Origin of the sequence: Streptomyces sp. GESEQ-35 (assembly GCF_017948485.1) — a bacterium.
In the GTDB taxonomy this organism is placed as follows: Bacteria; Actinomycetota; Actinomycetes; order Streptomycetales; family Streptomycetaceae; genus Streptomyces.
The window spans coordinates 1-55,761 of record NZ_JAFFSX010000042.1 but is presented as its reverse complement, the minus strand read 5'-3'; the positions used below and the strand labels follow the sequence as shown (position 1 = coordinate 55,761).

At 68.8% G+C, this 55,761-nt stretch carries 47 protein-coding genes; 12 read left to right on the top strand and 35 right to left on the bottom strand.

From position 1 onward, the window contains the following. Positions 1-14: 14 nt before the first annotated feature. Positions 15-176, top strand: a complete 162-nt coding sequence (locus KCH87_RS46235; RefSeq protein ID WP_247197847.1) for a VOC family protein — start codon at positions 15-17, stop codon at positions 174-176. Here KCH87_RS46235 and KCH87_RS46230 read toward each other — a convergent pair. After that, positions 173-978, bottom strand: a protein-coding gene (locus tag KCH87_RS46230) for an IS5 family transposase (protein ID WP_308299081.1) whose coding sequence is annotated in 2 segments (ribosomal slippage) — positions 173-658 and positions 661-978 — 804 coding nt in all. Because the reading frame shifts where the segments join, the coding sequence is not laid out codon by codon here. The two genes, KCH87_RS46235 and KCH87_RS46230, sit on opposite strands and share 4 nt — an antisense overlap. 1,072 nt (positions 979-2,050) lie before the next feature. On the opposite strand from KCH87_RS46230, the gene KCH87_RS46225 reads away from it, so the two are divergent. Then, positions 2,051-2,407 (top strand): hypothetical protein, encoded by a 357-nt coding sequence (locus KCH87_RS46225; RefSeq protein ID WP_210593990.1) that lies wholly within the window; start codon positions 2,051-2,053, stop codon positions 2,405-2,407. 324 nt (positions 2,408-2,731) lie between these two features. Here KCH87_RS46225 and KCH87_RS46220 read toward each other — a convergent pair whose 3' ends face one another. From KCH87_RS46220 to KCH87_RS46185, 8 genes are all read right to left on the bottom strand, one after another. Then, on the bottom strand, positions 2,732-3,973 hold the full coding sequence (locus KCH87_RS46220; RefSeq protein ID WP_210593989.1) for an amidohydrolase family protein: 1,242 nt from the start codon (positions 3,971-3,973) through the stop codon (positions 2,732-2,734). 182 nt (positions 3,974-4,155) lie between these two features. Further along, on the bottom strand, positions 4,156-4,599 hold the full coding sequence (locus KCH87_RS46215) for an Rrf2 family transcriptional regulator (RefSeq protein ID WP_210593988.1): 444 nt from the start codon (positions 4,597-4,599) through the stop codon (positions 4,156-4,158). Positions 4,600-4,682: 83 nt separating this feature from the next. Next, complete coding sequence (locus tag KCH87_RS46210; protein ID WP_210593987.1) at positions 4,683-5,438, bottom strand: transposase family protein; 756 nt, start codon at positions 5,436-5,438, stop codon at positions 4,683-4,685. 624 nt (positions 5,439-6,062) lie between these two features. Then, entirely contained in the window at positions 6,063-6,920 is an 858-nt protein-coding gene (locus tag KCH87_RS46205; protein ID WP_210593986.1) for a sugar phosphate isomerase/epimerase, read from the bottom strand. A gap of 79 nt (positions 6,921-6,999) precedes the next feature. Further along, complete coding sequence (locus KCH87_RS46200) at positions 7,000-7,221, bottom strand: hypothetical protein (RefSeq protein WP_210593985.1); 222 nt, start codon at positions 7,219-7,221, stop codon at positions 7,000-7,002. Next, positions 7,218-8,231, bottom strand: a complete 1,014-nt coding sequence (locus KCH87_RS46195) for a sugar phosphate isomerase/epimerase (protein WP_210593984.1) — start codon at positions 8,229-8,231, stop codon at positions 7,218-7,220. Before KCH87_RS46195 ends, KCH87_RS46200 begins: the two co-directional genes overlap by 4 nt. A gap of 11 nt (positions 8,232-8,242) precedes the next feature. Then, complete coding sequence (locus KCH87_RS46190) at positions 8,243-8,644, bottom strand: hypothetical protein (protein WP_210593983.1); 402 nt, start codon at positions 8,642-8,644, stop codon at positions 8,243-8,245. A 78-nt stretch (positions 8,645-8,722) separates the two neighbouring features. Further along, positions 8,723-9,904 carry a Gfo/Idh/MocA family protein gene (locus KCH87_RS46185; RefSeq protein ID WP_210593982.1) on the bottom strand — a complete coding sequence of 394 codons (1,182 nt, stop codon included), beginning with the start codon at positions 9,902-9,904 and terminating at the stop codon, positions 8,723-8,725. A 210-nt stretch (positions 9,905-10,114) separates the two neighbouring features. Here KCH87_RS46185 and KCH87_RS46180 point away from each other — a divergent pair, with 210 nt between their 5' ends. From KCH87_RS46180 to KCH87_RS46165, 4 genes are all read left to right on the top strand, one after another. After that, positions 10,115-11,152, top strand: coding sequence for a LacI family DNA-binding transcriptional regulator (locus KCH87_RS46180; RefSeq protein WP_210593981.1), 1,038 nt, complete (start codon positions 10,115-10,117; stop codon positions 11,150-11,152). A 453-nt stretch (positions 11,153-11,605) separates the two neighbouring features. Beyond that, positions 11,606-12,700: a sugar ABC transporter substrate-binding protein gene (locus KCH87_RS46175; RefSeq protein ID WP_210593980.1), complete on the top strand. Its 1,095-nt coding sequence runs from the start codon at positions 11,606-11,608 to the stop codon at positions 12,698-12,700. Between the two features lie 98 nt (positions 12,701-12,798). Beyond that, positions 12,799-13,863, top strand: coding sequence for an ABC transporter permease (locus tag KCH87_RS46170; protein WP_210593979.1), 1,065 nt, complete (start codon positions 12,799-12,801; stop codon positions 13,861-13,863). Positions 13,864-13,865: 2 nt separating this feature from the next. Further along, the gene (locus KCH87_RS46165) at positions 13,866-14,657 is read left to right on the top strand and encodes an ATP-binding cassette domain-containing protein (protein ID WP_210593978.1); all 792 of its coding nucleotides are present in this window, start codon (positions 13,866-13,868) and stop codon (positions 14,655-14,657) included. 299 nt (positions 14,658-14,956) lie between these two features. Here KCH87_RS46165 and KCH87_RS46160 read toward each other — a convergent pair whose 3' ends face one another. The 8 genes from KCH87_RS46160 to KCH87_RS46125 form a co-directional block, all read right to left on the bottom strand. Then, complete coding sequence (locus KCH87_RS46160; protein WP_210593977.1) at positions 14,957-15,973, bottom strand: Gfo/Idh/MocA family protein; 1,017 nt, start codon at positions 15,971-15,973, stop codon at positions 14,957-14,959. 53 nt (positions 15,974-16,026) lie between these two features. Continuing rightward, positions 16,027-17,457, bottom strand: coding sequence for a sugar porter family MFS transporter (locus KCH87_RS46155; RefSeq protein ID WP_210593976.1), 1,431 nt, complete (start codon positions 17,455-17,457; stop codon positions 16,027-16,029). A gap of 54 nt (positions 17,458-17,511) precedes the next feature. Further along, positions 17,512-19,008, bottom strand: a complete 1,497-nt coding sequence (locus KCH87_RS46150) for a CoA-acylating methylmalonate-semialdehyde dehydrogenase (RefSeq protein WP_210593975.1) — start codon at positions 19,006-19,008, stop codon at positions 17,512-17,514. 29 nt (positions 19,009-19,037) lie between these two features. Next, positions 19,038-20,921, bottom strand: coding sequence for a 3D-(3,5/4)-trihydroxycyclohexane-1,2-dione acylhydrolase (decyclizing) (iolD, locus tag KCH87_RS46145; protein ID WP_210593974.1), 1,884 nt, complete (start codon positions 20,919-20,921; stop codon positions 19,038-19,040). Beyond that, entirely contained in the window at positions 20,918-21,805 is an 888-nt protein-coding gene (gene iolB / locus KCH87_RS46140) for a 5-deoxy-glucuronate isomerase (protein ID WP_210593973.1), read from the bottom strand. The genes iolD and iolB overlap by 4 nt, the downstream gene beginning before the upstream one ends. A gap of 5 nt (positions 21,806-21,810) precedes the next feature. Then, a complete protein-coding gene (locus KCH87_RS46135) occupies positions 21,811-22,683 on the bottom strand; it encodes an aldolase (protein ID WP_210593972.1) in 873 nt (290 codons plus the stop codon). Positions 22,684-22,687: 4 nt separating this feature from the next. Next, positions 22,688-23,668, bottom strand: a complete 981-nt coding sequence (iolC, locus tag KCH87_RS46130; RefSeq protein WP_210593994.1) for a 5-dehydro-2-deoxygluconokinase — start codon at positions 23,666-23,668, stop codon at positions 22,688-22,690. Between the two features lie 1,017 nt (positions 23,669-24,685). After that, a complete protein-coding gene (locus KCH87_RS46125; protein ID WP_210593971.1) occupies positions 24,686-25,906 on the bottom strand; it encodes a metallophosphoesterase in 1,221 nt (406 codons plus the stop codon). 653 nt (positions 25,907-26,559) lie between these two features. On the opposite strand from KCH87_RS46125, the gene KCH87_RS46120 reads away from it, so the two are divergent. After that, positions 26,560-27,357, top strand: a complete 798-nt coding sequence (locus KCH87_RS46120) for an SDR family oxidoreductase (protein WP_210593970.1) — start codon at positions 26,560-26,562, stop codon at positions 27,355-27,357. 493 nt (positions 27,358-27,850) lie between these two features. On the opposite strand, the gene KCH87_RS46115 is transcribed toward KCH87_RS46120, so the two are convergent. From KCH87_RS46115 to KCH87_RS46075, 9 genes are all read right to left on the bottom strand, one after another. Continuing rightward, positions 27,851-28,255, bottom strand: coding sequence for a hypothetical protein (locus KCH87_RS46115; RefSeq protein WP_210593969.1), 405 nt, complete (start codon positions 28,253-28,255; stop codon positions 27,851-27,853). A gap of 577 nt (positions 28,256-28,832) precedes the next feature. Beyond that, positions 28,833-30,473 carry an amidase family protein gene (locus KCH87_RS46110; RefSeq protein ID WP_210593968.1) on the bottom strand — a complete coding sequence of 547 codons (1,641 nt, stop codon included), beginning with the start codon at positions 30,471-30,473 and terminating at the stop codon, positions 28,833-28,835. A 186-nt stretch (positions 30,474-30,659) separates the two neighbouring features. After that, on the bottom strand, positions 30,660-32,006 hold the full coding sequence (locus tag KCH87_RS46105) for an acetamidase/formamidase family protein (protein WP_247197837.1): 1,347 nt from the start codon (positions 32,004-32,006) through the stop codon (positions 30,660-30,662). Positions 32,007-32,184: 178 nt separating this feature from the next. Beyond that, the gene (locus KCH87_RS46100) at positions 32,185-32,922 is read right to left on the bottom strand and encodes a FadR/GntR family transcriptional regulator (protein ID WP_210593967.1); all 738 of its coding nucleotides are present in this window, start codon (positions 32,920-32,922) and stop codon (positions 32,185-32,187) included. Positions 32,923-33,026: 104 nt separating this feature from the next. Then, positions 33,027-34,142 carry an acetamidase/formamidase family protein gene (locus KCH87_RS46095; RefSeq protein WP_210593966.1) on the bottom strand — a complete coding sequence of 372 codons (1,116 nt, stop codon included), beginning with the start codon at positions 34,140-34,142 and terminating at the stop codon, positions 33,027-33,029. Continuing rightward, positions 34,139-34,570 carry a RidA family protein gene (locus KCH87_RS46090; RefSeq protein ID WP_210593965.1) on the bottom strand — a complete coding sequence of 144 codons (432 nt, stop codon included), beginning with the start codon at positions 34,568-34,570 and terminating at the stop codon, positions 34,139-34,141. Before KCH87_RS46090 ends, KCH87_RS46095 begins: the two co-directional genes overlap by 4 nt. Continuing rightward, the gene (locus KCH87_RS50620; RefSeq protein WP_210593964.1) at positions 34,567-36,162 is read right to left on the bottom strand and encodes an amino acid ABC transporter permease/ATP-binding protein; all 1,596 of its coding nucleotides are present in this window, start codon (positions 36,160-36,162) and stop codon (positions 34,567-34,569) included. Before KCH87_RS50620 ends, KCH87_RS46090 begins: the two co-directional genes overlap by 4 nt. Next, positions 36,162-37,058: an ABC transporter substrate-binding protein gene (locus KCH87_RS46080; RefSeq protein WP_210593963.1), complete on the bottom strand. Its 897-nt coding sequence runs from the start codon at positions 37,056-37,058 to the stop codon at positions 36,162-36,164. Before KCH87_RS46080 ends, KCH87_RS50620 begins: the two co-directional genes overlap by 1 nt. A 336-nt stretch (positions 37,059-37,394) precedes the next feature. After that, positions 37,395-38,294, bottom strand: coding sequence for a LysR family transcriptional regulator (locus KCH87_RS46075; protein WP_210593962.1), 900 nt, complete (start codon positions 38,292-38,294; stop codon positions 37,395-37,397). A gap of 131 nt (positions 38,295-38,425) precedes the next feature. Here KCH87_RS46075 and KCH87_RS46070 point away from each other — a divergent pair, with 131 nt between their 5' ends. Together KCH87_RS46070 and KCH87_RS46065 are read left to right on the top strand one after the other, a co-directional pair. Then, positions 38,426-39,721, top strand: coding sequence for an MFS transporter (locus KCH87_RS46070; RefSeq protein WP_210593961.1), 1,296 nt, complete (start codon positions 38,426-38,428; stop codon positions 39,719-39,721). A 137-nt stretch (positions 39,722-39,858) separates the two neighbouring features. Continuing rightward, on the top strand, positions 39,859-40,827 hold the full coding sequence (locus tag KCH87_RS46065) for an aldo/keto reductase (protein ID WP_210593960.1): 969 nt from the start codon (positions 39,859-39,861) through the stop codon (positions 40,825-40,827). Positions 40,828-40,851: 24 nt separating this feature from the next. Here the strand turns inward: KCH87_RS46065 and KCH87_RS46060 are convergent, their stop codons facing one another. Further along, a complete protein-coding gene (locus KCH87_RS46060; RefSeq protein ID WP_210593959.1) occupies positions 40,852-41,787 on the bottom strand; it encodes a LysR family transcriptional regulator in 936 nt (311 codons plus the stop codon). A 72-nt stretch (positions 41,788-41,859) separates the two neighbouring features. Here KCH87_RS46060 and KCH87_RS46055 point away from each other — a divergent pair, with 72 nt between their 5' ends. Then, positions 41,860-42,732 (top strand): aldo/keto reductase, encoded by an 873-nt coding sequence (locus KCH87_RS46055; RefSeq protein ID WP_308299080.1) that lies wholly within the window; start codon positions 41,860-41,862, stop codon positions 42,730-42,732. A 270-nt stretch (positions 42,733-43,002) separates the two neighbouring features. Here KCH87_RS46055 and KCH87_RS46050 read toward each other — a convergent pair whose 3' ends face one another. Together KCH87_RS46050 and KCH87_RS46045 are read right to left on the bottom strand one after the other, a co-directional pair. Then, positions 43,003-43,452, bottom strand: a complete 450-nt coding sequence (locus KCH87_RS46050) for a Fur family transcriptional regulator (RefSeq protein ID WP_210593958.1) — start codon at positions 43,450-43,452, stop codon at positions 43,003-43,005. A gap of 98 nt (positions 43,453-43,550) precedes the next feature. Then, the gene (locus tag KCH87_RS46045; RefSeq protein ID WP_210593957.1) at positions 43,551-43,760 is read right to left on the bottom strand and encodes a DUF2180 family protein; all 210 of its coding nucleotides are present in this window, start codon (positions 43,758-43,760) and stop codon (positions 43,551-43,553) included. A gap of 161 nt (positions 43,761-43,921) precedes the next feature. Here KCH87_RS46045 and KCH87_RS46040 point away from each other — a divergent pair, with 161 nt between their 5' ends. Beyond that, a complete protein-coding gene (locus KCH87_RS46040; RefSeq protein ID WP_210593956.1) occupies positions 43,922-46,135 on the top strand; it encodes a SpoIIE family protein phosphatase in 2,214 nt (737 codons plus the stop codon). 42 nt (positions 46,136-46,177) lie between these two features. Here KCH87_RS46040 and KCH87_RS46035 read toward each other — a convergent pair whose 3' ends face one another. The 5 genes from KCH87_RS46035 to KCH87_RS46015 all read right to left on the bottom strand — a co-directional run bounded on the left by KCH87_RS46035 (position 46,178) and on the right by KCH87_RS46015 (position 53,166). Next, positions 46,178-47,509 carry an amidohydrolase family protein gene (locus KCH87_RS46035; protein WP_210593955.1) on the bottom strand — a complete coding sequence of 444 codons (1,332 nt, stop codon included), beginning with the start codon at positions 47,507-47,509 and terminating at the stop codon, positions 46,178-46,180. 14 nt (positions 47,510-47,523) lie between these two features. Next, positions 47,524-49,170, bottom strand: a complete 1,647-nt coding sequence (locus KCH87_RS46030) for an amidohydrolase (RefSeq protein ID WP_210593954.1) — start codon at positions 49,168-49,170, stop codon at positions 47,524-47,526. A 102-nt stretch (positions 49,171-49,272) separates the two neighbouring features. Beyond that, positions 49,273-50,748 (bottom strand): NAD-dependent succinate-semialdehyde dehydrogenase, encoded by a 1,476-nt coding sequence (locus tag KCH87_RS46025; RefSeq protein WP_308299079.1) that lies wholly within the window; start codon positions 50,746-50,748, stop codon positions 49,273-49,275. A gap of 103 nt (positions 50,749-50,851) precedes the next feature. Further along, the gene (locus KCH87_RS46020; RefSeq protein ID WP_210593953.1) at positions 50,852-52,114 is read right to left on the bottom strand and encodes a Xaa-Pro peptidase family protein; all 1,263 of its coding nucleotides are present in this window, start codon (positions 52,112-52,114) and stop codon (positions 50,852-50,854) included. A gap of 107 nt (positions 52,115-52,221) precedes the next feature. After that, the gene (locus tag KCH87_RS46015) at positions 52,222-53,166 is read right to left on the bottom strand and encodes an NAD(P)-dependent oxidoreductase (RefSeq protein ID WP_210593952.1); all 945 of its coding nucleotides are present in this window, start codon (positions 53,164-53,166) and stop codon (positions 52,222-52,224) included. Between the two features lie 330 nt (positions 53,167-53,496). On the opposite strand from KCH87_RS46015, the gene KCH87_RS46010 reads away from it, so the two are divergent. Beyond that, positions 53,497-54,546 (top strand): LacI family DNA-binding transcriptional regulator, encoded by a 1,050-nt coding sequence (locus tag KCH87_RS46010; protein WP_210593951.1) that lies wholly within the window; start codon positions 53,497-53,499, stop codon positions 54,544-54,546. A gap of 36 nt (positions 54,547-54,582) precedes the next feature. Here KCH87_RS46010 and KCH87_RS46005 read toward each other — a convergent pair whose 3' ends face one another. Then, the gene (locus KCH87_RS46005; protein WP_210593950.1) at positions 54,583-55,479 is read right to left on the bottom strand and encodes a dihydrolipoamide acetyltransferase family protein; all 897 of its coding nucleotides are present in this window, start codon (positions 55,477-55,479) and stop codon (positions 54,583-54,585) included. Positions 55,480-55,761 lie beyond the last annotated feature (282 nt).

The following is a 55,761-nucleotide window of genomic DNA, read 5'->3' as shown; positions in this document are numbered from 1 at the left end:
CTCAGCGGATCACGATGCACCTCGACTTCGAGGTCGTCGATCTGCAGGCGGCCGTGGTGCACGCACTCGAACTCGGCGCGCGGGAATCCGGCCACCAGCCGCAGGAAAACGTCAGAGTGATGCTCGACCCGGCTGGTCATCCCTTCTGCCTCTACATGGACAGCAGCAACAGCTAGCAGAGCGAACCGAGTTGTCGGTGGGTGATGAGGCAGCAGGCGATTTTGAGGAACGCTTCGTGGATGTCGGCCCGGCGTTCCCAGCGGATGCGTAGGCGTCGGAAGCCGTGCAGCCAGGCAAAACTCCTCTCGACGACCCAGCGGTAGGTGCCCAGGCCGGTGCCGTGCAGGGTGCCGCGGCGGGCGATCGCGGGCACGATGCCGCGGGCGCGGACCTGATCGCGGTAGATGTCGTGGTCGTAGCCGCGGTCGGCGAACAGCGAGTCCGGCTTATGGCGGGGACGGCCGACCCGGCCGCGGACCGGTGGGATCGCGTCGAGCAGCGGTCGCAGCTGAGTGACGTCGTTGCGGTTGCCCCCGGTCAGCAGGACCGCGAGCGGGGTGCCGTGCCCGTCGGTGATCAGGTGATGCTTCGAGCCGGCCCGGCCGCGGTCGACCGGCGAGGGGCCCGTGTGGATCCCCGTCTTAGCGCCCTGACGTGGGAGGAGTCGACCACGCAGCGCGACCAGTCCAGCCGTGAGGCCGCGTTCAGTTCGGCGAGCAGGACCTCGTGCAGCCGCTGCCACACCCCGGCCTCGTTCCAGTCCCGCCGCCAGCACGTCATGCCCGAGCCGAAACCGAGGCCCTGCGGCAGGTACTCCCACTGGATCCCGGTGTGCAGTACGTACAGGATCCCGCACAGCACTTCCCGGTCCGGGAATGCCTTGCGGCCGGGATACCGGAACCTGCGCTCACGCTGCGGCAGCAGCGGTTCAACGCGGTCCCACAGTTCATCCGACACGATCCACGGTGACGTCCCCACACCGAACCGAACGCTCAACTACCGCCCCAGACACGGCAACCAGGAGCGATCCACCTCATTGTGTTAGCCCCTAAAGAGCGCGCGAGCTCACAGAGGATGCCCTTAGGTCATGGGGACGCATTCACCTCCTCAACGACGCGCAACTCGTCGTCGCAGAGCTGATCCACGGCGCACTCCTGGGTCTCACGCTTCGCGAAGAGTCACCGGCGGAGATACGTGTCCAGCTCCGAACGGTTGGCCACGGCCTGATGATTGAGGCTGAGGACCCACTCGCCGAGTGGGTACCCGAGGTGTACTTGAACGACGGCGAGATCCTCCGGTGATCCTTGGCCGGCATAGGGCGAGCCATGGCGCCACCGGCAACCAGGATCGGGATAACTCCCTGGGACGGGATCTACGAGGTCCAGGTGCTCGCCCGGCGACCCTCTTCGACGATCCGCAATAGATCTCCATCCACGGGAAGCTCGAAGACGTGCGAGATATCCTCCACCGCAGAGCCCACTCCTACTCGCAGCCGACCCACTACCCGCCAGGGACCTTCGTTTCGACGACGTGCCCGTCTGCTGTCCAAGTTGGTCAACAACGCCCGTACAGCTGCCTGGATCTTCCGAAGATGATCACGTAGCTCGACAGTTTCACACTGCGGAATTTGCTCGCCCAGGTAGGAACGCAAGCGCTCGGCAGACTCCACGACTTGCTCCACGTACTCTGCCTCATACGGATCGTAGAGCATCCGGTGATCTTCCAAACGATGCAGAACCTCTCGTGCCCGCGCTCGGTCGGTCCGCACAACCTCCCAGTTCATGGACACACCGGTCAGCGACCCGCCGATAGATGTAAGTCGTTTCTTCCTGTCCCGCTTGCGCCAGAACATCATCACTCGCGTCCCCCTGAGGCCGCTGGACAGCAGCAACCTTGTGATATCCGCTACCGGCAGGTATACCCTCCTGGCCCATGCGACAAGTCGTCTTTGATTCAGACGCCGTCGACCCGTTGGTCGACATACCCGGCGCCTACGAGGCGCTTGAGGCAGCAGTGAGCCGCAGACGTGCTCAGGATCCTCTATACGCACGTGAACATCGACGAGCTAGCCGAGGTACCGGACCTTGATCGGCGATTTGGTCTCCTGCTACTTCTCGTGTCCCTGGGCGAGTTCGTGCCCACGGGAGCCACTGCGGTCGATTACTCACGAGTCAACTTCTGCCGCGTGAGCGACGAGAGCGATGACTTCGAGCTGATGCGCTCGAAGAGCATCAGGCACACGCGGGACGCATTGATTGCAGCGACAGCTCGGTTTGAGCAGTGCGCGCTAGTCACCAACGAGCATCGGCTGGCCAAGCGATCACGAGAGCGTGGGATCGAATTGTTGACCAGTGCTGAGCTACTGAGCCTTTTCCAACCTGCCGTGTCGGTATTGCAGTCGGCGTGACAGTTGAGTGCGACATCCACCTCTTCTTCGTCTTGCGGCCGAACGCGAACGCCTCCTGCGTTGCTGCCACCGCCTTCTCGTCGATCAGAGTCTTGCTCATGCACCGAGACGCAGGGCCTGAGCATTCTCAGCCCTGTCTGCGAGTCAGCTTTCGTCTGGCTGGAAGAAGCGCGGGCAGTTTCCCCGGTCGGCGCAGTCGGTCGAGCAGGCCAGGTCGCGTTGTGCCTGGAGCTGGGCCAAGCGGGTGGTCAGCGTGTGGGTGATGTGCTTATGGGTGGTTTCCTCCCTGCTGTGGTGAAGCGGTGGGAAGACGTCCCGCGACTCCTAGCGTTTGTCGACGGCGAGGCGGCCGTTGAGGATCACCACGCTGAGGTCGCGAAGGTTGCCGATGTCCGCGGTGGGGTCAGCGTTCAGCACGAGCAGGTCGGCGCGCTTGCCTGGGGCCACCGTGCCGAGGTCGGGGCGGACACACTGCCGCGACGCGCTGCTGGTGGCCGCGGCCAGCACCTGGGTGGGCGTCATCCCGGCCGCGACCATGAGTTCGGCCTCTTCGAGGGTGTTGGCTCCGAAGAGGCCCCGGCCGCTGAAGGTGTCGCTGCCCAGCGCGATGTGTACGCCGGCCTCAGCGACCTTCTTGAGATTGCCACGGGCGTCCGGGTGGGCATCGTCGATCCAGAGCGTGGGCGTGTAGGTGGTGCCGTGTTCGAGCATCAGGTCGATGAGCGAGTGGTCGGTGAGGGGCTCGACGGTGACACCGTGCTCCAGGCCGTCCGCCCCCGCCTCGATCGCCTCGCGTGCCGCGGCTTGCTGGGTGGTGTGGACGGTGACCCGAAGGCCCCGCTCGTGCCCGGTCTCGATTCCCGCCCGAAGAAGATCGAGGGGAAGCCGCGCCAACTCGACACCATCCGGAAAAGCGGGATTCCGCCAGAGGTATGCCGGCCCGCCGGAGTGTGCGCAGGCGCCTTCCGACAGGAGTTTGATCGCGTCCACCTTGCGGTCGGCGAGGTGGTGCACCAGGTCGCGCATCTGCTGCACGCTCTCGACCTCTCCCGTGAAGCGCTCGCGCGCCCAGGGGTTGCCGCTGAAGACAGTGGCGGCGGGATGCCCGTCGCGTCCGGTGATACCGCAACCGGTCGCCAACAGCCGCGGGCCCCACAGCGTGCCCGCCGCGATTTCGGCCCGTGTGTCCAGGATTCCGTCCGTCGGATCGCCCACCGACTTGATGGTGGTGATCCCGTGGTCGAGGAACAGCCCGAGCCTTCCGGGAAGCTCGTTCTCCTCGAAGGCACGCATCGAATGCGGATCGGAGACCGCGCGCACGTCGTAGAAGTGGATATGCGTGTCGATCAGGCCCGGCACGACCCATCCTCCGGCGGCGTCCACCTCCTGTCTACCCCTGAGCGGCTCGGCCGAGACGGAAGCGATCTCCCCGCCGTCGATGGCGACGTCGTACAGACCGGCGAGCGCCTGGCGGCCGTCGAAGACATGTGCGCGACTGATCACGAGGTCGAAGGTCGCAGGGGCGCGGGCCTCGGTGCTTGCGATTGCTTCGGATTCCTGGGGCATCGCTCTCACTCCTGGTGCGTCCTGAGCAGGTGTTCGGGCCGTGGTGCTCGCGGATGGACCGTGCGGCCGCTGGTACCGGGAGCCGGAGGGCCCGGAGCGCCACTCCGGGAATGAACTGCAACTCGGGCAGTTACAGTTCGGTCGTGCGTCATGACGCTCGGTGCGCGTGCGTCACTGCTTGGTCAGTGATCCCTCGGTTCGTTGGCGGAGGCCAGAATCTGCTGCAGCAGGCCGGCGATCGTCGTCCTGCCGAGCCGTTCCTCCAGGGCTCGTTCCGCGCTCTGGAACTCGACGTCGAGGAGGTCGCCGATGGTGCGTCCGACCTCGCACGACGTGCTGGGCGGATGCGTGTGCCGCGAGAAGATCTGCCCCTCCTCGACGGCGGCGTACGCGTCATGGAGCGTGATGTCCCGGGGGGTGCGAGCAAGGGACCAGCCGCCCCCGCGGCCCTCGGTGGACCGCACCAGGTCGGCGTCTCGCAAGCGGCCGAGGATGCGGCGCACGAGGACTGGATTGCTTTCAAGGCTGTCCGCGATCTCCGCGGACGTCAGCGAGCCCTCACGCCGGTGCGCCAGCATCGCAAGCGCGTGAATCGCGACCGCGCTCCTACTGCTGAGCCCCGCCATCTCCCGCTCCTGCCGTCGCCACCGATTAACTGGAACCAGGTTAGTTGCAGTTGAATCGATAGGCAACCGAGGTGTCTTAAACCTCAGTTTGAGCAGGTCAGGTGCAGGGTGACGACGACCTGGACGAGGCTGGTGATGCGGGTGGTGGAGCATCGCAGCTTACGCAAGAGCCGCCAGGTCTTGAGGGCGGCCATGGCCTGCTCAACGAGCGCGCGGATCTTCGCGTGCGAGCGGTTGACGGCTTGTTGTCCTGCGGAGAGCGTCTCCCAGCGGCCCCAGTAGGGCGTCCGTATGGCGCCGCGGTAGCCCTTCTCGGCCCAGCACTCCACGTCGGCCTTCTCCAGGGCGTCGACGATGCCGTGGGTGCGCGCGGCCTTGATGTCGTGGACCGCGCCGGGTGGCGCAAGTGATGCCCACAGCAGCCGCCCCGCAGGATCAGTGATCACCTGCACGTTCATGCCGTGCTTCTTGTGCTTCCCGGAATAGAAGGGCCGGTCGGCGGCGATCCGGTCGATGGGCAGCAGCGTGCCGCCCAGGATCACGAATGCCTTGGTGGAGGCGGTCTTCATCGCTTCGGCGAGGGTCGGTGCGAGGGAGGCCAGCACTTCGATGGCCTCGGCGACGTACCGGTAGGCGGTCGTGGTGCCGACGCCGAACCCGGCGGCGAGCTGGGCGTAGGTATGACCGGAGCGCAGGTGCGCGAGGACGAGCAGGGCCTGGCGGCCCGCGCTCACGCGACGCCAGCGTGTTCCACGTTCCTGGCGGCACGCCCGCAGGCGAGCGGAAAGGTGGCGGAGGGTCGAGGTGGACACATCGACGCCGGACGGGTGGACAAGCACGCGGAAGCTCCCGGCGGGACGGTGAACTTGATCATGAATCCGTTTACCAGGAGCATGTTCATGTCCGGACACCGCCCCACCCAACTCCCCGCCCGTCCGGTCAGGTTGGAAAAGGCTCACTGGCTGAGTTCGACTTCACCCTGCCCGTACCCAACCCCTCCGCTCCCGCAACGACCACATCTGCGCCCATGTAGATCCACTAGGCCGGGCGCTACGCGCCTCATGGCTCAAGGAGATCAACGGCACGACTACCAGCCTTCTACGAGGCTCTGGTGACGCGACAGACCCCATATATAGGGAGAGGGCGTCTCACACATTTCTCACGGACCGACTCGCACCGTCTCACCTCCCAGGCCGCTGACCTGGATGTTTACCGGACTCCCTGGACTGTGTGGACGGCTCTGACCTTGTGCTCAGCCTGGGGGGCAAGGGGTCGCAGGTTCAAATCCTGTCGTCCCGACGGTGTTCATCAGCGGGTCTGCCGGAAACGGCGGGCCCGCTGGATGCGTTCGGGTGACACGTGACGGCTGCGTGATGGCGACCCACGGCTGCCGGCTCGATGATCGTTCTGACGGTTCCGTAGGGCTCGGCATGGTGTGTCGCTCGACTGGCGGCGCGGCAGAGTCACTTCCAGGTGGCCAGGTATTCGTTGATCTTCTCCCGCATGAACACGGAGGATTCCTTTGCCTTCTCCTCCCAGGCGAACACGCAGGCGGTGAGGGTGCCGTCGAAGCCGCGTGCGTTGAGTTGGCGGAAGAGCTCGTCGAAGTCGACCTCACCCTCGCCCATGTTCAGGTGTTGATGGATGCGTGCCGGGGTGCCGGGCGGGTTGAGGATGTAGCGGTTGCCCGAGGATGCGGTGTGGTCGAGGGCGTCCGCCAGGTGGACGTGCGTGAGCAGGTCCCCGGCGTACTCGATGATGCCGGCGGCATCGTTGCCGATGTGGAAGGTGTGCGGAGCGCAGTAGAGGAAGCTGACGTTGGAGTGGTTGATGCCGCGGATGAAGTTGATGGCGTCGTAACCGTTCTCGATGAAGTCGTCCGGATGCGGCTCCAGTGCGACGTGGATGCCCTCGCGCTCGAACAGCGGCAGCAGTTCCTCCAGCGACTTCCAGAACTGTGCCTCGCTGCGGTCGGCGTCCTCCGGGCGGCCGTTCAACTCGGAGATCATGCTGGTGACGCCGAGGTCCGCGGTGATCTGGATGGCGCGCTTCCAGTACCGTACGGCGGCCTGACGGGCGTCCTCGTCCGGTCCCGACCAGCGGAACAGAGGCAGGACGGAGGAGACGCCGACCCCGGCGGAGTCCAGGGCCTTGCGGAACTTCGCGACGGTGCCGTCGTCGACGCGCGGGTGGCGGAAGAACGGAATGAAGTCCTCGCGCGGCGACAGCTCGATCCACTCGTAGCCCAACTCGGCCACAACGGCGGGCAGTTCGAGCAGCGGGACGTTGCGGATCATGTACGGGTCCAGGGCGATCTTCATGGTGAGTGCTCCTTGGTCTCATCGGCTCGGGCGCGAGGGCCGGCGGAGCCGTTCCCGGGGGGTAACGGATGGCTGTGGGTCAGTGGGTGCGCTTCGCGGTGAAGTCGGCGATGGTGTCGATGCGGCCGAAGCGTTCGGTGATCGCGGCCACCGCGTGCTTGAGCGCGTCGGCCTCTGTCACGTCGGTAACGAGCACCTGCACGCGCTCGGCGTCAAAGCCGGCCACGGCCTCTTGCAGCGGCTCCGGGTGACGGCCGAGGATGACCCGGCCCTCGTAGGGGTAGCCGGCCCACGCGATCACGACCGCAGCGACTCCTTGAGTGCTGCGTCGGCTGCCTTGAGCACTTCGGCGGCCACGGCGACGCCCTCGACGGGACCGAGTTCGGTGTCCTCGTGCTCGATGTTGACCAGCATGTCCGGGTCGACCTCATGGAGGGCGCGCAGGAACTCGGTCCAGTAGGCGACGTCGTGCCCCTTGCCGAGGGCGACGAAGTCCCAGGAGGACGCCTTGGGCCACTCGTTGGCCCATTCGTCGCCGCCGAGGTTGGTGCGCGCCTCGTCGGGCGACAGGCGTCGGAAGCTGTTGTCGAGCACTCCGTTGAGGGCGGCGTGCCCGGGGTTGACGCGGACGTCCTTGGCGGCGGCATGGAAGATCAGCTCGCCCAGGTGGCGGACGACCTTGACGGGGTCCATCTGCTGCCAGAACAGGTGGGAGGCATCCAGCTCGACGCCCACGTTGGTCGCGCCGCTGAGGTCGATGAGCTTGTGCACGTCGGCGGAGTTGAACACGACGTTCTGCGGGTGCAGTTCCAGGGCGATCTTGACGTCGTGGTCACGGGCGAGGCGGTCGGTCTCGCGCCAGAAGTCCGCGACGATCTTCCATTGGTGGTCGAGCACGTCCAGGGCCGCGGAGTTCCACGCGTTGACGATCCAGTTCGGGCGGGATGCGCCTTGCTCCCCGCCGGGCAGGCCGGACATGGTCACGACACGGTGCTGTCCGAGCCGCTCGGCCAGGCGGATGGAGCGGCGGATGTCTTCGGCGTGCTTCTCGCCGATGGAGGGGTTCGGGTGCAGCGGGTTGCCGTTGGCGTTCAGGCCGGCGATGGAGACGCCAGTGCCCTCGAAGAGGCCGAGGAAGTCGTCCCGGGCGGCGTCGCTGACGAGGATGTCGTCGAAGGCCGGCACATGCACAGCCGGCAGGAAACCACCGGTGTTGATCTCGATGCCCGTCAGGCCCAGATCGGCGATGACTTTGATCGCGTCCGGCAGCGGCCGGTCGTGCAGGATCGCGTTGTAAAGTCCCAGCTTCATCTTGTGTTTCCTCAGGCCTTCTCGATGGTGGAGGCGGTGCTGTCGGTGGGCGCGGAGTGGGAGGCGCCCTCATGCCGGAGCACGTTGGGCAGGGCGTGCTTGAAGCCGGCGTTACGCGGGAGGGAACCGTCGCGCACGTCCTGGCCGTGCTTGACGGGAACCTCGGGGTCGGGGCGGAGCGGGTCGCCGTTGCAGTTCAGCGCGGTGAGCGTGACGCCGTACTCGGCGAACCGCCCGAGGCACTCCTCCCGCGCGGCCCGGCCGGCGCGGATGTCGGTGATGGGCAGGTGCGGGGCGGGCAGGAAGCCGCCGGAGTTGATCTCCGCGCCGGTCTGTCCGAGCTCGCGCAGCACCGCGAAGGCCTCGGTCACGGGCGTGTTGTGGAGGACGGCCGGGTAGGCACCCACCCTCATGGAAGTTCCTTCTGTCGGGGAGCTGTTGGGGAACTGTTGGGGGAGCTGTTCGGCGAGGGGGAGCCAGGTCGGGGCGGGTCACTGGACGGTGACGGCCTTGCCGTCGGCGTCGGCGGAGGCGACGATCGCGTCGATGACGCGTAGGTTGTGCAGCCCGTCGGCGAGGGTGGGGCAGGGCGGCAGCCGGTCCAGGCCCGCGATCTGCTCCAGGAAGGCCCGGGCCTGCCAGACGAAGAACTCGTGCTGGCCGTGGCCGACGCTGGGGAAGTCCATGGGCAGGCCACCGGCGATGTAGGGGTGGCCGGGGCCGGCCACCACCCGCCGGTAGCCGTCCAGGGGGGCGGAGGCCGCCGAGTCGGCGATGGCGAATTCCGCCGGACGTGACAGTTCGAAGGTCGCCGCGCCGCCCTTCGAGAACACCTCGAAGCCAAGGGAGTTGGCCAGACCTGGGGCGATGCGCGAGACGGAGAAGGTGCCGACGGCGCCGGAGGCGAAGGTCGCGGTGAAGGTGGCGATGTCCTCGTTCTCGACCGGCTCACGCTCCTGGCTCACCTGTACGTCGGCCGAGTGCCCCACGGCGGTGCCCAGCGGCACGGGCCGCCGGCCCACCTGGGTGGACAGGACGGCGCCCTGGACGCTCTGCACGGGACCGCAGAAGTATTCGCCGAGGTCGACGAGGTGGCTGCCGATGTCGGACAGTGCCCCGGAGCCGGGTCCGCCCCGGTAGCGCCAGCTCATCGGTGCGTCCGGGTTGTGCCCGTAGTCGCACCAGTAGTGCCCGTTGAAGTGTTGGACGGGCCCGAGTGAGCCTTCCCGCACCTGTTGCCGGATGGCGTTGATGGCGGGGGAGCGGCGGAAGGTGAAGCCGGTCGCGGCCACCAGGCCGGTGCTCTCGGCGGCCCTCACCATGGCTTCGGCGTCGGCCACGGTCGGCGCGAGCGGCTTCTCGCACAGTACGTGCTTGCCCGCCGCCAGCAGGGCCTCGACGATCTCGCGGTGCAGGGGGTTGGCGACCACGATGCTGACCGCGTCGATGTCGTCGGCCTCGACGATCGCCCGCCAGTCGATCTCGGCCCGCTGGTAGCCGTAGCGGCGGGCGGCGTCCTGGGCGAAGGGCTCGTGGGCGTCTGCGACGGCGACCAGGCGCACCTCGGGCAGCCCGGCGCCGTACAGAGTCGCGGCCTGCCGGTAGCCGTTGAGGTGGGCCCGGCCTGCCATTCCGGCTCCTATGACAGCTACCCCGATAGGCCTTGTGCTCATGGGATTCCTCTCCGGCGGGGGCGCCGTGGCTAGCGGCGTGGGACGGACTGGGCACCGCTCCCGGTCGGGAACGGGCGAACCGAGCGCTAGCGAACCGGGCCCTGTCGGGGTTTGGCCGGCCAGGTCGATTAAAGCGCTTTAAGTGCTGGTACTATCAGCGGCGTCACAGACAGATGTCAAGGGTGTTGCCACAAATCCACGGGAGGTCGTGTGGACGAGCGCGGCTCCGCTGCCCCCGCGGGTGGCAACGGCGCGACTCAGCGTCCCCGGCTGGAGGATGTCGCCGCGCGCGTTGGCCTCTCGACGGCCTCCGTGTCGCTGGTGCTGCGCAACGTGCCCGGCCCCAGCGAGCGCACCCGGCAGCGCGTCCTGAAGGCGGCCGCCGATCTCGGCTACCGCCCCGACCGCACCGCCAGCGCCCTGGCCAGCAGACGCAGCCGGCTGCTCGGTGTCATGATCGACGTCCACAGCGCCTTCCAGGCCGAGCTGGTCGAGCACCTGCACACGGCCGCCGAGGAGGTCGGCTACGACCTCGTCCTGAGCACCCAGACCCGGACCCGCGACGAGAACGCGGCCGTCGAGACGCTGCTGGCCTTCCGCTGCGAGGCGCTGATCCTCCTCGGCCCGGTGGCCCCTGCCTCCGTGCTCGCCGACCTTGACCGCAAGGCGCCGGTCATCTCGGTGGGTCGCCGGATTGCCGGGGCCGATCTCGACGTCGTACGCAGCGCCGACGACGACGGCGTCGGCCAGATCGTCGACCATCTGGTGGGCCTCGGTCACCGCGCGATCGCCCATGTCGACGGCGGCAAGGGTGTCATTGCCACCGACCGGCGCCGGGGCTACCGGGCCGCCATGCGCCGCCATGGTCTCGACGAACAGATCAGGATCCTCCACGGGGACCTCACCGAGGAGGCCGGCGAGAAGGCAGGTCGACACCTCCTCGACGACGGCGATCTGCCCACCGCCGTAGTCGCATTCAACGACCGGAGCGCCATCGGCCTGCTCACTGCCCTTCGGGGAGCCGGGGTCGATGTCCCTGGCACCGTCTCCGTCGTCGGCTACGACGACGACACCCTGTCCCGGCTGAGCTGCTTCAATCTGACGACCGTCAGCCAGAACGCCGAGGAACAGGCCCGTCAGGCCGTGGCGGCTGTCGTCGAACGCCTCGACCAGGGCCGCACCGCACCCCGCGAGATCGTCCTCGCCCCCTCCCTCGTCGTACGGGGAACCACAGCGCAGCCGAACTGATCGCGTCGGGCCGCTCGGTGCGAGGTGGCCGTGGCGTGCCTCGTCAAATGCGGGGCGCAGCAGCACAGGCGGCAAATATGTGGCCGTTGCAGCTTTTCATCGGGCAGACAACGGCACAGCGTGCATTTGTGAGCAGACCCTTGACACGTTTCCGAAACACAAGCATGCTCTGGCCACCGCTTAAAGCGATTTAAAAGATCGCGGAACCCCTATCCACCACTCAGTCCGGCGTTGCCGTGATCGGTGCCGGGACACCCCCGCGACGAGCCGCTCTGCTGGTCTCCGACGTCTCAACGCCCGCCCAAGCGCACAGCCGGTGCTGCGGACGTGCCGGTCTTCCCGCGTATTCCCGCGGCCCGTTCGTGCGCACCCACCGTCGCACCGCCACACCCCGAGAAATGCCTGGCCCGGTCACGCCCCTGACCGGCATCACACGAAGGAGCACCCCAGCACATGGAACGCACTCAGATCGGCCGGCCGCTGCTCGGCCGTCGCCTCTCCAGAAGGGCCCTGGTTGCGGTGAGCGTGCTCGCCGCGGCGGCGACCGCGCTGACCGGGTGCGCCAGCGGCAAGGCCACCGACGACAGCGCCGGGCAGTCGACGGAGCCCGCCGAGGGCGGATCGACGTCCGGCACGCAGAGCAACGGAAAGAACTCCATCTACGTCATCGGCGGCAAGTCCGACGACCCGTTCTTCTCCGCGGTCAAGCGCGGAGTCGAGGACGCGACGAAGTTGGTGAAGACGGGGGGCGGCAAGGTCACCTACCTGGGCCCGCAGAACTACGACAACCTCGGCCCGGATGTCGCCAAGCTGACCTTGACCGCCATATCGCAGAACCCGTCGGCGATCCTCGTGCCGGACTGGGTGCCCGAGAACCAGGACTCCGCGATCAAGCAGGCCATCGCCAAGGGCATTCCGGTGTTCATCTACAACTCGGGTGGCATCGACGCGGCCAAGCGGGTCGGCGCCGTGAAGTACATCGGGTCGGACGACTACGAGGCGGGCAAGGCCGGCGGCGCCAAGTTCGCCGAAGACGGCGCCAAGAACATCCTGTGCGTCAACACCGTGCCCGGCTCGGCCAACCAGGAGGCCCGCTGCAAGGGCATCAAGGACGGCGCCACGAGCAAGGGCTCCTCGTCCAAGCAACTCCCCCTGCCCTCCTCCAACTTCGGCAACCCGTCCGCCGTCACACAGGCGATCAAGGGCGCGCTGCTGCAGGACAGCAGCATCGACGCCGTGGTGACGATCGGCGTCGGGGACGCCGACAGCGCCGCCGCCGCGATCAAGCAGGCCAATGCCGGTGACAAGGTCAAGCTCGGCACCTTCGACCTCTCGCAGAGCCAGCTCGACCGGATCAAGGCCGGCAACCAGCTGTTCGCCATCGACCAGCAGCCCTATCTCCAGGGCTTCTACGTCGTGTCGATCGCCAACCAGTACCTGTCCTACGGCGTGCTCCCGCCGCAGAACCCGATCCTGACCGGCCCGCTCCTGGTCACCGAGGACAACGTCGACGCGGCGATCGCCGGTGCCAAGGCCGGCGTTCGCTGATTCACCCGCAGGTGCCGGGTCCGGCCCGGGTCCGGCACCTCTTCTCCTCGAGCTTCGCCTCGCACCACATCCAGTTCTCCGAAGGTGACACGACTCCGATGACAACCTCACTTCCCGACACGACGGCCGAGAAAGAGACCGCCGTCGCTCCCCTGAAGCAGTCCGAGAGCCCGCTGGGGCAACTGCGACATCGTCCCGAGGTCGGCGCGCTCATCGGAACAATCAGCGTCTTCGTCTTCTTCGCGATCTTCGGAGGCGAGAAATTCCTGGCCCCGGCAGGCGCGGCGAGCTGGCTGAACATCGCCGCCGAGCTCGGCATCATCGCCATCCCCGTCGGACTGCTGATGATCGCCGGTGAGCTCGACGTGTCCGTGGGCTCGGTGCTGGCCGGCAGCTCGATGACGCTGGCCATCGTCTCCGGCCACTGGGGCGCTCCCATGATCGTCGGCATCCTGTGCGCGCTCGGACTCGGGCTCCTGACCGGGCTGCTCAACGGGATCATCGTCACGCGCACCAACGTTCACTCACTGATCGTCACGCTGGCCACACTGTCCGGCATGGCCGGTCTCACCCTCGGTCTGTCGCGCGTCACGACCGGCACCACGAGCGTCCCCATCAGCCCCGACCCGCTGTCGAAGAGGATGTTCGGGCAGCTGATCGGCGGCCAGTTCGAGGTCGCGATCTTCTGGTGGCTCGGCATGGCGGCCCTCGTCACGGTGCTGCTGACGATGATGAAGTACGGCAACTGGATCTTCGCCATCGGCGGTGACAAGGAAAGCGCCCGCGCCACCGGCATCCCGGTCAACAGGGTGAAGATCGCCCTGTACATGGGCAGCGGATTCGGCGCCGCCCTGGTCGGCGTGATCCAGACCATCCTCTACAACGGCGCCCAGGTCGCCAACGGCCAGTCCTTCGTCTTCAACTCCATCATCGCGGTGGTCATCGGCGGCGTACTGCTCACCGGCGGCTACGGATCCGTCGTCGGCGTCGGGCTGGGGACGTTGACCTTCGCCATCGTCAACCAGGGCATCTACTACACCGGTTGGAACTCCGACTGGGCCAGCCTGATCCTCGGCATCCTCATCCTCACGGCCGTCCTGATGAACAACACGTTCCGTCGGCTCGCCCTGTCCTACAAGCCCCGCACCGCGAAGAAGGCCTGACCATGACCCCACCCGTGCTGCGCCTGGAAGGCATCAGCAAGTCGTTCCTCGGCACCAACGCGCTCCAAGACATCTCCCTCGAAGTGAACGCCGGGAAGGTGCTGTGCCTGCTCGGCGACAACGGCGCCGGCAAGTCCACCCTGATCAAGATCATATCCGGGTTCCACAAGCCCACCACCGGCACCATCGAGGTCAACGGCGAACCGATCGTCTTCGAAAGCCCCCGCGACGCCAGCACACGCGGCATCGCCACCGTGCACCAGTTCGGTGGCACGTTCCCGCTGATGGGCGTCGGGCGCTGCTTCTTCGTCGGCGCCGAACCCACCAAGGGCTGGGGCCCGTTCAAGCTGTTCGACAAGAAGCTGGCGGGCGAGATCGCCGTACGTGAGATGCAGTCCCTCGGCATCACCCGCGTCACCGACGGCGGCCGCCTCGTGGGCAGCCTCTCCGTCGGTGAGCGCCAGGCCCTGGCCATCGCGCGTGCCGTCTACTTCGGGGCCAACGTCCTCATCCTCGACGAGCCCACGGCGGCGCTCGGCGTCAAGGAGGCCGCCCACGTCCTGCGGATCATCATGCAGGCCCGTGCCAAGGGCGTCGCGGTCATCCTCGTCACCCACAACGTCCGGCACGCCATGATGGTCGGCGACCACTTCGCCGTCCTCATCCGCGGCCAGAAGGCCGACGACTTCCGCAAGGGCGAGCGCACCCGGGAGGAGATCACCGACCTCATGGCCGGCGGCGAAGCCATGGCCGACCTCGAAGCCGAGTTGGCACAGCTGCAGGCCGACGCCTGATCGTCGCGCGGCCTCCCGCGCAGAGAGCCGCCCAGGGCTGGTGCCCTGGGCGGCTTTGGCGTGCGGAAAGCCGTGCATGGAGCACATGCGACGGCCCGCAAGGGAGCCTGCTGGCGGGCGTCGAGCCTCGTTCGAGCCCGCAGCCGCGGAAGGTCCGCTGGTTGTCGTCGGTGACCACGACGTTTCGTGCGTCGCAGTGCTGGTCTGTCCGCCGTACCGATCGGCCCACCGGCGAAAAGACGCCGGCCGTCCGCTCCAAGAGCGGACGGCCGGCGGTGTTCGCCCTTGTCAGACGGCCTTCACGCGGTGCCGCCGTAGAACGCGGGCCGGGGCTTCATGTCCGTGGTGACGATGCGGCCCGACTGCCGTGCCTCGACCGTGGCGTTGGAGATGACGGTCGCGGCGTAGCCGTCCCAAGCGGACGGACCGGTGGGCTCGTTGCCGGCGGCGATCTCCGCGATCCACTCGCGGAACTCGGTGTCGAAGGCATCCGCGAAGCGGGCCACCCAGTCCGTGAGCACCTCCGAGCTGTGCTGCCCCGCGGTGCGCACGCCGACCGCGGCGGGGTCGGGCAGCCGGACGAGGCCCTCCTCGCCGACGGTCTCGCACTGGATGTCGTAGCCGTACTGGCAGTTGACGAAGACCTCGAGATCGATGCGGACGCCCTTGGCGGTCTCGAAGAGCATGATCTGCGGGTCCTTCAGGTGCGCGAACCGCTTGCTCGTGGCGCGCGGCAGGACCACCTGCGTGGAGACGATCTCGTCGTCGAGGAGCCAGCGCAGGACGTCGATCTCATGCACCGCCGAGTCGAGCGCGGCCATGTCGGTGTGGTACGACTCGGGTACGGTCGGGTTGCGGTGGGCGCAGTGCACCACGAGCGGTTCGCCGATGCGGCCGGAGTCGATGACCTGCTTCATCTGCCGATAGCCGGCGTCGAAGCGGCGCATGAAGCCGACCTGCACCAGGCGGCGGCCGTGGGCCCGCTCGGCCTCGACGATGCGCAGACAGTCCTCGGCGCTCGTGGCGAGGGGCTTCTCGCAGAACACCGGCTTCCCGGCGGCTATCGCGTTCAGCACGTGCTCGGCATGGGTGGGGCCCCAGGACGTGACAAGCACCGCGTCGACGTCGCCCGCCGCGATCAGCTCGGCGCCGTTCGCGAACACCTGGGCGCCGACCCTGGCCGCCGCCTCGTCGGCGCGAGCGGCGTCGATGTCGGTGACCGCGGTGACCTGGGCGCCGGTCACGGTCCCGGCGAGCCGGCGGATGTGTTCCTGGCCGATCCAGCCGGCTCCGATCACTCCTACGCGCACAGTCATGGGAGTTCCTTTCTGCGCCCCCGGACCCCGACGGGACCGGTGGCAGGGGGTGTTCAGGAGAAGCGGGCCTTGAGTTCGTGTTCGAGGTTCTCGAGTGTGCGTCCGCGCGTCTCGGGCACGTACTGCTTGACGAAGGCGACCGCGAGAATGCCGAGGGCGACGAAGACGAAGAACGTGTTGGACACGCCGACCGCGTCGACCAGGATCGGGAAGACCAGCCCGATGAGGAAGTTGGTGATCCACAGGGCGAAGGCCGCGATGCCCAGGCCGAAGCCCCGCATTTTCAGCGGGAAGATCTCGGACAACATCAGCCAGGTCACCGGGGAGATCGCGCCCTGCTGGAAGGCGAGGAAGGTGATGGTCATCGCCAGGACCGCGAACGCGCGGCCGTCACCGGCGGGCATGACGAGGGAGAAGACGCCTATCAGCAACTGGGCGGCAATGGTGCCGAGTTGGCCGATCATGAGCATCGGGCGGCGGTTGACGCGGCCCAGCAGCCAGATGCCGACGAAGGTGGCCAGCACGGAGATCACGCCGTTGGCGATGTTCGCGGTGAGGGCGCTGTCGGCGGCGAAGCCGGCGTCGGTGAGGATCTGGGTGCCGTAGTACATGATCGTGTTCACACCGGTGATCTGCATGACGATCGCGATGCCGATGCCCACCAGGACCAGCTTGCGTACCCACGGCACACGGAGGTCGTTCCAGCCGCCGAGCTTGGCCTTCTCGTCCTCGACGGCCATCGCGCTGACCTCGCTGAGCTCGGCCTCGGCACGCTGTTCGGAGCGGACCTGCTTCAGGACGGCCAGTGCGTCCGCGTACCGGCCCTGGGAGGCGAGCCAGCGGGGGCTCTCCGGCATGACCAGCATGCCGAACCACAGCGCGACCGCGGGCAGGGTCGCGACGACCAGCATCCAGCGCCAGATGCCGCCCGACTCGCCGCCGACGTTGGCGATGATCGCGTTGAAGGTGAACGCCGCCAGCTGACCGCTGACGATCATCAGCTCGTTACGGGTGACCAGACGCCCGCGGCGTTCGGCGGGCGAGATCTCCGCCAGGTACACCGGCACGGTCACCGAGGCACCACCGACCGCGAGGCCGAGCACGAAGCGTGCCACGATCATGAGTTCGGTGTTCGGGGCCAGGGTGCAGCCGAGTGCGCCGAAGAAGAAGATCACGGCGAGGAGCAGGATGTTGCGGCGTCGGCCCCGCGCGTCGGAGAGTCGGCCGCCGAGCAGCGAACCGAGCGCCGCGCCGAGCAGGAGCGAGCTGGTGACCATGCCCTCGGTGAAGGGGGTCAGGCCCAGGTCGTCGGTCATGTAGGGCAGGGCGCCGTTGATGACGCCGGTGTCGTAGCCGAAGAGGAGGCCGCCGAAGGTGGCGATGACGGTGATGATCCGCAGTCGCCTCCGGACGGGAGGCGGAGCGTCATCGATGAGGGTGGATGGCGTTAGGGCCTGGGTCACGTCGTCGTCTTTGACGTCCATGGCCGTCTCCTGTCGCTGTGGGGTCGGGGAGGGGGAGGGGGCGGCTGTCCGCCGTCAGTTGGAGGTGGGGAAGTTGAAGCCGGCGGTGACCTGCTGGGCGGTCTGGGGCCAGCGGGTGGTGACGACCTTGGGGCGGGTGTAGAAGCGGATGCCTTCGGGGCCGTGGATGGGGGAGTCGCCGATGAGGGAGTCCTTCCAGCCGCCGAAGGAGTAGTACGACATCGGGACGGGCACGGGGACGTTGATGCCGATCATGCCGACGTTGATCTTGCGCTGGAATCGGCGGGCGGCTTCGCCGGAGGCGGTGAACAGGGCGGTGCCGTTGCCGTAGGGGTTGGCGTTGATGAGGTCGATGGCCTGGTCGAGGCTGTCGGTGCGGACGATCGCCAGAACCGGACCGAACAGCTCTTCCTTGTAGGCGTCCATCTCGGTGGTGACGTGGTCGAGGAGGGACGGCCCGGTGAAGAAGCCGTCCTCGTGCCCGTCGATCTTCAGCCCGCGGCCGTCGACGACGACGGTGGCGCCCTGCGTGGCAGCGGTGCCGACGGCGCTTTCGACGCGCTCCTGGGCAGTCTTGGTGACCAGCGGGCCCATCTCGGTGCCGGGGGTGTCCCCGGGGCCGACCTTCACCTCGCGGGCCTTGCGTTCCAGCACCTCCACCAGTGCGTCGGCGGCGTCACCCACGGCGACGGCGACGGAGACGGCCATGCAGCGTTCGCCGGCGGAGCCGTAGGCGCCGGCAGTGATGTGGTTGGCGGCGAACTCCAGGTCGGCGTCGGGCAGGACGACGGCGTGGTTCTTCGCGCCGCCGAGGGCCTGGACGCGCTTGCCGTGCGAAGTGGCCTGCTCGTGTACGTACTTGGCGATCGGGGTCGACCCGACGAAGGAGACGGCCTCGATGCCGGGATGGGTGAGGATCGCGTCCACCGCGTCCTTGCCGCCGTGGACGACGTTGAACACGCCGTCCGGCAGACCGGCGCGCTGATACAGCTCGGCGACGAAGTTGGCGGCCGACGGGTCGCGCTCACTGGGCTTGAGGATGAAGGTGTTGCCGGTCGCGATCGCCATCGGGTGCATCCAAAGAGGCACCATGGCGGGGAAGTTGAAGGGCGTGATGCCCGCGACGACGCCGAGCGGCTGCCGGAAGTTGTGGACGTCGACGCCGCGGGAGACCTGGTCGGAGAAGGAGCCCTTCAACACGTCGCCGAGGCCGCAGGCGAACTCCACGACCTCGCGGCCGCGGGTGATCTCGCCGCGGGCGTCGTCGACGGTCTTGCCGTGCTCGGCGGAGATGATCCGGCCCAGCTCCTCCTCGTGATCGACGAGGAGCTGGCGGAAGGCGAACATGACCTGGGTGCGCTGGGACAGCGAGGACTCCGACCAGGTCTCGAAGGCCTGCGCGGCAGCCGCGACGGCCGCGTCCACGTCGGCGGCCGAGCCCAGGGCGACCCGGGCCTGCTCCTGGCCGGTGGCCGGGTTGAACACGGGCGCGGTCTGCGGGCCTCTGCCGGCGGTGGGGGAGCCGTTGATCCAGTGCTGGATGGTCTTCACGGTGAGGGTTTCCTTTGCGGGAAAGGGACTTACAGGTAGTGGCGCTGGGTGCGCTTGTGGGCGGCGTACGTCTCGTAGGCGGCGCGGGTGGAGTCCAGGGCAGACGTCTGGCTGACGGGGACGTCCCACCAGCCGTGGCCGGGTGGGTTGGGCCCGTACAGGTCGGTCTCGACGTGGACGACGGTGGTGCGGGTGGCGGCCTTGGCCTTCTCCATCGCCGTACGGAACTCGTCGACGCTCGTGGCGTGCAGGACGTCCGCGCCCAGGGAAGAGGCGTTGGCGGCCAGGTCTACCGGGAGTACGTCACCGTCGAGCAGGCCCGAGCCACCCTCGCGGTAGCGGTACTTGGTGCCGAACCGCTGGGACCCGAGCGACTCGGACAGGGCTCCGATGGAGGCGAAGCCGTGGTTCTGGACCAGGACGATGATGACCTTCAGGCCTTCGGAGACCATGGTCACGATCTCCTGAGCCATCATCAGATACGAGCCGTCCCCGACAAGCACGACCACCTCGCGCGACGGATCGGCCATCTTCGCGCCGACGCCCGCGGCCACCTCGTAGCCCATGCACGAATACGCGTACTCCACGTGGTAGGCCTTCGGATCCCTTGCCCGCCACAGCTGTTGCAGGTCGCCGGGCATGGAGCCGGCCGCGTTGATGACCACGGCCCGGTCGTCGAGGACATCATTGAGGGCACCCAGAATCTGTGTCTGGGCGGGAAGGTCCCCCGTGTTCCGCTCCGGTGCGAAGCACTCCTCCTCGATCTCCCGGGTACGGGCGATGAGTTGACGCGTCCGGTCCCGATACTCCTGGTCCACCTCCCAGTCGGCCAGAGCTCCGGCGAGGGCCTGGACGCCGAGCCGGGCGTCGGCCACCAGGGGTTCCGCGGAGTGCTTGACGGCGTCGAGGCGGGCGACGTTGAGGTTGACGAAGGTGACGTCGGGATTGGCGAAGACGGTGTGGCTGGCGGTGGTGAAGTCGGAGTAGCGGGTGCCGATGCCGAGGACGACGTCGGCTTCGCGTGCCAGTTCGTTGGCCGCGTGGGCGCCGGTGGAGCCGATGCCGCCGACCGCGTACGGGTGGTCCCAGGGCACGGCGCCCTTGCCCGCGTGCGTGTCCGCGACCGGAATGCCGGTGGCCTCGGCGAACGCCCGCAGCTCGGTCTCGGCACCGGAGTACACGGTTCCGCCACCCGCGACGATCAGCGGCTTCTTTGCGTTCCGTAGCAGCCGCGCGGCCCGCTCGACGGCGGCCGGCTCGGGCACCGGGCGGCCCACGTGCCAGACCCGGTGGCGGAAGAAGGAGACGGGCCAGTCGTACGCCTCGGCCTGCACGTCCTGCGGCAGGGAGAGGGTGACGGCGCCGGTCTCGACCGGGTCGGTGAGCACCCGCATCGCGGCGAGGGCGGCCGGGATCAGTTGCTCGGGGCGGGAGATGCGGTCGAAGTACTTGGATACGGCGCGGAAGGCGTCGTTGACGGTGACGTCGCCGCCGCGGGTGTCCTCCAGTTGCTGGAGTACGGGGTCGGCGGCGCGGGTGGCGAACATGTCGCTGGGCAGGAGGAGTACCGGGAGGCGGTTGGTGGTGGCGAGGGCGGCGCCCGTGATCATGTTCGTGGAGCCGGGGCCCGTCGACGCCGTGCAGGCGAAGGTGGCCAGCCGGTCGCGCATCTTCGCGTAGGCCACCGAAGCGTGCACCATGCCCTGCTCGTTGCGGGCCAAGTAGTAGGGAAGGTCGGCCTCTTGGGTGACGGCGGCCTGTAGCAGGGCCTGTCCGATGCCGGCCACGTTGCCGTGTCCGAAGATGCCCCAAGCGCCGGGGATCAGCCGCTGCTCCTGGCCGTCGCGCTCGCTGTACTGGTTGGCCAGGAAACGGACCAGGGCCTGGGCGGTGGTGAGGCGGACGGTGTTCATCGCTCGTTGAGTCCTTCGAAGGGCAGCCGGTTGTCGACGTCCTGGGTTTCCCAGGTGCCGCGGACCCAGCCGTGGGCGGGGTCGTCGCAGATCAGCCAGGCGCGGTCCTGGCCGGGGCCGGCCATGACGTTGAGGTAGTAGAGGTCGTAGCCGGGTGCGGCGATGGACGGGCCGTGCCAGCCGTGCGGGATCAACACCGTCTCGCCGGAACGGACTTCGGCGAGCACGTCGATCGGCCGGTCCTCGGTGCCGTAGACGCGCTGGTATCCGAAGCCGTTCTCGCCGCCGGAGACCTCGAAGTAGTAGATCTCCTCCAGCTCCGACTCGACCGGGTTGCCGGCCTCGTCCGTGCGGGCCTCGTCGTGCTTGTGCGGCGGATACGACGACCAGTTGCCACCGGGGGTCAGTACCTCGCACACCAGCAGCTGCTCGGCCTCGAACGTGCCCGGCAGGCAGTAGTTGTTGACCTGCCGCGAGCACGCGCCCGCGCCGCGCAGTTCGACGGGCACGTCCTCCTTGCGCCCGTACCGAGCCGAGTGACCTCCCTGCTCGGTACGGGCGGAGGGCAGCGCGTACGTCCCACCGTGCGCGCTGCTGATCAGGGCCTCCGATTCGCGCGGCAAGTAGGCGAAGTCGGTGGCTGAGGCGAACACGCTTGTCCGGCCGGTGAGTTCGATGGTCCTGCCGTCCGTGGTGACGGTGCAGGAGCCCGTCAGCGGCAGGACCAGGAACTCGGACTCTCCGGTGGACAGAGTGTGCGCCTCGCCCGGCCGCAGGGTCAGGATCCTGAGGCCGGAGTATCCCCAGCCCGCCGACTCAGGTGTGACCAGGAGGTCGTACGGGCCATCGGCCGAGGTCCCTTTGGGAAGGTGGTACTTGCTCATGGACGTCACAGCAGGCTCACCGCCCGGTCCACGGCACCGGCGACATCGCCGTCCGAGGGGTAGAGGAGGGAGCGGCCGACGACTAGGCCCTGCGCGGTGGGCTGCTTCAGCGCCTTGCCCCAGGAGGCGAAGGCGGCGTCGGGGTCCTTGACCTCGCCGCCGAGCAGCAGTGCCGGGAAGGTGGAGGAGGCCAGGACGCGTTCCATGTCGTCGACGACAGGCAGTTTCAGCCAGGTGTAGGCGGTGCGGCGGCCCAGTCCCGAGGCGATGGTGATCGACTTGACGACGGCGTCCGTCGAGAGGTCGTTGCGGATCCTGCCGTCCAGCCACACTGATATGAAAGGCTCGACCAGGGCCATGAGTTGACGGTCATTCAGCTCATTGACGGCTCGTGCCGCCTCGGACAGGGCGGCCGGGGTGGCCGGGTCGTCGAGGGCGATGCGGGTGAGCATCTTGCCGCCGTCGAAGCCCATCGCGGCGATGGTCTCGGCGTCGTAGCCGGTGAACCGGTCGTCGATCTCGAAGACGGAGCCCGCAAGCCCGGCCCGGTTCATGGAGCCGAAGACGCTCTTGCCGTCCAGGACGCCGAGCAGCAGCAGGTCCTCCAGGATGTCGGCGGTGGCCAGCACGCCCGTCACACCCGGCCGCTCCAGGGCGACGCACAGGCGGTCCAGCAGCCTGAAGCGGTCGGCCATGGCGGTGGAGTCGCCACCGACGCCGTTGGCGCCGCGCGCCGGGTGGTCGGCGGCGATGATCATCGCCTTGCCGTGCTCGCCGAGCGGCGACGTGGCCTTGACACGTCGGGTGGCGGCGGCCGCGACGGCGTCGGGGTCGTTCACCCGGGCGTCCACGATCCGGCTCAGGTTGTCGGACAGCACGTCGTCAGGCCTTTCGTTCGGTGGAGGCTTCGGCGGGGGCGGGAGATGCCTCGCGGAGCTTGGTGTCGACCTCGGCCTCGGTGGGCATCGCGTCGGAGCAGGCCAGCCGGCCCGCGACGATGGCGCCTGCGGCGTTGGCGAAGGCCACCGTGGTGCGGGTGCTCCAGCCGGACAGCAGGCCGTGGCAGAGCGCGCCGCCGAAGGCGTCACCGGCACCGAGCCCGTTGACGACATCCACCGGGACCGGCGGGATCTCGGCGGCCGAGCCGTCCCGGTCCATGGCCAGCACACCCTTCGGCCCCTGCTTCACCACCGCCAGCTCCACACCGGCCGCCAGCAGTGCCTTCGCGGCGGCGTACGGCTCGCGCTCACCAGTGGCGACCTCGCACTCGTCGAGGTTGCCCACCGCAACCGTCGTATGACGCAGGGCCTCGGCGTAGTGGCCGCGGGCCTCGGCCGGGTCGGCCCAGAACATCGGCCGCCAGTCGAGGTCGAACACCGTCGTGCCCGCCTTCGCCCGGTGCGCCAGGGCGGCGAGGGTGGCCGAGCGGCTCGGCTCCTCGCTCAGCCCCGTGCCGGTGATCCAGAAGATTTGTGCGTCGCGGATCGCGTCCAGGTCCAGCTCGCCCGGCTGGATGTCCAGGTCAGGGGCCTTGGGCAGGCGGTAGAAGTACAGCGGGAAGTCGTCCGGCGGGAAGATCTCGCAGAACGTCACCGGCGTCGGCGCGATGTCCGACGTACCGACGAACCGGCTGTCGACGCCGTAACCCTCCAGGGCCGTGCGGACGAAGTCCCCGAACGGATCACGGCCTGTCTTGGTGATCACGGCAACCGAGTGCCCGTGGCGGGCGGCGGCCACGGCGACGTTGGTCGGGCTGCCGCCCAGGTACTTGCCGAACGACGTGACCTCCGCCAACCCCACACCCGTCTGGAGCGGATACACATCCACCCCGACGCGGCCCATGGTCAGCACTTCGAACGACATCACGCTGGTTTCCCTTCGATCCGGAGTCCCCGGGATGGAGGTGGCGGTGCAGATGACGATGGATTTAGAGCGCTTTAAAACGGCTCTCTAAGGCGAGTACGATGCCGCCAGGCAAATGTCATGTCAATAGGTTGTTGCTACTGGGTTTCCGTGGGCTGCCGGGTCAAGTCCTGGCTGGGCGGAAGGCGCCGCAGCCGGCCGTGCGGCTTGAGCGCGGTCTCGTAGACGACTCACAGCGTCAAACCTGAAAATGCCTATTGACCCGGGATGCCGAAGTGCTCCGCGATCAGGTAGACGGACAGAAGGGCCGGCGTTCCGATTGAGCCCTGGCGACCGGGCGAACTTGGATGCCGTCGGCACCGAGTGTCACTGATAGGGCCGGAGGTCGACCCTGAGCGCACTCTCCAGGGCCGAACGGGGGATGGTAGTGACAGCCGCACCAAACCGCTGCTCCGAACTCAGTACACAACACGCGAGCGCACGGACGTGGCCTCGGCGGCGCGGGACGCCATCCTGCATCGACGGCCTCACGACCGGATGGGAGGGCTCTGGCCGGCCGCCGCGGTTGGGTATCGAGATCTGCTGGATTGGGCCAGGAAGTTGGGCGCGGTGGGGCGGGCCGGGGGTAAGGGACGGGCTCCTTCGCTCGATGCGCCGAACGCGGCCCGGGCGGTGCTGAGCGGCCGGGCCCGCGTTCGGGCCAAGTCAGGTGACGGACCGGTGCAGATCGCCCGGTTGCGCATACTGGCCAGGGCTCCAACTGGTCCGTGGCTGGTCCGGGGACTGCGCGGATTTGCAGTGGTTCACGCCGGAGCGTCTTGGAGTGACTGCGTACAGTGGCTGAAGATCTGGGTTGTCTGGAGGGAAAAGCTCCCTCCAGACAACCGACTTGCAGCTCTGGAAGAAGCCAAGTTTCTTCGGGCTGTATGACCATCCCCGGGCCGACAGCCTCATCTGTTGACGCCGCATCCCTCGGCTCGTGGACTGCTCCAAGCGGATGTGTTGGCCCGTCCAGTGTTACGGCGAGGTGGGCAGGTGTGGGGAGCGGAGTACGAGCAGGGTGATCTCGCTGGGGGCGAAGATGCGGAAGGGCGGGCCCCAGAAGCCGGTGCCGCGGCTGGTGTAGAGGAGGGTGCGGGTGCCGTGGTGGCTGAGGCCGGCGAGGGCGGGCTGGTCGATGCGGACCAGGTGGTGGAAGGGCCAGATCTGGCCGCCGTGGGTGTGGCCGGAGAGTTGGAGGTCGATGCCGTCGGCTGCCGCCCGGTCGACGAACTTGGGCTGGTGTGCCAGGAGCAGGACGGGTAGGTCGGGGTCTGCGCCGTCCAGGGCTCCGGCGAGGTGGGCGCGGTGGCCTGCCAGGCCGGAGGATTCGGCGGTGACGTCGTCCACGCCGGCGACCACGAGGGTGTCGCCTCCGCGTTCGAGCAGCAGATGGCGGTTGCGTAGTGGTTCCCAGCCCAGTTCGTCCATCAGGTCGACCCAGCCCTGGGCCTCGCTGTAGTACTCGTGGTTGCCGGTGACGTATACCCGGGCCCGGGTGGCTCGCACGGTAGCGAGTGGGGTGGCCTGGGCGCGGCGGCGGTCGGCCGTGCCGTCCGCGATGTCGCCGGTGTGGCAGACCAGGTCGGCTTCCAGCGTGTTCACCGTCTCGCACACGCGTGCCGACCAGCGGGCGCGGTCGAGCGGGCCGTAGTGGGTGTCGGTGATGAGGGCGACGCGGGTGCCGTCCAACCCGGCGCCCAGCCGCGGGAGTTGTACGTCGAGGCGGCGCACGCGTGGCACGCGGCGGGCCTCGGCGTACCCCCAGGCGAGCAGTACGGCGGTGATGCCGAGGACGGCCCAAGTGACGATTCGGGCCCGGTCCTGACTCTCGCCGACGCCGGCCACGGTCAGGGCGAGCCGCAATGGGACGCCGAGCAGAATGGACCAGGTGAACAGAACCCAGCTGGTGCCCAGCAGGGTGTCACCGACTATCGCCGCCCGGTCCTGCTGGCGCCGTCCGTGGCCGCGCACCATCGCGAGCGGCATACCGACGAGGCCGAGGGCGAACAGGGCGGTGCCGACCAGCGTGACGGGCAGCGGCCAGTGCTGGCCGGTGTGCAGGAGCATCCAGCAGGGCACGGCCCACAGCAGGACGGGGGCGATCAGGGGGATGTAGCGCGTCAGGCGGTGCAGTCGGCTCTGCCGCGGAGCTTGCACTTCACTGTCGGCGGGTCGGGTGTTGCTGGTGTCGGTCACGCTTCCCCTTTCTGGCCGGGCTGCCGTCTCGCGCACTGTATCCGGTCGTCCTCGGGCCGGTCGGACGGGCGTTCAGGGGGGCGGCCCCGCGGGGCGAAGGGTTCTCTGCGGGATGGCAAGACTCCGCCGTGGACACGATGAAGCGCTCCGGGTCCGATGCAGGCTCCGGACTGTCCCGAGTGGGGTGGAGTCGAGTTGCTTGGTGTCAGGCTGCCGGTCGCCATCGTCGTGATCGCTGCCACCTGCACCCGGGCAAGTCATTGCGTGTTGTTGTTCGGCCTGCCGTGCCGCGTCTGTGAGGTGACTCCCGTGGGGCCGGCCTCGGCCATGATGCAGTCACCGGAGGGTCTGTTTGCCGGACTGACCCGGTGCCCGATCGGCCCGCCGGCGCACCCGGAGCGGACGATCTGCGCGGAGAGCGACCCGCAACTCACCCTCACACCGGCAGGTCGGCGGGCAGTCTGCCACTTCGCCGGCGAACACGTCGCGGGTCAGCCCTCGACCGGCCCGTGAAGTGCGGCAGCAAGCCGTGGCGATCTGCGGCCGGGAAGCCATGTTCGCCGACCTCGCGAGGGCATCCTCACCCCTGAGGGCGTATGGCGCGCCCACAGCTGGGAGGGCTGAGACGGATGGCACACGTCGACGGAAAGCGGATGGGAACCCTCGATGGAAAGACCGCGCTGATCACCGGCGCGGGTACCGGCATCGGCCGGGAAACGGCGCTGTTGCTGGCGGGGGAGGGGGCGAGGGTGGTCCTCGTCGGACGCAGGCAGCACGTCCTCGACGAGGTCGCCGCAGTGATCGAGAAGGCCGGCGGCACGGCCTTCACCCACTCCACGCACGTCGAGAACGCCGGCGAGGTCCGCGAGCTCGTCGCCTGGACGCGAGAGGTGGCCGGGCCCGTCGACATCCTCGTCAACAACGCGGGCGGCGCGAGCAAGGTCCTGGACGTCCGCTGGATCAGCGAGGAGGAGTGGAACGACGTCATGGGCGTCAACCTCACCGCCGTATACCTCCTCACCCAGGCCGTGCTCCCGGACATGCTGGAGCACGGCGGCGGCTCGATCATCACGGTGTCCTCGCTCGCCGCGGTGCGGCCCACCCTCCTCGGCGGAGCACCGTACGGCGCGGCCAAGGCGGGCGTGCGCAACTTCATGACGTATCTGCACAACACCTTCCGCAACGACGTCATCCGCGCCACCTGCATCCTGCCCGGCGAGGTGAACACACCGATCCTCGACAGCCGCGCCGTCCCGCCGAGCGAGGAGAAGCGGGCGGCCATGGTGCAGCCGGAGGACGTGGCGCGAGCCGTGCTGCTGTGCGCCTCGCTCCCGCAGCGGACGGTCGTCGAGGAACTGGTGATCGCGCCTACGCTGCCGCGGGACACGTCGGCCGACATCGAGATCAGCCGCTGGATCGGGGCCCCCGAGGATGCGCGCCCTATGAATTGAGAAGACCGCCGCATGTGAACAGAGGTGTGCAGAAGGACTGGTAGAAGATGGGCAGGGCTTACGCCCCCCGCCCTGCCTGTGGCCCAAGTGACCTGGTGCATGGTTGGCCGTGGCCCAGTGTTCAGGCAGCTCGTTGAACAGTGCCTGATGGGGCTGGGCGCGCGTCAGTTGATCGTGGCGGAGTGTGGATCACTGGATTGTCGTCGGACATGATCGCTGAACTCGTCGCCGACGGAGGGTCGTTGTGGCACGAACCCCGGATGCATGTTCCGACTTGCTGGCTCTTGGCCCGAAGCGAGGCGCTGGAAAAGCAGAGTTGGTTGCGGATCCCCTCGACGAGCGGAAGGCGGTGCGTGAGTCGACGAGGCGGTCCGGCGGAGGCAAGAGTACACAGACTCCTTTACTCGGCCGAGTACGCTGGACACTGACCTCGAAGAACGACCCGTCGAACGCCGCTCACGGACCACCCACTGGGGGTCAAGGGGTCGCAGGTTCAAATCCTGTCGTCCCGACGGTGTTCACCAGCGGGTCTGCCGGAAACGGCGGGCCCGCTGGATGCGTTCGGGCGACACGTGATGGCGGCGTGATGGCAGTCGGACCCGCCGCCTGCGATGCGGGCGGCATTGAGCCACAGATCGCCCCTGATCTGGGTACCGAACAGGGACACTCCACCACTGGCCAACTGGTTGAGTGTCAGATCACCGTCCACACGCAGTCGGTCGGCGCTCAGCCGAGGTATGTGGCAGCCCGTGAGGTCCGCCGCACGCAGCGAGGCGTCATCGAGTTCCACCGGCGCGTCGAAACGGCAATCGACCAGGGAGAATGGGATCTCGATCGTGGCGTATTGCAGCTGAAGCCGCCCGGTTATGTGCGCACCGATCAGCTGCAGTCGTGGCACCGCCCCCGGCCCTGGCGCTGGGGGCTCCAGCAAGAGGGCGGCAACAACCTCGGCAGGGACTTCCTGGGGCACGGAGCCTTCGGACGGGGAGGCTGCCAGATTGAGAGGCTCGCCGTCGCGTACTGCTTGCCACAAGCGCTGCGAGGTCCCATTCCAATGGGCCGGTGGTGAAGTCACTCTGAATTTCAGCACGAGACCGGGAGGGTTCGAAGTTGTCGTCGCTTCAGCCCGCGTTCAGTTCATCGAGCTGTTCCTCGTCCAGTCGCTTGCCCATGTCCATCAGCAGATCCTCAAGACATGGCAGGGCGCCATGCCATGGGGGATGCCTGCGAGGGACCATGTACTGACACAGAAGTATCCGACGAGGTATCACCTGCGGACAGCCCGCTCGCGCACACAGGTGTCGCGATGTGCGGCGACCTATGGGCAGCGGGTGCCCCCCCGGGTTGTCTGGGTACGGGTCTGTCCTGTCCGCTGGGGGAAGGCCGCGTGGGGGTGTTGCTGTGCGTATGGGCGTCCCTCCTGCATACATCGAGGGGCGAGTCGCCGCCCATACCGACTCGCCCCTCGCCTCCTGTCACCGCGTCAGAGACGGTGTGCTGCGCGGGGGCTTGCGGGTCTTCGTGGCTTTCTCGTAGGCGTAGGAGAGCGAGAGCAGCAGGGGCTCGCTGTAGTCGCGCCCGAGCAATTCGGCGCCCACCGGCACGCCGAGTGGAGCTGCCTCCGTAGGGGTTGAGAATCCGCCGGGGAAGCAGACGGCCGGGAAGCCCGTGCCGTGGGACAGGGCGCCGTTGCGTTCCGGTTGGGGTACGCCGACCGGGGAGACGAGCACCTTCTGCAGGGGATACAGGATCGCGTCCAGGTCGAGTTCGGCCAGCTTGGCCGAGACCGCGAGCCGCAGCTTGTCGCGGTTGAGTGTGCGGTCCTTGTACTGCGGGTCGTTCAGGCCGTCCTTGACCGCCAGTTCTGTTTCCAGCGTCTTCTGCACCTCGGGTACTGCCGTCCGTGAGGCGACCAGTTGGTCGAAGGTGCGCACCGGCGCGTCCGGGCCGAGGGAGGCGAAGTACGCGTCCATCGCCGTGTGCGCTTCCCAGTCCGAGTTGGCGACAACGGACTGGAGAGCGTCGTACGCCGGCAGGTCGAAGCGGATGACGGTGGCGTCCTGCGCGCGCATGGTGGAGATGACGTCCTCCATCACGCGGTTGACTTCCTGGTGGCGCTCTTCGGTGCCGAACAGGTTGTTCATCACGCCGATACGTGCTCCACGCAGTGCGTCGGCTCGGAGCGCGTCCAGGTAGCTGCGCGGAGTGCGCCCGAGTCCGAACGCCGTGATGGGGTCGTCCGGGTCGAAGCCCACCATGACGTCGAGCAGTCGAGCCGCGTCCTCGACGGTACGGGTGATGGGTCCGATCTCGTCCTGCGTGATGCTGTTCGGAATGACGCCGCGACGGCTGATCAGACCCCGGGTGGGGCGCATGCCGACAAGGCAGCCCGCGGATGCGGGGGAGCGGATCGACTGCCCTGTGTCGCTGCCGGTGCCGAGGACGGCGAAGTTCGAGGCGATCGCGGCAGCCGTGCCACCGCTGGATCCGCCGGGTGTCCGGGTGAGGTCGTACGGGTTGAGGACCTGCCCGCCCAGCGAGCTGACGGAGTTTCCGCCCCGGGCGAATTCCTGGAGGTTGGCCTTGGCGAGGATCAGTGCCCCCGCCTCGCGCATCTTCCGCACCGTGAAGGCGTCGGCCGGCGGCAGGGAGTCGCGCATGGCGGTGTTGCCTCCGGTCGTCGGCAGGTCGGAGGTGTCGAAGTTGTCCTTCAGGATGATCGGGATGCCGTGCAGCGGACCGGTCAGGCCCGACCGCCGGAATCGGCGGTCCAACTCGTCGGCAACCTCCAGCGCGCGCGGATTGACGCTGATGATCGCCTTCAGCGCCGGCCCCCGCTTGTCGTACGCGGCGATCCGGTCGAGGTACTGCCGCACCAGCTCACGACAGGTGAGCCGGCCGCGCCGGAACGCGTCGTGGATGTCGGCAACGGTCGCCTCCATCAGCTCGAAGCCCCCCTTGCGGGACAGCGAACCGGGCGCACCGGTCGCGGCCTGCGGGGTCGCTCTCCCCGCTGCGTCGGCCGGAGCGCTACCGGCACTCACGATGCCCAGCGCACCGGCGGCGCCCACGGCACCCATGAAGCCGCGTCGGTTCAGACTGCTCAACTCGCTCACGCTTCTCACAATTCCTCTCGAAAGCCGCCGCTCGGCGGACCCAAGGTCTGTACATGGCAATGGCGTTCGGCTTGCTCGACGTCGCACCGCGTCGGACGACGACCGCGGCGGACACGGGCCGGCCGGCCCGTGCGCGACCGGCCCCCACCCGCCCGCGGTAAACGAGCCGCATGTCCAGCGGAGCGCTCAGTGGTCGAAGTGGCCCTTGCTGATGACCCCGTGGACGCCCACGGTGCGGTCCACGACCTGGGACACCTCGAAGTCGGCGGCCGCCGACAGGTACGCGTACGCCACGGCGCGCTCCATGCCGAGGTCGTGCTCGAGGAAGTCCAGGGCATTGACCACAGCGCGCCGCATGGCGATGCCGAGGTCGGTGCCCTGACCGTTCTGGATGCCGTCCGGGTCGGACAGGCCCACGGCCACCCAGGCGTCGGGAGTCTCGGCGAACGGGTAGTGGAAGGCGACGGACGGGGCGTCGCCGGAACCCTTCTTGCACACGGTCAGCCGGAAGGTCGTACGCAGCGAGCCCTCCATGGCCGTGAGCGCCACTTCACCGTTCCCCATGGCCATATGCGGGTCACCGGTGTAGAACAGCGCGCCCTCGGCGAAGACCGGGACGTAGAAGGTCGAGCCCTGCGTGAGCAGGTTGATGTCGATGTTGCCGCCGCCGAGGGTCGGCGGGATGGAGTTGAGCTCGGGCGCGGTGAGGCTGTCCGCGGACGCGAAGGCGACGCCCATCATTCCCATGTGCGGGCGCAGCGGGAACGCCACTTCACGTGAACCGCCGTACGCCAGCACGCCGTTGACGGCGCCGCCGTGACCTCGGCGGACCGGGGTGAAGACCGAGACGTTGCCGTAGCGCTCGGGATCGCCGGTGGACCGTCCGTCCGTCGACACGGGCGGCATGACCTCGGCGAGCGTGATGCCCGCCGGAGCCGAGCCGCCCGCCTGGCGGGCCAGTGCGCCCTTGCCGTGGCGGCTGGACACCACGCCGTAGGGCACGCGTGGCATCAGCGAGAGCATTTCGATCTTCAGTACGTCGCCGGGTTCCGCCCCCTCGACCTGGATCGGGCCGGTGACCACGTGCGGGCCGTCGACATCGAAGTTGCGGGTCGTCCGCTTGTAGTCGCGGGCGACGGCGATCGCGTCGTCGAGCACCTGGCGGGTGGGTACACCGTGGTCGGCGAAGTAGGCCTTCGGGTCGCGCCCCTGGTCTTCCAGGAGGCCCTCGTGGGAGAGCGTGTCGACGGTCACCGTCCGGCCGGAGCGCATGCGCAGCACCGGTTCGCTGCCGCGCGAGGGGACGTAGCCCCAGCGGACCTGCTCGGGCAGGGAGGGCAGGTAGTGGTCGCCGTGCACCGGTCCCTTGCCGGGCTGGAGGATTTCCTTGGGGAGCACGGTCGCGGGCATCTTCCCGGACTCCGCTGTCTGTCCCATCGCCGTTGTCGCGGACAGCGTGGTGGCGGTGCCTGCCGTGGTGACGGCGGTGGCGGCGAGCAGGAATTTGCGGCGTCCGAGGCGGGAGATGAGCATTTCCCGGGCATGTGAGGTGTTCAATGTCAGTCCATTTCCTGGGTGGATCAATCGGGTGTTCCGGCGTGGCCGGGCATACGTGAGCAGCGCCGTGTCGAGGACCGGTGCGTGCCGGGCCGACTGCCGGGGGCCGCGCCGCCGTGCGGGGTGGTCGGGCGCGAGTGAGAAGGGGCTGAGGTCAGTGCTGGTCGGCGGAGGCCACGTCGTCCTGGCGCGTGCGGCGGATCAGCTGATCGATCTCGGCGAGGTGCGCGATCATCGCCTGGGCCGCCGCGGCAGGTTCGCGGGCTTCGACCGCGTCACGGATCGCCTGGTGACCGGCGAGCGAGGCCCGGCGGCCCTCCGGGGTGCTGTGGGAGTCCTTGCGCACCGGGGTGGTCCACGAACTGACCGTCGTGGTCAGCGCGGTGAGCAGCGGGTTGTGGCTCGCCCTGGCGAGGGTGAGGTGGAACTGGACGTCCAGTTCGAGTGACTTGGCCGCCAGTAGGTTCTCATCCGTGGCGTGCAGGATGTCGTCCATCTGCAGCAGGTCGGCGCTGGTTGCGCGCAGCGCCGCGAGTTCGGCGATCTTCGGCTCGATGACCGTCCGCAGCTCGGCCACGTTGGCCAGTTCCCGGTCGGCTTCGGTCACGTCGGCCAGGGCGGCGTAGAGGTCGTCGACCTGGGTGGGCGGGGCCAGCACGATGGTGCCCCGGCCCTGGCGCCGCTCGATGAGGTGCTTGGTCTCGAGTTGGTGCAGGGCTTCCCGGAGGGAGGTCCGCGACACCGACAACGACTCGGCCAGTTCTCGCTCCGCCGGCAGTCGGTCGCCCGGACTGAGCTCGCCGAGGGCGATCAGCTGTTCCAGATGGGCGACCAGCGCGTCGCCGACGCTGTGGGCGCGGGCGCGCAGTGGCGGAACCTTCGCTACTGCCATCCCCTCGACCTCCTCGCCCTGCGTGTGGCCAGCGTACCGTGCTGGATCACTCCGGCCGTGGGCTGAGGCCTGCGGTCGGCTCCGGTATCGGCAGTGGTCCACGATCATGTCCACGCGCCGAAGTCGCTCTTGCGGATCAGGCAGTGGACGCCCTTGACGTCGTCCACGACCTGGCTCACCACGAAATCGGCGGCGGCACTCAGATAGGCGTAACCGACGTCCGTCGGCACCTGGTACAGATCGGTGAGCACGCGCAGGGCTTCGCGGACCGCCTCCCGGAAGGCCTCGTTGAGGTCGCGGTGCAGGCCGAGCGCGATCCAGTGCGCCGAGGTCTCGCCGAAGGGCCGGTCCAGCATTCCCAGCAGGGCGCGGCTCTCGGCCGACGGCAGGACCGTGACCCGCAGGGTCGCGCGCAGCGGGGCCTCCAGCGCGGTGAGGGCCACCTCGCCGTGTCCCTGGGCGTAGTGCGGGTCTCCCAGGAAGAGCCCGGCACCATCGACCTGCACCGGCAGGTACAGGCTGGTGCCCGCGACGAGGTCCTTGACGTCCATGTTGCCGCCGAACGGTCCGGGCGGAACGGAGCCCAGCGGCACGGCACCATGGGGCGTCACTCCGACGAGCCCGAGGAACGGCGTGAGGGGGAAGCGCAGTTCCCGGCCTCCGGGCACCGGCAGGCTGCCCGTCCCGTCCGCCGAGGCCCGGCAGAACGCGAAGACGGAGCCGGCCTTCTCCGGGTCGCCGGGATCGGGCACGAAGCCCGGGTACGGCGGTGGGGGGAGTTCTCCGGCCAGCGCTCCGTAACCGTGCCTGCTGGAGATCACGCCGTACGGGGCGCGCGGCACCAACTCCAGGAAGTCGACCCGCAGAACGTCACCGGGCCTGGCTCCGCGCACTGTGATGGGGCCGGTGGTGACGTGCGGGCCGTCTCCGGCGGCATCGCGGACGGGATACCCGGCGGCGATGACGGCAGCGTCGCGCAGCACGTCGGCGGGGTCGATCCCGAACCGGCCGAAGAAGGACCGCGGATCCCGTCCCTGGTCCTCCATGATGCCCTCGTGCGAGACGGTGTCGACGGTGATCGTCTCCCCGGAGTCCATCTCGGCGACCGGGGCGGTCCCTTCGGCGGGGAGCCATCCCCAGGTGACCGTCTCCAGGGTCGACGCCAGATAGTGACGCCCCGGGACGGGTCCCTCGTGAGGCTGGAGGAGCGGCAGACTCATGAACGGTTCCTCTCCGGTATTCCGGCGATGAGGTCGATCTCGACGGCGGCACCCACGGCGAGGGCGGTGACCCCGACGCAGGTGCGGCTTGGCAGGGGGCCGCTGAACCAGGTTTCGTAGGCCGCGTTGACGGTGTCGAAGTCGTCGAAGGACGTCAGGTACACCCGCACCATCAGCACGTCGTCGAGCGTGAGGCCGAACTGGCGGAGCACGGCCTCCAGATTGCGGCGCACCTGTTCCGCCTGCGCGACCACGTCGCCGCCCACCAGCCGGCCTGTCGCCGGGTCGGTGGGCATCTGGCCGGTGACGAAGACCAGCGATCCGAAACGGGTCGCGTGCGCGAAGGGGCCGACCTGCGGCGGCACTCCGCTCTCGGGTGAGAAGACGAACGTCTCCTTCTCAAAGGGGTGTTGGGGCGAGACGGTCATACGGCACCTCCGACGCTCTGCGCGCCCATGACCCGCAGGAACCGGGCCGTCGCCGGGTGCGTGGGGCGGGTGAGGAGTTCCTCGGCGGGCCCCTCCTCGGTCACGGTTCCGCCGCTGATGAACACCACGCGGTCGGCGACCTCCTGGGCGAACCGCAGCTGGTGGGTGGCGATGATCATGGTGAGTCCGTCCTCGCGGGCGAGCCCGCGGATCACCTCGAGTACTTCGTTGACGAGTTCCGGGTCGAGGGCCGACGTCGGCTCGTCGAGCAGCAGCACCCGAGGACTGGGCGCGAGTGCTCGGGCGATCGCCACACGCTGCTGCTGGCCGCCGGACAGGTGCCGCGGCAGCGCGTCGGTCCGATGGGCGAGTCCGACCCGGTCCAGCAGTTCGCGTGCCCTGCGTTCCGCGTCCGCGGCCGGCATCCGGTGCACCCAGCGCAGCGGTCCCGCCACGTTCTCCAGGGCGGTGAGATGGCTGAAGAGGTTGAAGTGCTGGAAGACCATGCCCACGCCGACCTCCGCACGGGCGGCCGCGATCTTCGCGGGCGGAAGCGGACTGCCTTCGTCCCGGTAGCCGATACGGCGGCCGTCGATCAGCACCGTGCCCGAGTCCACGTCCTCCAGGTGGTTGACGCTGCGCAGCAGGGTGCTCTTGCCGGACCCGCTGGGGCCGAGCAGGGCCACGACCTCGCCCGTCCGTACGGTCAGGTCGAGCCCGTCGAGTACGACCTGCTCTCCGTACCGCTTGTGCAGATCGCGGACCTGGACAGCGGCCGGGGCGCCGTCGAGCGCCGCCGCGCGGGCTTCCCGCTCCCACGGTGCGCGGGAGACCGGAGGCTCCCACGGTTCGGTGTCCTCCACCGGTGCCTCCGTCGGCGGTGCCTTGGCGGCGAGGGGCCGGCGGACCGGAAGCAGCCTGTCCCGCCACGACCGGGAGGCGGGGCGGTCCAGGTCGAGTGCGCGCTCGGCCGCCAGCTGCACGGTGCTGATGGCTCCGGTGAGGGCGAGGTACATCACCCCGGACGCGAAGAAGACGGAGAAGAAGTCGAAGGTGGACGAGGCGAGTTGGGTGCTGCGCAGGGTCAGTTCCTGGACGGCGATGAACGACGCGAGCGAGGAGTTCTTGAGCGTCGTCACGGCTTCGTTGCCGAGGGCCGGGACCATGTGGCGTACGGCCTGCGGAGCGACGATGCGCCGCATGACCACGCGTGGCGTCATGCCGAGCGCCTGGCCCGCGGCGACCTGTCCCTTGTCCACCCCGAGGACGCCGGAACGGAAGAACTCGGCGATGAAGGTGGCCTCGTTGGCGGCGAGCGCGATGCCCGCGGCAGTCAGCGGGCTGAAGGTCAGGCCGACGTGCGGCAGGGCGTCGTAGACGAAGACCAGTTGCAGGATCAGGGGCGTGCCCCGGAAGACGATGGTGTAGCCGCGTGCCACTGCGGACAGCAGCCGACGCCTGGACAACTGCATGCTCGCCAGTGCGAACCCCAGCACCAGACCGCCGAACAGGCCCAGCGCGGTCAGCTGGAGGGTGACGAGGATGCCCTGCAACAGATACGGCAGCTGCACGTAGTGGAGGAACTGGGACATCAGCCCGTCACCAGCCGTGGTGCCTTGAGGCTGCCCGATTCGAGCGACCACTTCTTCAGCAGCCGGGTCTGGGTGCCGTCCTTCTGGATCTCGACAAGGGCGGCCTTGAGGGCGTCCCGGAACTCGGCCTTGTCCTTGGGCACGGCGATGCCGATGTCGTACGGCAGCGTCACGGCGGTCGCCTTGCCCAGGTCGTCCGGATGCGCCTCGACCGCCTGGTTCACCGTGTTGACGTCGTTGATGTACGTGTCCGCGCGGCCGGCGAGGATCGCCTGGACGCACTGGGCGTTGTTGTCGTACAGCTGCACCGTCGGAGCCGGGCGGCCCGCGGCCTTGCAGTCGTCGGCGAGGTTCTGGACGAGCGGTACCTCGACGAATCCGGTGTTGAGCGCGGCGGTGGATCCGCAGAGCGAGGTGTCGATGCCCGTGATCTTCTTTGGGTTGCCCTTGCGTACCAGGACGCCGTCGAAGACCTTCGAGTAGGTGATGAAGTCCGCCGCCTTGGCGCGCTCCTGGGTGGCGTAGATGTCGGAGATGACCAGATCGGCCTGGCCGCTCTGCAGCGTGGGCAGCAGTGCCGGGAACGCCACCGCCTTGTAGGTGAGCTCGAAGCCCAGACAGTGGCCGAGTGCTTCGCCGAGGTCGATGTCGAATCCGATGTATCTGGTCGGGTCCTTGGGGTCGATCGCCTCGTAGCCGGGGGTGTGCGGGTTGATCGCGTTGGTGAGCGTCTTGCCCTTGAGGTCCGGATGGGTGGCCTGTAGCTGCTTGCAGGCGGACGAAACCGTGGCCGTGGCGGCGGGTGCCGTGGAGTTCGCGGTCGACCCGGCGCCGCAAGCCGTCACGAGTGCGAGTGAGGCGGTGGACGCTGCTGCTATCGGGAGAAGGTGGCGCATGGGTGGTGCTCCTGTCGGGGACAGTGCAGGGCACATTGGTCAGATGGTCCGACCAATGCGACCTTACGGCTGCCGAATCGGCCGGTCATCAGGCGAATGAGAACGTCATGGCCTTCTTACAGAGGCGAAACAAACTCCCGGCTGGGGGTAGCCGTCAGATCCCGGGCACGTGGTCGCCGTCGGCAGGCGCAGGCAGCGAAGAGAGGCTGCCTGCGGCTTGCGGGCGATGGCTGCAAGCAGTGGGAGGCGCTGCGAGTTCAGTGAGCCTGCGGAGAACCTGCACCTGTTCGGGATCGGCGTCGGCTGATCGGACCCAACGGTGAAGCAAGGATGTCGTCAGGCGTCCGAACTCGGGGCGGGGTAGATGCTCAGCACCAGGTCGACGAGGGCCTGGGCCGCGGCGGACGGGCGACGGTCGGCCGCGGTGACGAGCGAGGGCACGAACAGCGGTTCCGGCCGCACCCGCCGGAGGCTGACGCTGCGCGAGCCCGATGCCAGTGACGCGCTGAGAAACGCGAATCCGAAGCCCGCTCTGACGAGTTCGACGACGGTGGGGACATCGGCCACTTCGACGGCGACCACGCGCCGCAGGCCGGCTTCCAGGAACAGCCGGTCGACGCTGAGACGGGTGCCCCACCCGGGCGGAAAGTCCACGAACGCTTCGCCGTCGAGCTCGCTCAGCGGAATGGCCCTGCGTCGGGCGAACGGATGGTCCTCCGGACAGGCCAGCAACATCGGCTCGGACGCCAGCGGGTGCACCATCAAGCCGGCCGGGTAGTCGCTGGGCAACGCGGCGAAGGCCAGGTCAAGTCTGCCGTCGATCACCTGGTTGACCAGTTCGATGGACCCGCCCTGGGCGGCGCTCGGGATGATCTGGACCTGCGGGCGTTCCCGGTGGTACCGGGTCAGCACGCCGGCCAGGTCGATCACAGTCATCGAGTGCATGATGCCCACCCGCACGGAGCCGCGGAGGCCACCGCGCACGGCGGCGACGGCGTCCCGCGCGGCGTCCGCCGCGGACAGTGTGGTGCGCGCCTCGACGAGGAGCGCCCGGCCGGAGTCGGTGAGCTCGACCTGGTGCGTGGTGCGATCGAACAGCCGGCTGCCGAGCTCGCGTTCCAGAGACCGAATCGAGACGGACAGCGCCGACTGCCCGAGATGTACGCGGGCTGCGGCACGAGTGAAGCTGCGCTCCTCGGCGACGGCGACGAAATGCTCGAGGTGCCGCAGCTCCACTTCATGCTCCAGATCAATGACTGTCTTCGAAATTCTTTGTTGGACAGCATAACGGCAAGCCAGAAGGCTGGAGGGGCAAGCCGTGGCGGCAGGCTGCGGCCATCCATCACCTATCGCCCAAGGACACCTTCATGTCTTCTGTCATCAGCGCCGGAGGCGAACGGGCCGGGGTCGGGTATCCGCACCCTGCGCACCCTGCGCATGCGCGACGGCGCCGGCATCACTCGTTCGGCTTCTGGGCCGCGACGCTGGCCTTCCTGGTGAACATGGGATTCTCCGCAGTCCCCACACCGCTGTACGTGCTGTACCAACAGCGCGATCACTTCTCCACGATCATGCTGACGGTCGTCTACGCCGTGTACGCGGTCGGGGTGATCGCCAGCCTGTTCTTCGGCGGTCACCTGTCCGACTGGGTGGGGCGCAAGTGGGTGTTCGTACCCGCGTTGCTTCTCAACGTGGGGAGCGCGCTGGTCTTCCTGTTCGCGCCGAGCCTGCCCGGACTGGTGGTCGCCAGGATCATCTCCGGCATATCCATCGGCCTCACGACCGCCACCGCCACCGCCTACCTCGGTGAGCTGCACATCGGGGTGCTCGGCGGCGACGCGACCTCGCCGCGTCGCGCGCAGGTCGTCGCCACCGCGGCAAACCTGGGCGGAATCGGCGTCGGCCCGCTCGCTGCCGGCCTGCTGGCCGAATACGCGCCGCAACCGCTGCGACTGCCCTACATCGTGTTCGCCGCCGTGCTGTGCGTGCTGGCCCTCCTGGTCGCGATGTCGCCGGAGACCGCGAACCGGCCGGTTCACGCTCCGCGCTACCGGCCTCAGCGGATCGCGGTGCCGCGGCACGCTCGCCGGATGTTCTTCGCCGCCACGGCCGCGGGCCTGGCCTCGTTCTCCGTCTTCGGCGTGTTCAACTCGCTGGCTCCGAGTTTCCTGGCCGGCACAATGCACCAGGAGTCGCACGCCCTGGCCGGCGCGGTGGCATTCGCCGCATTCGCCGCGGGCGCTGTCGCCCAGATCGCGCTGAGCCGGGCCGACCTGCAACTGACGCTGCGCGTCGGCCCGTTCCTCCTCATCCCGGGCCTCGCGCTCCTCGCAGGCGGGATGTGGCTGCCGAACCTGGCGACGTTCGTGATCGGTGGCGTGCTCACCGGCGCCGGTGGGGGCCTGGCCTTCAGGGGCGCGCTGGCAGCCGCCGGGTCGACCGCCCCGCCGGAGTCACGGGCCGAGGTGCTCTCCGGCTTCTTTCTCGGCGCGTACATCGGGCTGTCGGTTCCCGTGGTGGGACTGGGCATCGCCACGCAATTCGTGGCCGCCCGCACGGTGATGCTGGTGTTCGTCGTGATCGTGGCCATCGCCGTGGCGCTGTGCGTCCGTGTAGTGGGCAGGGAGCATGCCCGCAGCGAGATGCCGGTTCGGTCCGAATAGCCGAGCGGTGCATGGCAGGCCTTCAGCGATTGAGAACCTCCGCCGATCGCCGCGTTCGTTTTCTTCTGTTGGACCGCATGGCAGGGGCGGCGTCAGCATGAACCGGCACGACGACGTACCTACGAGGAGCAGCACTCATGAAATCGGTCATGCTCGGTTCGACAGGGCTACGCGTCTCCCGCATAGCCTTCGGTACCTGGCAACTGGGTGGGCAGTGGGGGACGTTCGACGAGGACCGGGCCATCGCAGCCATCCGCGAAGCCCGAGAGCTCGGGATCAACTTTTTCGACACCGCCCAGGCCTACGGTTTCGGCGCGTCTGAACGCCTTCTCGGTGAGGCCCTGCGCAAGGAGATCGCCGGCGACAGGGACAGCGTGGTGATCGGCACCAAGGGCGGCGTCAAGCCGGAGGGCGGACGAGATGCGTCCGCCGCCTATTTGCGCCGGGGCGTCGAGCAGAGTCTGCGCAGTCTGGGGGTCGAGACGATCGACCTCTACCAGGTGCACTGGCCGGACTCGAACGTGCCTGCCGCGGAGACGGCCGGCGCGCTGCAGCAACTGGTCGACGAAGGCAAGATCCGCTGTGTCGGCGTGTCCAACTACGACGCCCAGCAGATGGACGAGTTCGCCGCGGTCCGCCCGGTGGACACCCTGCAGCCTCCGTACCACCTCTTCCGCCGCGGCATCGAAGCCGGGGTTCTGCCCTACACCATCGAGCGCAACATCGGCGTTCTGGCGTACAGCCCCCTCGCCAGCGGTCTGCTCACCGGCCGGTTCGACGAGAGCACCACGTTCGAGGAGAGCGACTGGCGCGGCAAGTCCAGTGCGTTCACGGGGGACGCCTTGAAGCGCAATCTGGCCGTCGTACGGCGGCTCGCCGAGTTCGCCGAGGAGCGCGGGCTGACGGTCAGCCAGCTGGCGATCGCCTGGGTGCTCGCCCGGCCGGGTGTGCACGTGGCCATCGTCGGCGCGCGCAGCAGCGCGAATATCCGGGCCAGCGCCGCGGCCGCCGAGGTGGAGCTGAGTGCCGAGGACCTGTCCCGGATCGACGAACTCGCGGCCGACGCAGTCTCCGTCGAGGGCGCGACACCCGAGGGGGTGGTGTGACGCTCGGGTGCCGACTCCCGGGGGTCAGGGACGGGGCGATCCGCCTCCCGGAACGCTGTGCCTCCGGCTCGGGACGGCATCGAGGCCGGGCACCATGCCCAACAGCCGGCGCGCCGCCGGCGTCATCCGCGCCTGATCCGGTACGGCGACCGCAGCCCGCCAGACGGCGGTGGATCCGTCAGCCAGGGCCACCACGCTCAGGGCGTCTGCCTGGGGCTTGTCCGCGATGTGCCGGGGTACGAGAGCCACTCCGAGTCCGTGCCCGACCAGGTCCAGCAAGCTGTGCACGTCGTTGACCTGCAAGGCGACGACGCGCTGGCACCCGGCTTCGGTGAAGGCGTGGCTGGTGACGTCACGCGCACCCCAGCCGGGAGCGAAGTCCACGAAGGTCTCGCCGTCCAGTTCCTTCCACTCTGCTTCTTCGCGTCCCGCCAGGGGATGCGCGGCGTGGCACAACAGGACCATCGGTTCCGTCGACAGGGGGAGAAGGCTCACCCCGGCCGGGGGGAGGTCGTTCAACGCGACGAACGCCAGATCCAGTTGGCCGGCAGCGACATCCTCGGCCAGGGCCTGTGAGCCGTCCTGCCTCATGTGAATCTCCACACCGGGGTGCCGGCCACGGAAGCCGGCCAGCAGGTCAGGCACATGAACAGCGCCGAGGCACTGCTCGGTGCCTACGGCCAGGGCGCCGCGCAGCAGCCCCTGCACGGCGGCGACAGCGTCCTTCGCGGCGCGTGCACCGGCAAGGGTGCGACGGGCCTCGTCCAGCAGCGCCCGGCCCGCCTCCGTCAGATCGACGCTGCGGGTGTTGCGCCGGAAGAGCTGGGCGCCCAGTTCCTTTTCGAGGGAACGCACCGAGGCGGACAGCCCCGACTGCGACACCAGCAGCCGCTCGGCGGCGCGTGTGAAGTGCCGTTCCTCGGCGACGGCGACGAAGTACTCCAAATGCCGAAGTTCCATGATTAATAACCCTAGTCGATGAATTCAGATATTTCTATCTGCTTCGTGACTCAATTCCGGGAGTGACCCATCGTGCAGATCCGACCCATCGGACCGTTCGACGTGAGTGCCGTCGGTCTCGGAGCCATGCCCCTGTCCATCGAGGGAAGACCGGATGCGGAGCGCGCGATCGCGACGGTGCACGCCGCTCTCGATGCGGGCATGGCGCTCATCGACACCGCCGACGCGTACCACGTCGGAGCGGACGACATCGGCCACAACGAAACGCTGGTCGCCAAGGCTTTGTCGACGTACGGCCCTGTGCCCGACGTGCTCGTCGCCACCAAGGGCGGCAGTCGTCGGTCGGGAGACGGCTCGTTGACGGTCGACGGAAGGCCCGAGTACATCAAACGCGCCTGCGAACAGTCGCTGGCCCGACTGGGCGTGGAGGCGATCGGCCTCTATCAGTTCCACCGCCCCGACCCGAGGATTCCTTACGCCGAGTCCGTCGGAGCGCTCGCCGAACTCCTCGAAGAGGGAAAGATCGTCGCCGCTGGGGTTTCCAATGTCGACCCAGAGCAGATTCGCACCGCTCGGGAGGTCCTCGGTGGCAGGTTGGCGAGCGTGCAGAACCAGTTTTCACCGACGTTCCGTTCCAGTCGGCCCGAGTTGGACCTGTGCCATGAACTGGGCATCGCATTCCTGCCCTGGAGGCCACTGGGCGGCATCTCCCGGGCCCGGCGCCTCGGCGCCCGCCATCTCCCGTTCACCTACGTGGCCCAGCGGTTGGACGCGACGCCCCAGCAGGTGTGCCTCGCATGGATGCTCGCTCTGTCGCCGGTGGTGATTCCCATTCCGGGCTCCAGCCGTCCGGAGACCGCCCGCGATTCAGCGGCAGCCGCCGAACTGCACATCCCCGCCGACGCGTTGGCCCTGCTGGACGCCTCGCCGCTGGTCACCGTGTGAGGAACGCGTTGCCTTCGCCGTCGCGTCGGCCGGCCACAAGTTCTGGTGTGGGGGAGCCGCTGAGCTCACTTCGTCGACCAGATGGACGAGTTCACCGTGGATGCATCGTGTATTGCGTACCCCCGCACGATGGCCGTGGCCATGGCCACCCGCTGGTCGTATTCGGCTCTGCCTGGCTCATGAGCGGAACGCGACGGCCGGTGTGTCCGCAGGGCTTCCGTTCAGGGGCGCAATGCGACTCGGTGGAAGGGGATAGGGCCGATGCCAGGGTCAGTGCATCGGATCCGACGCGGCTGTGTGGTCCTGGCATTCCTCGCACAGGCCCCACCAGGTGATCTCGGCCTCGTCGACGGCGAAGCCCTTGTTCTCCACCGGATCCAGACACGGAGCCGCTCCGATCGTGCAGTCGACGTCCTCGACCCGGCCACAGTGGCGGCACACCAAATGATGATGGTTGTCGCCCACCCGAAGCTCGTATCGGGAAGACGAGCCCGCCGGCTCGATGCACCGGATCAACTGCGCCTTTGTCAGGTCCTCAAGGACGTTGTACAGCCCCTGCCGCGAGAGGCCGCCGGCGGAGTCCTCGCCCACCCCGATTCTCGCCTCGAGGTCGGGCGCCGTGGAGTGCGGATGTCCCTGCAAGGCGGCCAGGACCGCACGGCGCTGGGCGGTGCTGCGCAAGCCCTTGCCCTTGAGCAGGTCGCCTGCCTGCGATTCCATGGTCACGTCACTCCTCGGTTCTCCAGAAGTCCCCTACGGACGATACGGCCGAGAATTGACACGATCAAATGTGCTGGGTGTGACGGCGACAGCCGACCTCAGCCGACGGTCTCGGCCGCGCGACAGGTGGTGCAGACGACCCTGCGTGCCAGCAGGCGGCTGGTCGTGCGTGCGAGGCCGCTGTGCTGCTGGACGGATTCCCGGACGATCTGGGCGTGGTCCTGGCAGGTGAACAGGCCGCATCGAGCACAGACGCCGATGCCGAGGGTGTCGTCGCGTCCCTCCTGGGTGCAGTCGTAGCACTTCATGTCTCACTCCGTTGCGTGAAGAGATCGATGCTCGGGCTCAGATCGGGAAGTCGGAGTCCCGGTGAGCGGACGGCGGTGTCCATGTGCTCACTGCCGAGCGATAACGAAAGTCTAGCGCTAGATTTGACAGAGTCCAATCTAGCGGAGCCTACGATGGGTCTATGGATGGCGAAGCCATCATGCGCACCAACGGTCCCGTCACGTCCGCGGATGTACGCCGTGACGCGTACCTGGCCGCGGCGCTGCGCCGGATTCACGCCAGGCTGCGTCCGAGCACGACCACGGCATATCTCGTAGCGGTCGGTGCCGACGCCGAGGACGACGGACACGCCCTGGCGGCTGCGATGGCGCTCGACACTCCTCTGGGCTTCACCGTCACGCCGGGAATGGCAGCGGACGACGCGCGGTTCGCGACCGCCGTCGCCTACCGCACCGGTGGGCCGGTGATCTGGGACGAGGAGCGGACCCGAGCCCTGATCCGGAGCGAGCCGGCGATGATCCAGTACGTGCCGTACGCCATGATCGTGGTCTCCGTACCGTTGCGTACGGACCGGCGGCGGTTCGGCGCGGTGACCCTGCGGTGGGCTCCGCCCCAGGAACTGCCCGCGGACTCCCTGGACTTCCTGGTGGGCGTCGCAGATCGACTCGCTGTCGAACTGGAGCAAGCGGCCGCTGAGGGCGCCGGCGTGCAGGCACCCCCGGCACCCGTGTTCATTCCGGAGTCTCCCGGCACCGGCTGGAGCCGGAGTACGGCTTTCCTCTACCGGTTCCAGCGTCTTGCCACCGAACTGACCGCCGCGAAGCGTCCGAGGGACATCGTGGCCATCGCTCAGGCCCAGGTCGTGCGGCCGTTCGGCGGGCGGGCGATGGCCTTGTGCCTGGCCGACAGGGGCCGGCTGCGGGTGGTGGGGGCAGCCGGTTTCCGCAAGGAGGACCTGCGCAGCCTCGACGGGCTTCTGCTCACCGGCAGCACCCCGGAGACGGACGCCACGGTCAGCCTCCAGCTCCTGCTTTTCGCAACGGGGAAGGAGTTGCGTGCGGCGTACCCCGGTCTCGACCGGTACGACGACGACACCACGGCGTGGTTCTTCCTTCCGCTGATCGCGGACGGTCAGGCGGTGGGCTGCTGCGTCATCTCCGCCGACCCATCGTGCAGGCTGGGCGACGACGAACTCGCGGTACTCATGATCATGCTGGGCCAGGTCGGCCAGTCGCTGCAGCGGGCCCGGGCCTACGAGCTGGAGCATGTGATCGCCCAGACCATGCAGCAGGGCCTGCTGCCCCGTACCCTGCCGCACCTGGCGGAGATCGTCTCCACCGCGCGCTACCTCCCCGCGACGGCCGGTGCCGAAGTGGGCGGCGACTGGTACGACATGATCAGCCTGCCCGGCTCCGGCGGCATAGGACTCGTCATCGGGGACGTCGAGGGACACAGCCTCGAAGCCGGCGGGACCATGGGACAACTGCGCAGCGGTGTGCGCGCCTACGCCACGGAGGGCCATGATCCCGCGACCGTGCTGAACCGCAGCAACAGGCTGCTCGCCGAACTCGACACCGACCTCTTCGCCACCTGCTGCTGTCTCTGGGTCGACCTCGACACCGGGGCGGCCACCCTTGCCGGCGCGGGCCATCCCGTGCCGGTGATCAGCGACGCAGGGGGACGGCTCATCACCCCACACCTGCCGGTCGGCCCACCGCTGGGAGTCAGCCCCGAGACCGTCTACGTCCAGACGGAGACAGCACTGGCTCCCGGCTCGCTCGTCGCCCTCTACACCGACGGGCTGTTGGACCTGAGCCACCTGGACGTCGATGCCGGCCTGGAACGGCTGCACCGCATCCTCGCCGACGGTCGGGGCCAGGACCTGGAGTTGCTGGCCGACCGGCTTGTCGGCGATGCCCGTCAGTCGCGGCGCGACGACGACGTGGCCCTGCTGCTGGTGCGGTACGACGGCACGCGCAACCGTCCGCACCGGCGGGTTGCCCGGGTGTTCGTCCAGCGCCGCGATGTCCAGCATGTCCGGCGCCTCCGGCACTTCCTGCAGGGACTGCTGCCCGAGTGGGGGCTCGCCGCCCTGCTCGACGACCTGGAACTCCTGATCACCGAAGTGGTCACCAACGCTCTGATCCATGCCGACACCGAAGTCGACGTACGACTGCGGGGATACCCCGACCACCTGCGCGTCGAAGTACGCGACAGTGATCCCCGTCCGCCCGTCCTCCTCGCCAACCTGGGACCGGGGGAGGTGGGGGACGCCGAGGCCGAGTCCGGACGCGGCATGCTCATCGTTGACGCACTGGCATCTTCCTGGGGCAGTTCACCGGCCGGCCGGGGCAAGACGACGTGGTTCGAACTCGCCGTCGGGGACCGGTCCTGACAAGGTCCGGCTAGTGTCCCGGGGGGCCGGCGGACAGCGGCCTCAGGCTGTGGAAGGAGCGAACGGTGTGCCCGTCAGGAGGCGGTCCCGAGACGCGGTCAGACTCTCCCGAAGGGAACCCAGGTCGTGGCCGAGCATCCGTCCGGCCACCTTGACGGGACGTCCCGCCACGAAGACGGTGTGCACGTTCTCGCTGTCGGACAGCGTCACCGCGGCCGGCAGATGGTTGATCAGACCGAGGCTCGGGGTGTCCACCTTGAGCAGCACGATGTCCGCCTGCTTGCCGGGTGTGAGCGAACCGATCCGGTTCTCCATCCCGAGGGTGCGGGCACCCTCCAGGGTCGCCATCCGCACCACGTCCCGGGTGGACAGCGCCAGCTCCCCGGGCCACTCGCCGCGCGTCAGGGCCAGATGGTTCTGCCAACCGCGCTCCGCCTCCAGAGTGCCGCGCATCTCGGCGAACAGACTGCCGCCGACCCCGCTGACCACGTCGACACTCAGGCTTGGCTGTACCCCTGCCGCCATCAGACGTCCGGTCGCCGGGTAACCGTGCCCCATCTGCATCTCCACCCGTGGCGAGATCGAGGCATGTCCGCCCGACTCCGCGATGAGGCGCAGTTCGTCGTCCGTGCAGGTGTTGCAGTGCACGTAGACGACGTCGGGCCCGAGCAGCCCCGACACGGCCATCCGTGTGATGGCGCGTCTCTCGCCGAGCCGTCCCGCACCGACGTGCAGCGACGTGGGGATGGCCAGCTCCCTCGCGAGTCGGATGTCATCGACGGTCTCCTCCAGGGACGAGAACTCGGGGCCCAGGCTGGCCAGTGCCAGCGTCAGCAACTGGTCCTTCGAGTTGAAGTAGGTCTTGGCGACCCGGGTGAGGTCCGACGCGTACCACTCGGCGGCGGGTGAACTCAGTGACCCGTAGGCGAACACGGCTCGAATGCCGGATTCGGCGAGTCCCTGCACGGCCGCGTCGGCGTGATCGGGGGTGTTCATGATGTGCGACCAGTCGAGCACCGTGGTGACCCCGCCGTTGAGGCACTCCAACGCCCCCATCAGGTCGGCGATGTGGACGTCCTCGGCAGTGAAGCGGGGGCCGATGACGCCGAGCATCCGCTCGGCGTACTGGCCCAGCGTCCAGTCCGCGGCGATCTGCCGGGTGGCCGACTGCCACAGATGCCGGTGGGTGTCCACCAGGCCGGGCATGACGATCATGTTGGTGGCGTCGACCACCTGCGCACCGGCGGCGGGTATGTCCGGGCCGACCGCCACGATCCGGTCGCCGCGCACCAGCACGTCTCCTCTGGGCAGATCCCCCAGCTCCGGATCGACGGTGAGGACGGTGCCGCCACGGATCAGCATCTCGTGGTTCATTCGTGACTCCCGAATCATGAGGGCGTGGACTCGTGGACGGTGCGCCCGCCGACCACGGTCAACTGCGAGGTGATGGAGGGGATCGCCGCGGCGGGGACACCGAAGAAGTCGTCGCTGAGCACGGCGAAGTCGGCCACGGCTCCGGGGTGGAGGTGACCCCGGTCGGCCTCCTCGTAGGAGAACCAGGCACTGCCGCGGGTGTAGAGGTGGAGTGCCCGTTCGCGGGAGAGCCGGTGCTGTGGGGCGCGCTGGACGGCGCCGTCCAGGGAACGGCCCTCGACCAGCCACCACAGGGACAGCCAGGGACTGTACGAGGAGGCTCGGGTCGCGTCCGTACCCGCACCGAGGGGTACGCCGGTCTCCAGCAGATCTCCCAGCGGAGGAACCGACTCCATGCTGCCGGGGCCCCACTTGAGCTCGGACGTACCGCCCTTGAAGACCTGGTGGTCATCGACGATGACACCGGCGCCCAGTGCCTTCAGCCGCCGGACATTGCGGCCGCTGATGGTGTCGGCGTGCGCGAGCGAGAAGCGCAGAGCGTCGAGCGGGGTCTCGCGGTGGACCGTCTCCCACGCGTCCAGGATGCGGTCGATCGTCGAGTCGAGGACCGCGTGGATGTGCATCGGCCAGCCGCGTGCGGCGACTCGCCGGGTGATGGCCAGGAGTTCCTTGTACGAGTGGTCCCCGAGTTCGAAGGGGGTGAGGCCTTCGAAGTCGTGACAGCCGTAGTGGATGATCTCCCCCACGCCGAGTACGCGCAGGAGGTCGTCACCGAACCGGCTCCGCGCGTGCCGCAACCAGCCGTCGAGCTGGTCCAGTTCCTGACCGGCGTCGACCGCGGACGCGTACAGCCGCATCCGGACCGTCAGTTCGCCGGCGCGCCAGAGATCGAAGAGGGCGTCGTAACGCTCGGGGGCCATCCCGAATCCGCCGGCGTCCACCACGCCGGTCAGACCCGCGGCGTTGAGGTCGGCAAGCATCGCCCGGGTGGAGGCGCGCTGTTCGGCGGGGCTCGGCTCGGGGATGGCGGACATACACCGGGTGAACGCCCCCAGCCCCCTGACCACCCCGGTGGCCCGGCCGGTGTCCGGGTCCCGTTCGACGGTGCCGCCGGGCAGGCCGGCCCATTCCTCCAGGCCCACGATCTGCGCCGCCCGGCTGTTGAGCACCGCCACGTCGTACAGGGCCTGCACATAGACCGGCCGATCGGGTGCCACCTCGTCGAGCTCCGCCTGCGTGGGCGGCCGGTTCTCCTCGAACTGGCAGGGATGCCAGCCGCCGATGGCGCGCACCCATGAGTCGGCCGCCGCGCCCCGGGCGGCCTCTCGAATGCTGTCCAGGGCGTACGACAGCCTGGGCATTCCCTGCCAGTGCAGCTCGCCCGACCAGGTGGAGCCGGCCCGCACCGCGTGCATATGGCCGTCGATCAGGCCGGGGATCACCGTCCGGTGGCCCAGGTCGACCACTTCGGTGTCCGGCCCTGCCAGGTCGAGGAGTTCGCGGACGCCACCCAGGGCGACCACTCGCCCTCGTGCCACCGCTAGCGCCCGGTACTCCGGTGCCGCACCGGCAGGGGCGCCCTGATCAGGAAGCCCCGGCCAGATCCGGCCGTTGACGTAGACCGTTTCCGGTGCTGTGGAGGCGGATTGGGAATGCTCCATTCCGAGGTTCCTTTCCGTCCGGGACGGCGATGTCCGGAGGGGTGAGGGTGCTGCTGTAGGGCTGATGAGGGCTGCTTCAGGACTCCGGGTGCCGGGGCACGGTCACCACGACAGGGCGATGTACTTGGACTCGGTGTAGTCCAGCAGTCCCTCGTGGCCGCCCTCGCGGCCGATGCCGCTCTGCTTGGTGCCGCCGAACGGGGCCGCCGGGTCGGAGACGACACCGCGGTTCAGGCCGACCATGCCCGAGTCCAGGCGCTCGCTCACTCGCAGTCCGCGGGCCAGGTCGGTGGTGTAGACGTAGGAGACCAGGCCGTACTCGGTGGCGTTGGCCAGCTCGATCGCCTCCTCCTCGGTGGTGAAGGACACGACCGGGGCGACCGGTCCGAAGATCTCCTCCGCCAGCACCGGCGCGCCTGGGGGCACGTCCTTGAGGACGGTCGGCGGGTAGTAGTGGCCGGCGCCTTCGATCGGCTCGCCGCCGGTGACCACCGAGGCCCCGGAGCGCACGGTTCCCGCCACGAGCTCAGCGACCTTGTCCCGGCTCTCCGCGTTCACGAGCGGGCCGAGCTGTACCCCGTCGTCGAGGCCGGGGCCGACTTTGAGGGCGCCCATCGCCTCGGCCAGCCGGCGGGTGAACTCGTCGGCGACGGATGCCTCGACGTAGAAGCGGTTCGCGGCGGTGCATGCCTCGCCGCCGTTGCGCATCTTCGCGACCATGGCCCCGGCCACCGCCTCGTCGAGATCGGCGTCGGCGAAGACCAGGAACGGCGCGTTGCCGCCGAGCTCCATCGAGCAGTTGACGACGGTCTTCGACGCGGCGGCCAGCAGGACGCGTCCGACCTCGGTGGAGCCGGTGAACGACAGCTTGCGCACCCGCGGGTCGTCCAGCATGGCGCCGACGACCGTTCCGGAGCGGCGGGAGGGCAGCACGTTCACGACACCGGCGGGCAGGCCCACCTCCTCGAAGAGGGCGGCGACGGCCAGTGCGGTCAGCGGCGTGTCACTGGCCGGCTTGAGGATCACGGTGCAGCCGGCCGCCAGCGCCGGACCGATCTTCCGGGTGGCCATCGCGGCGGGGAAGTTCCACGGCGTGACGAGGACCGAGACGCCGACCGGCTGGCGCAGCACCAGGATCTTGTTGGCGCCGGACGGAGCGGTCTGGACACTGCCCAGCGTCCGCACGGCCTCCTCGGCGTACCAGCGGAAGAACTCCGCGGCGTAGGCGACCTCGCCGCGGGCGTCGGCGAGCGTCTTGCCGTTCTCCAGGACGATCAGCTCGGCGAAGTCCTCCGCCCGCTCGGTCATCAGGTCGAAGGCCCGGCGGAGGATCTCGGCACGCTGCCGGGGCGGAGTGGCCGCCCAGCCGGGGAGGGCGGCGTCGGCCGCGGCGACGGCGGCCAGCGCGTCCTCGGTGGTCGCCCCCGCGACATCGGCGAGCTTCTCGCCGGTGGCCGGGTCCATGACGTCGAAGCGGGAGCCGTCGCTCGATGGCCGCCAACTGCCACCGATGAACAGGTCGGTGGGGACTTTGTCGATCCGGAGCCGAGCGGGGGAGCCCGAGGTGTGTGCGCTCACTGAATCATCGCCTTCTGCGCGATCTCGATGGTGTCTTACGGGTGGCCGGCCTCCGGGGGAGGTCGAGACCGGCCACCGGCTTTGTGGGGCCCGCGGATACGCGTCAGTACGCGTTGGCCACGAACAGCTCCTGCGCCGGGAACTTGGTGAGGATCTGCGGACCGTCAGCCGTGACCACGACCTCCTCCTCGATACGCGCGGCGGAGAAGCCGTCCGAGGCAGGGCAGTAGGTCTCCAGGGCGAAGACCATGCCCTCCTGGATCTCCACGGGGTTGTCCAGGCTGTTCAGGCGGCTGATGATGGGGCGCTCGTGCAGGCCGAGCCCCAGGCCGTGCCCGAACTGGAGCCCGAAGGCAGCCATTTCACTGGCGAAACCGAACTCGGTCGCCGCCGGCCACACCCGGGCCACCTCGTCGGTACCGACACCGGGCTTCACCACGGCGATGGCGGCGTCCATCCACTCGCGGGCCTTGGTGTAGGCGTCGCGCTGCGAGTGGGTCGCGCTGCCGACCGCGAAGGTGCGGTAGTAGCAGGTTCGGTAGCCGTTGTACGACTGGATGATGTCGAAGAACGCCTGGTCCCCGGGGCGGATGAGGCGGTCGGAGAAGTTGTGCGGGTGCGGATTGCAACGCTCACCGGACACCGCGTTGATGGCCTCGACCTGGTCCGAACCCATCTCGTACAGGCGCTTGTTGGCCAGCGCGACGATCTCGTTCTCCCGGATGCCGGGCTTGAGCACGTCGACGATGTCCTGGTAGACGCCGTCCACCATGGCCGCGGCCATGGACAGCAGAGCGATCTCGTCCTGCGACTTGATGGTCCGGGCGTCGAGCATCAGCTGCTGGGCGTCGACGACCTTCAGGCCCTGCCGCTGCATCTCGAACAGGAACGGCGGCTCGACGATGTCGACGCCGACCGGCAAGTCCGCGACACCCGCGTCCTGGAGCATGCCCTTGATCTCGCGCACCGCCGAGGCCATCAGACCGGCGTCCGGCGCGATGGCTCCGCGCATGCCGAGCATGCCGGCGCGGGAGTTCTCGGGCTTCAGCCAGGGGGCGAACAGCTGGTGGTGCCGGGCCGCGGAACCGAAGTCCCACAGCACGGGGTCGCCGCCGTCGCGGGTCAGCAGGGCGTACCGGGTCATCTTGTCGCCGAGAGCGCCGCCGATCCAGGTCTGCGTGGAGTAGCGGATGTTGTAGAAGTCGAACAGCAGGAAGGCGCCGCACTCACTGGCATCCAGCGCGGCACGGGTGCGCTCCAGTCGGTAGGCCCGCAGCCGGTCGTAGTCGACGCGCGTCTCGTAGTCGACCGCGCTGTGGCCGTGGGCCGGGATGGGCCGCGAGGTGCTCGCGCTTGTCACTGTCATGGTGTGGTTCGTCCTTCGTTGCGTTGCCCGGGACACCGGCGCAGGGCGAGGCGCGGTCGGCCGGGGAGGGGCCGGACGCGGGCTGTTGGAGGAAGGTGGACGGGCGCTCAGGCCTCAGGGGAGAGGCCGTCGTCCACCGTCACGTTCTCGGGCTCCAGCGTGATCCCGGAGCGGCGCGCCTGCTCGAGGATCAGGGTGGCGAAGTCCTCTTCGGTGTATCCGGCGCCGATCGCCGCCTGGACGAACTGCGCGGTGGCCGAGGCGACCGGCATCGGCACCTCCAGCTCGCGGGCCGCGGCCAGCCCCAGGTCGAAATCCTTGCGGAGCAGGATGTTGGTGAAGGTCGGCTTGAAGTCCAGGTTGACCAGCGCCGGCGACTTGTACCGCGTGAAGACGGAGCCCATCACCGAGTCGTTGAGGAACTCCAGGAACGCCGAGCGCCTGACTCCGCCCTTCTCCGCGAGGAGAGTGATCTCGGCGAGCGACTGGGTGACCACGCCCAGGAAGACGTTGTGCGCAATCTTGACCAGCCGGGCCACCTCGTCCTCGCCGACGTAGGTGACACCGCGACCCAGCAGGTTGAGCAGCGGCTCGACGGCGTCGTACACCTCGCGCGGGCCGGAGACGGCGACGGTCAGCTTGCCGGCCGCGATCACCTTCGGGTTTCCGCTGACGGGGGCGGCCAGGAAGTCCGTGCCGCGCTTGGCGGCCTCCTCGCGGACGAGGGCGGAGACCTGGGTGGAGACGGTGGAACTGTCGACGAGCACGCCCGGCGCCGTGTCCGCGGTGAGTACGCCACCGGGGCCGGTGGTCACGGACTCCAGGTCGGCGGAGGCCGAGACCATCACGAAGACCACGTCACGGTCGGCGAGCTCCTCGGGCCGGTCGACGATGGTCGCCCCCTTGTCGGCCAACGGCTCGGCCTTGGCGCGCGTCCGGTTGTAGACGGCGACGTCATGGCCGGTGTCGAGCAGCCGCGAGGCAAGTTGGTATCCCATCCGGCCGGCACCGATCCAGCCGATGCGGGGGTGGTCCGTGGCGACGTAGGTCATGGTGTTCCTCACTCTGGAAGACGGCTCAGGAGGGCCCGAAGGCACGGCCGGAATGCATTCGATTGCTGTTTCCGCGATGAACCGGGACGGCATCTGATCTGGGGTTATTGGCTTCCTCGCCAACGGAGGGTGAGGGCAGCGGAGCTTTCGGTTGCATCGAGCTGCAACCGATTGCATCCATGCTTGCTCTGTGATTGCGGGCCTGTCAAGGGGGTGTCGCCCTGCGTTGTTCAAGAACGGTCAAAGTGCTGGTGAGCGCGTGGATCTGCCTCGTTGGCCGATCTATGCAATCGGTTGTTGCGGAGCTCGGTGTATCCCTAGACTGCCGAGGTGAACAAGCGCCCGACCATGTCCGACGTGGCCGCACTCGCCGGAGTGCACACGGCCACCGCTTCCCGCGCCCTCAATCCGAGCACCAGCGGTCTGGTCAACGCCGCGACGGCACGTCGGGTGCGCCAGGCCGCCGAGCAGCTGGGGTTCACCCCCAACTCGGCGGCCCGCAGCCTGCGTACGAACCGCTCGTTCACGGTCGGCGTCCTGCTGCCGGACCTGACGAACCCGCTGTTTCCGCCGGTCGTGCGCGGTATCGAGGAAGCCCTGAGCCCGCGGGGTTACACCGCGCTGCTCGCGAACACGGACAACGACGAAGCCAAGGAACGCACTCGGTTCGACGCCCTGCGCGGGCGGCAGGTCGACGGGTTCATCGTCGCCACCGCACAGCGCGAGCACCCCCTGCTGGACCAGGCCCATGAAGCCGGCGTCCCGATCGTGCTCGTCAACCGCCGTACCGACACCAGGCTGTTTCCCTGGGTCGCCGGCGACGACGCGACCGGGATGGCGCTCGCCGTCGAGCATCTGGTCGGGCTCGGGCACCGCTTCATCGCGCACGTGTCCGGCCCGCAGACCATGTCGACCGGTGTGACCCGCGCGCAGGCCTTCCGCGCAGCGGCCGAGTCCGCCGGTATCGGTCCTGAATCGGCGCCGGCCACGATCGGCGAGGCGTACACAGTGGAGGCCGGTGAGCGTGCCACGCACGAACTGCTCGACAGGCACCCCGAGACGACGGCCATCTGCGCCGGCAACGACCTGATCGCCCTCGGCGCCCTGCACGCCGTGAAGGCCCGCGGACTTCGATGCCCCGAGGATCTCTCCCTCGTCGGCTTCAACGACATGCAGTTCGCCGACGAGTTCCAGCCGCCCCTGACCACCGTGCACGTGCCGCACCTCGACCTCGGCGCGGAGGCCGCGCGTCTGCTGCTCGAACAGCTGGACCGCAACGAGGAGAAGGGCGCGCCCGCCCCGATGGCCAAGACGGTCCTGCTCCCCGTGCTGCTGGTCGTCCGCGCCTCCACAGCCGCGCCGCCGGCCCAGCGCGCGTAGCACTCGGGCCGGACGATCGACGAACCACCGCCACGGTCACGCCACCAGCCGCAGTGGCTGTTCCAACGCGCTCACCAGGGCCTGCATCCACTGCGCGGCGAGTGCGCCGTCGATGGCCCGGTGATCGACGGACAGCACCAGGGTCATCTGCGTCGCGACCTCGACGGTCCCGTCGACGACGACCGGTGCCGGTCGTCCGGCGCCCACGGCGAGTATCGCGGAGTGCGGCGGGTTGATGATGGCCGAGAACTCGTCGACGCCGTACATTCCCAGGTTGGTGACCGTCAGGGAGCCGCCCTCAAGGTCCCCCTGCTGCAAGGTGCCGTCGTTGGCGCGCTGTACGTACGCCTTGACCTCACGCGCGATCGCGCTGGGGGACATCCGCTCCACCGCGGACAGGACCGGTGTGACCAGCCCGCGCTGCGACGCGATGGCCACCGCCACGTCCACCGTCTCGAACTGCCGGATGCTCTCGTCGGTCCAGATGACGTTGGCGTCGGGGACGGACAGGTGCGCGACCGCGACGGCCGCGATCACGAGGTCGTTGACGGAGATCTTCTGCGGTGACACCTCGTTGAGCTGCTTGCGCAGGGCCAGGAGGGCGTCGATACGGGCCGTCCGCTTGAGGTAGAAGTGCGGGACCGTTTGCTTGCTGGCGGTCAGCCGGCTCGCCACAACGCGCCGCAGCCGGGTGTGGGGGATGTCGTGGAATCCGGCGGCGCGCGGCTGCGGGCTCGCCGTCCGCACGGGCTCGGTGATCACCGGCTCGGGGGCGGGCGCCGCTACGGCAGGTCCCGCCGACGCGCGCTCTTCCCCTACCGCCCGTTCCACGTCCCGGCGCACGATACGGCCGTTCGGACCGGTGCCGCGGACCTGATCGACGGTCAAGCCGGCCTCCCGCAGAATCCTGCGTGCCAGCGGGCTGATGAACACCCGGGCACCCTCCGACTCCGTGGTGACCGGCGGTGCGGCCTTGGGGGCCAGGGGTCCCGGGCGCCCCCCCCGTGTCTGTTTCCCCCCCCCCGCCCCCGGGGGGGCACCCCGCCCCGCGCGGGGCCGGTCCCCGCCGGGCCCGGGCTCGGACGCATCGCCCCCCCAGTGCCTCCGCGCCCCCGCCCCCGCCCGGGCGGCGGCGCCACGCCGCCGCGACGCGCCCGCGACGCCGCCGACCCGGCTGGCGCGCGCGCGGCCGGCACGGCCACATCGCGTGGGTTG

Bases quoted from the DNA above. Each gene is read 5' to 3' on its own strand.
- KCH87_RS46090 (WP_210593965.1), bottom strand. From the start codon at position 34,570: ATGACCGTCTCGCCCCAACACCCCTTTGAGAAGGAGACGTTCGTCTTC.
- KCH87_RS46065 (WP_210593960.1), top strand. From the start codon at position 39,859: ATGAAATCGGTCATGCTCGGTTCGACAGGGCTACGCGTCTCCCGCATA.
- KCH87_RS46105 (WP_247197837.1), bottom strand. From the start codon at position 32,006: ATGCTCATCTCCCGCCTCGGACGCCGCAAATTCCTGCTCGCCGCCACC.
- KCH87_RS46080 (WP_210593963.1), bottom strand. From the start codon at position 37,058: ATGCGCCACCTTCTCCCGATAGCAGCAGCGTCCACCGCCTCACTCGCA.
- KCH87_RS46195 (WP_210593984.1), bottom strand. From the start codon at position 8,231: ATGAAGCTGGGACTTTACAACGCGATCCTGCACGACCGGCCGCTGCCG.
- KCH87_RS46040 (WP_210593956.1), top strand. From the start codon at position 43,922: ATGGATGGCGAAGCCATCATGCGCACCAACGGTCCCGTCACGTCCGCG.
- KCH87_RS46175 (WP_210593980.1), top strand. From the start codon at position 11,606: ATGGAACGCACTCAGATCGGCCGGCCGCTGCTCGGCCGTCGCCTCTCC.
- KCH87_RS50620 (WP_210593964.1), bottom strand. From the start codon at position 36,162: ATGTCCCAGTTCCTCCACTACGTGCAGCTGCCGTATCTGTTGCAGGGC.
- iolB (WP_210593973.1), bottom strand. From the start codon at position 21,805: ATGAGCAAGTACCACCTTCCCAAAGGGACCTCGGCCGATGGCCCGTAC.
- KCH87_RS46215 (WP_210593988.1), bottom strand. From the start codon at position 4,599: ATGGCGGGGCTCAGCAGTAGGAGCGCGGTCGCGATTCACGCGCTTGCG.
- KCH87_RS46170 (WP_210593979.1), top strand. From the start codon at position 12,799: ATGACAACCTCACTTCCCGACACGACGGCCGAGAAAGAGACCGCCGTC.
- KCH87_RS46060 (WP_210593959.1), bottom strand. From the start codon at position 41,787: ATGGAACTTCGGCATTTGGAGTACTTCGTCGCCGTCGCCGAGGAACGG.
- KCH87_RS46030 (WP_210593954.1), bottom strand. From the start codon at position 49,170: ATGGAGCATTCCCAATCCGCCTCCACAGCACCGGAAACGGTCTACGTC.
- KCH87_RS46160 (WP_210593977.1), bottom strand. From the start codon at position 15,973: ATGACTGTGCGCGTAGGAGTGATCGGAGCCGGCTGGATCGGCCAGGAA.
- KCH87_RS46120 (WP_210593970.1), top strand. From the start codon at position 26,560: ATGGGAACCCTCGATGGAAAGACCGCGCTGATCACCGGCGCGGGTACC.
- KCH87_RS46070 (WP_210593961.1), top strand. From the start codon at position 38,426: ATGTCTTCTGTCATCAGCGCCGGAGGCGAACGGGCCGGGGTCGGGTAT.
- KCH87_RS46095 (WP_210593966.1), bottom strand. From the start codon at position 34,142: ATGAGTCTGCCGCTCCTCCAGCCTCACGAGGGACCCGTCCCGGGGCGT.
- iolC (WP_210593994.1), bottom strand. From the start codon at position 23,668: ATGTCGTTCGAAGTGCTGACCATGGGCCGCGTCGGGGTGGATGTGTAT.
- iolD (WP_210593974.1), bottom strand. From the start codon at position 20,921: ATGAACACCGTCCGCCTCACCACCGCCCAGGCCCTGGTCCGTTTCCTG.
- KCH87_RS46185 (WP_210593982.1), bottom strand. From the start codon at position 9,904: ATGAGCACAAGGCCTATCGGGGTAGCTGTCATAGGAGCCGGAATGGCA.
- KCH87_RS46205 (WP_210593986.1), bottom strand. From the start codon at position 6,920: ATGAAGATCGCCCTGGACCCGTACATGATCCGCAACGTCCCGCTGCTC.
- KCH87_RS46020 (WP_210593953.1), bottom strand. From the start codon at position 52,114: ATGACAGTGACAAGCGCGAGCACCTCGCGGCCCATCCCGGCCCACGGC.
- KCH87_RS46165 (WP_210593978.1), top strand. From the start codon at position 13,866: ATGACCCCACCCGTGCTGCGCCTGGAAGGCATCAGCAAGTCGTTCCTC.
- KCH87_RS46235 (WP_247197847.1), top strand. From the start codon at position 15: ATGCACCTCGACTTCGAGGTCGTCGATCTGCAGGCGGCCGTGGTGCAC.
- KCH87_RS46035 (WP_210593955.1), bottom strand. From the start codon at position 47,509: ATGAACCACGAGATGCTGATCCGTGGCGGCACCGTCCTCACCGTCGAT.
- KCH87_RS46045 (WP_210593957.1), bottom strand. From the start codon at position 43,760: ATGAAGTGCTACGACTGCACCCAGGAGGGACGCGACGACACCCTCGGC.
- KCH87_RS46190 (WP_210593983.1), bottom strand. From the start codon at position 8,644: ATGAGGGTGGGTGCCTACCCGGCCGTCCTCCACAACACGCCCGTGACC.
- KCH87_RS46220 (WP_210593989.1), bottom strand. From the start codon at position 3,973: ATGCCCCAGGAATCCGAAGCAATCGCAAGCACCGAGGCCCGCGCCCCT.
- KCH87_RS46155 (WP_210593976.1), bottom strand. From the start codon at position 17,457: ATGGACGTCAAAGACGACGACGTGACCCAGGCCCTAACGCCATCCACC.
- KCH87_RS46015 (WP_210593952.1), bottom strand. From the start codon at position 53,166: ATGACCTACGTCGCCACGGACCACCCCCGCATCGGCTGGATCGGTGCC.
- KCH87_RS46100 (WP_210593967.1), bottom strand. From the start codon at position 32,922: ATGGCAGTAGCGAAGGTTCCGCCACTGCGCGCCCGCGCCCACAGCGTC.
- KCH87_RS46050 (WP_210593958.1), bottom strand. From the start codon at position 43,452: ATGGAATCGCAGGCAGGCGACCTGCTCAAGGGCAAGGGCTTGCGCAGC.